This is a genomic window from Micromonospora sp. NPDC003241, from assembly GCF_053589795.1.
The window spans coordinates 114237-171215 of the sequence record NZ_JBSFSO010000007.1; the positions used below are offsets into that span (position 1 = coordinate 114237).

Annotated in this window: 54 protein-coding genes and 1 pseudogene (2 of these 55 running past the window's edge); 32 read left to right on the plus strand and 23 right to left on the minus strand. The window is 70.8% G+C overall.

Annotated features, from left to right (window positions below; genetic code table 11):
• Window positions 1-20, plus strand: partial view of a hypothetical protein gene (locus tag ACWDVW_RS08405; RefSeq protein ID WP_449946081.1) — the final stretch only. The gene continues 157 nt to the left of window position 1, outside the view; only the last 20 of its 177 coding nucleotides appear in the window; its start codon lies off the left edge, out of view; it ends in the stop codon at window positions 18-20.
• Window positions 21-78: 58 nt separating this feature from the next.
• Here the strand turns inward: ACWDVW_RS08405 and ACWDVW_RS08410 are convergent, their stop codons facing one another.
• From ACWDVW_RS08410 to ACWDVW_RS08430, 5 genes are read right to left on the minus strand one after another with little or no spacing between them, the layout of a single operon-like run.
• A complete protein-coding gene (locus ACWDVW_RS08410; RefSeq protein WP_449946083.1) occupies window positions 79-465 on the minus strand; it encodes a DUF2087 domain-containing protein in 387 nt (128 codons plus the stop codon).
• Complete coding sequence (locus tag ACWDVW_RS08415; RefSeq protein ID WP_449946084.1) at window positions 462-1253, minus strand: class II glutamine amidotransferase; 792 nt, start codon at window positions 1251-1253, stop codon at window positions 462-464. Before ACWDVW_RS08415 ends, ACWDVW_RS08410 begins: the two co-directional genes overlap by 4 nt.
• Before the next feature lie 29 nt (window positions 1254-1282).
• Entirely contained in the window at window positions 1283-2077 is a 795-nt protein-coding gene (locus tag ACWDVW_RS08420) for an amino acid ABC transporter permease (protein ID WP_449946086.1), read from the minus strand.
• Complete coding sequence (locus ACWDVW_RS08425) at window positions 2074-2745, minus strand: amino acid ABC transporter permease (RefSeq protein WP_449946088.1); 672 nt, start codon at window positions 2743-2745, stop codon at window positions 2074-2076. Before ACWDVW_RS08425 ends, ACWDVW_RS08420 begins: the two co-directional genes overlap by 4 nt.
• A gap of 20 nt (window positions 2746-2765) precedes the next feature.
• Window positions 2766-3758 carry a glutamate ABC transporter substrate-binding protein gene (locus ACWDVW_RS08430; protein ID WP_449946090.1) on the minus strand — a complete coding sequence of 331 codons (993 nt, stop codon included), beginning with the start codon at window positions 3756-3758 and terminating at the stop codon, window positions 2766-2768.
• Window positions 3759-3984: 226 nt separating this feature from the next.
• On the opposite strand from ACWDVW_RS08430, the gene ACWDVW_RS08435 reads away from it, so the two are divergent.
• From ACWDVW_RS08435 to ACWDVW_RS08460, 6 genes are all read left to right on the plus strand, one after another.
• Window positions 3985-4965 carry a LysR family transcriptional regulator gene (locus ACWDVW_RS08435; protein ID WP_449946092.1) on the plus strand — a complete coding sequence of 327 codons (981 nt, stop codon included), beginning with the start codon at window positions 3985-3987 and terminating at the stop codon, window positions 4963-4965.
• Between the two features lie 386 nt (window positions 4966-5351).
• A complete protein-coding gene (locus ACWDVW_RS08440; protein WP_449946094.1) occupies window positions 5352-12173 on the plus strand; it encodes a hypothetical protein in 6822 nt (2273 codons plus the stop codon).
• 169 nt (window positions 12174-12342) lie between these two features.
• On the plus strand, window positions 12343-12606 hold the full coding sequence (locus tag ACWDVW_RS08445; protein WP_131050847.1) for a hypothetical protein: 264 nt from the start codon (window positions 12343-12345) through the stop codon (window positions 12604-12606).
• 3 nt (window positions 12607-12609) lie between these two features.
• Window positions 12610-12870: a hypothetical protein gene (locus tag ACWDVW_RS08450; protein WP_449946096.1), complete on the plus strand. Its 261-nt coding sequence runs from the start codon at window positions 12610-12612 to the stop codon at window positions 12868-12870.
• Window positions 12867-13523 carry a hypothetical protein gene (locus ACWDVW_RS08455; RefSeq protein WP_449946098.1) on the plus strand — a complete coding sequence of 219 codons (657 nt, stop codon included), beginning with the start codon at window positions 12867-12869 and terminating at the stop codon, window positions 13521-13523. Before ACWDVW_RS08450 ends, ACWDVW_RS08455 begins: the two co-directional genes overlap by 4 nt.
• Window positions 13520-13948, plus strand: coding sequence for a hypothetical protein (locus tag ACWDVW_RS08460; RefSeq protein ID WP_449946099.1), 429 nt, complete (start codon window positions 13520-13522; stop codon window positions 13946-13948). The genes ACWDVW_RS08455 and ACWDVW_RS08460 overlap by 4 nt, the downstream gene beginning before the upstream one ends.
• A gap of 94 nt (window positions 13949-14042) precedes the next feature.
• Here the strand turns inward: ACWDVW_RS08460 and ACWDVW_RS08465 are convergent, their stop codons facing one another.
• Both ACWDVW_RS08465 and ACWDVW_RS08470 read right to left on the minus strand, forming a co-directional pair.
• On the minus strand, window positions 14043-14609 hold the full coding sequence (locus tag ACWDVW_RS08465; RefSeq protein WP_449946101.1) for an XRE family transcriptional regulator: 567 nt from the start codon (window positions 14607-14609) through the stop codon (window positions 14043-14045).
• A 73-nt stretch (window positions 14610-14682) separates the two neighbouring features.
• Entirely contained in the window at window positions 14683-14889 is a 207-nt protein-coding gene (locus ACWDVW_RS08470; RefSeq protein ID WP_449946103.1) for a helix-turn-helix transcriptional regulator, read from the minus strand.
• 213 nt (window positions 14890-15102) lie between these two features.
• On the opposite strand from ACWDVW_RS08470, the gene ACWDVW_RS08475 reads away from it, so the two are divergent.
• The 6 genes from ACWDVW_RS08475 to ACWDVW_RS08500 all read left to right on the plus strand — a co-directional run bounded on the left by ACWDVW_RS08475 (window position 15103) and on the right by ACWDVW_RS08500 (window position 18416).
• Entirely contained in the window at window positions 15103-15249 is a 147-nt protein-coding gene (locus ACWDVW_RS08475) for a hypothetical protein (RefSeq protein WP_449946104.1), read from the plus strand.
• Entirely contained in the window at window positions 15246-16391 is a 1146-nt protein-coding gene (locus tag ACWDVW_RS08480) for a helix-turn-helix domain-containing protein (RefSeq protein WP_449946106.1), read from the plus strand. The genes ACWDVW_RS08475 and ACWDVW_RS08480 overlap by 4 nt, the downstream gene beginning before the upstream one ends.
• 244 nt (window positions 16392-16635) lie before the next feature.
• Window positions 16636-16905, plus strand: coding sequence for a hypothetical protein (locus ACWDVW_RS08485; protein ID WP_350699604.1), 270 nt, complete (start codon window positions 16636-16638; stop codon window positions 16903-16905).
• Window positions 16898-17512 carry a DUF6879 family protein gene (locus ACWDVW_RS08490; protein WP_176093624.1) on the plus strand — a complete coding sequence of 205 codons (615 nt, stop codon included), beginning with the start codon at window positions 16898-16900 and terminating at the stop codon, window positions 17510-17512. The genes ACWDVW_RS08485 and ACWDVW_RS08490 overlap by 8 nt, the downstream gene beginning before the upstream one ends.
• 48 nt (window positions 17513-17560) lie before the next feature.
• Window positions 17561-17986: a DUF6082 family protein gene (locus ACWDVW_RS08495; protein ID WP_449946109.1), complete on the plus strand. Its 426-nt coding sequence runs from the start codon at window positions 17561-17563 to the stop codon at window positions 17984-17986.
• A gap of 145 nt (window positions 17987-18131) precedes the next feature.
• The gene (locus tag ACWDVW_RS08500; protein ID WP_449946111.1) at window positions 18132-18416 is read left to right on the plus strand and encodes a hypothetical protein; all 285 of its coding nucleotides are present in this window, start codon (window positions 18132-18134) and stop codon (window positions 18414-18416) included.
• Between the two features lie 127 nt (window positions 18417-18543).
• Here ACWDVW_RS08500 and ACWDVW_RS08505 read toward each other — a convergent pair whose 3' ends face one another.
• Both ACWDVW_RS08505 and ACWDVW_RS08510 read right to left on the minus strand, forming a co-directional pair.
• Complete coding sequence (locus ACWDVW_RS08505; protein WP_396749900.1) at window positions 18544-19146, minus strand: response regulator; 603 nt, start codon at window positions 19144-19146, stop codon at window positions 18544-18546.
• A complete protein-coding gene (locus ACWDVW_RS08510; protein WP_449946113.1) occupies window positions 19146-20291 on the minus strand; it encodes a sensor histidine kinase in 1146 nt (381 codons plus the stop codon). Before ACWDVW_RS08510 ends, ACWDVW_RS08505 begins: the two co-directional genes overlap by 1 nt.
• A 107-nt stretch (window positions 20292-20398) precedes the next feature.
• On the opposite strand from ACWDVW_RS08510, the gene ACWDVW_RS08515 reads away from it, so the two are divergent.
• Genes ACWDVW_RS08515 through ACWDVW_RS08525 form a run of 3 tightly spaced genes read left to right on the plus strand, consistent with a single transcriptional unit; the run spans window position 20399 to window position 22708 of the window.
• Window positions 20399-21280 (plus strand): ABC transporter ATP-binding protein, encoded by an 882-nt coding sequence (locus tag ACWDVW_RS08515; RefSeq protein ID WP_449946115.1) that lies wholly within the window; start codon window positions 20399-20401, stop codon window positions 21278-21280.
• A gap of 25 nt (window positions 21281-21305) precedes the next feature.
• On the plus strand, window positions 21306-22025 hold the full coding sequence (locus ACWDVW_RS08520; RefSeq protein ID WP_350699615.1) for an ABC transporter permease: 720 nt from the start codon (window positions 21306-21308) through the stop codon (window positions 22023-22025).
• Window positions 22022-22708: a GOLPH3/VPS74 family protein gene (locus ACWDVW_RS08525; protein WP_449946117.1), complete on the plus strand. Its 687-nt coding sequence runs from the start codon at window positions 22022-22024 to the stop codon at window positions 22706-22708. The genes ACWDVW_RS08520 and ACWDVW_RS08525 overlap by 4 nt, the downstream gene beginning before the upstream one ends.
• 102 nt (window positions 22709-22810) lie before the next feature.
• Here ACWDVW_RS08525 and ACWDVW_RS08530 read toward each other — a convergent pair.
• A pseudogene (locus ACWDVW_RS08530) lies at window positions 22811-22978 on the minus strand (adenylyltransferase/cytidyltransferase family protein); the annotation flags it as partial.
• Window positions 22975-23508, minus strand: coding sequence for a DUF6817 domain-containing protein (locus tag ACWDVW_RS08535; RefSeq protein WP_449946119.1), 534 nt, complete (start codon window positions 23506-23508; stop codon window positions 22975-22977). The gene ACWDVW_RS08535 and the pseudogene ACWDVW_RS08530, both read right to left, overlap by 4 nt.
• Before the next feature lie 124 nt (window positions 23509-23632).
• Here ACWDVW_RS08535 and ACWDVW_RS08540 point away from each other — a divergent pair, with 124 nt between their 5' ends.
• The gene (locus ACWDVW_RS08540; RefSeq protein WP_449946120.1) at window positions 23633-25039 is read left to right on the plus strand and encodes a hypothetical protein; all 1407 of its coding nucleotides are present in this window, start codon (window positions 23633-23635) and stop codon (window positions 25037-25039) included.
• Between the two features lie 67 nt (window positions 25040-25106).
• Here the strand turns inward: ACWDVW_RS08540 and ACWDVW_RS08545 are convergent, their stop codons facing one another.
• Window positions 25107-25949 (minus strand): ATP-grasp domain-containing protein, encoded by an 843-nt coding sequence (locus tag ACWDVW_RS08545; RefSeq protein WP_449946246.1) that lies wholly within the window; start codon window positions 25947-25949, stop codon window positions 25107-25109.
• 169 nt (window positions 25950-26118) lie between these two features.
• Here ACWDVW_RS08545 and ACWDVW_RS08550 point away from each other — a divergent pair, with 169 nt between their 5' ends.
• Together ACWDVW_RS08550 and ACWDVW_RS08555 are read left to right on the plus strand one after the other, a co-directional pair.
• A complete protein-coding gene (locus tag ACWDVW_RS08550; RefSeq protein ID WP_449946121.1) occupies window positions 26119-27993 on the plus strand; it encodes an ABC transporter ATP-binding protein in 1875 nt (624 codons plus the stop codon).
• Window positions 27990-29810 carry an ABC transporter ATP-binding protein gene (locus ACWDVW_RS08555; RefSeq protein ID WP_449946122.1) on the plus strand — a complete coding sequence of 607 codons (1821 nt, stop codon included), beginning with the start codon at window positions 27990-27992 and terminating at the stop codon, window positions 29808-29810. Before ACWDVW_RS08550 ends, ACWDVW_RS08555 begins: the two co-directional genes overlap by 4 nt.
• Here the strand turns inward: ACWDVW_RS08555 and ACWDVW_RS08560 are convergent.
• Window positions 29789-30055, minus strand: a complete 267-nt coding sequence (locus tag ACWDVW_RS08560; protein ID WP_350699624.1) for an acyl carrier protein — start codon at window positions 30053-30055, stop codon at window positions 29789-29791. The two genes, ACWDVW_RS08555 and ACWDVW_RS08560, sit on opposite strands and share 22 nt — an antisense overlap.
• 231 nt (window positions 30056-30286) lie before the next feature.
• Between ACWDVW_RS08560 and ACWDVW_RS08565 the strand changes: the two genes are divergently transcribed.
• The 4 genes from ACWDVW_RS08565 (at window position 30287) to ACWDVW_RS08580 (ending at window position 35793) form a co-directional block, all read left to right on the plus strand.
• Entirely contained in the window at window positions 30287-31684 is a 1398-nt protein-coding gene (locus ACWDVW_RS08565; protein WP_449946124.1) for a condensation domain-containing protein, read from the plus strand.
• A 120-nt stretch (window positions 31685-31804) separates the two neighbouring features.
• Window positions 31805-33478 (plus strand): lysine--tRNA ligase, encoded by a 1674-nt coding sequence (gene lysS, locus ACWDVW_RS08570; protein WP_449946126.1) that lies wholly within the window; start codon window positions 31805-31807, stop codon window positions 33476-33478.
• Window positions 33479-33592: 114 nt separating this feature from the next.
• Window positions 33593-34693: an Ldh family oxidoreductase gene (locus tag ACWDVW_RS08575; protein ID WP_449946127.1), complete on the plus strand. Its 1101-nt coding sequence runs from the start codon at window positions 33593-33595 to the stop codon at window positions 34691-34693.
• Entirely contained in the window at window positions 34690-35793 is a 1104-nt protein-coding gene (locus ACWDVW_RS08580) for a hypothetical protein (RefSeq protein WP_449946129.1), read from the plus strand. Before ACWDVW_RS08575 ends, ACWDVW_RS08580 begins: the two co-directional genes overlap by 4 nt.
• Before the next feature lie 106 nt (window positions 35794-35899).
• Here ACWDVW_RS08580 and ACWDVW_RS08585 read toward each other — a convergent pair whose 3' ends face one another.
• The 7 genes from ACWDVW_RS08585 to ACWDVW_RS08615 form a co-directional block, all read right to left on the minus strand.
• Complete coding sequence (locus tag ACWDVW_RS08585; RefSeq protein ID WP_449946131.1) at window positions 35900-36943, minus strand: sulfotransferase family protein; 1044 nt, start codon at window positions 36941-36943, stop codon at window positions 35900-35902.
• On the minus strand, window positions 36940-38622 hold the full coding sequence (locus ACWDVW_RS08590) for a B12-binding domain-containing radical SAM protein (protein ID WP_449946132.1): 1683 nt from the start codon (window positions 38620-38622) through the stop codon (window positions 36940-36942). The genes ACWDVW_RS08585 and ACWDVW_RS08590 overlap by 4 nt, the downstream gene beginning before the upstream one ends.
• A 65-nt stretch (window positions 38623-38687) precedes the next feature.
• On the minus strand, window positions 38688-39158 hold the full coding sequence (locus ACWDVW_RS08595) for a DUF6027 family protein (RefSeq protein WP_350699636.1): 471 nt from the start codon (window positions 39156-39158) through the stop codon (window positions 38688-38690).
• A gap of 54 nt (window positions 39159-39212) precedes the next feature.
• Complete coding sequence (locus ACWDVW_RS08600; RefSeq protein WP_449946134.1) at window positions 39213-40190, minus strand: dimethylarginine dimethylaminohydrolase family protein; 978 nt, start codon at window positions 40188-40190, stop codon at window positions 39213-39215.
• On the minus strand, window positions 40165-41514 hold the full coding sequence (locus ACWDVW_RS08605) for a sulfotransferase (RefSeq protein ID WP_449946136.1): 1350 nt from the start codon (window positions 41512-41514) through the stop codon (window positions 40165-40167). The genes ACWDVW_RS08600 and ACWDVW_RS08605 overlap by 26 nt, the downstream gene beginning before the upstream one ends.
• Window positions 41508-43532 (minus strand): methyltransferase domain-containing protein, encoded by a 2025-nt coding sequence (locus tag ACWDVW_RS08610; protein ID WP_449946138.1) that lies wholly within the window; start codon window positions 43530-43532, stop codon window positions 41508-41510. Before ACWDVW_RS08610 ends, ACWDVW_RS08605 begins: the two co-directional genes overlap by 7 nt.
• A complete protein-coding gene (locus ACWDVW_RS08615) occupies window positions 43529-43984 on the minus strand; it encodes a hypothetical protein (protein ID WP_449946140.1) in 456 nt (151 codons plus the stop codon). Before ACWDVW_RS08615 ends, ACWDVW_RS08610 begins: the two co-directional genes overlap by 4 nt.
• Before the next feature lie 345 nt (window positions 43985-44329).
• On the opposite strand from ACWDVW_RS08615, the gene ACWDVW_RS08620 reads away from it, so the two are divergent.
• Window positions 44330-45082, plus strand: coding sequence for a class I SAM-dependent methyltransferase (locus ACWDVW_RS08620; RefSeq protein WP_449946142.1), 753 nt, complete (start codon window positions 44330-44332; stop codon window positions 45080-45082).
• Window positions 45083-45142: 60 nt separating this feature from the next.
• On the opposite strand, the gene ACWDVW_RS08625 is transcribed toward ACWDVW_RS08620, so the two are convergent.
• Complete coding sequence (locus ACWDVW_RS08625) at window positions 45143-46318, minus strand: sulfatase (protein ID WP_449946144.1); 1176 nt, start codon at window positions 46316-46318, stop codon at window positions 45143-45145.
• 146 nt (window positions 46319-46464) lie between these two features.
• Between ACWDVW_RS08625 and ACWDVW_RS08630 the strand changes: the two genes are divergently transcribed.
• The 4 genes from ACWDVW_RS08630 to ACWDVW_RS08645 are packed head-to-tail and all read left to right on the plus strand — an operon-like array spanning window position 46465 to window position 50638.
• Complete coding sequence (locus tag ACWDVW_RS08630; protein WP_449946145.1) at window positions 46465-47235, plus strand: QueT transporter family protein; 771 nt, start codon at window positions 46465-46467, stop codon at window positions 47233-47235.
• 19 nt (window positions 47236-47254) lie between these two features.
• Window positions 47255-48925 carry an ABC transporter ATP-binding protein gene (locus ACWDVW_RS08635; RefSeq protein ID WP_449946147.1) on the plus strand — a complete coding sequence of 557 codons (1671 nt, stop codon included), beginning with the start codon at window positions 47255-47257 and terminating at the stop codon, window positions 48923-48925.
• A gap of 3 nt (window positions 48926-48928) precedes the next feature.
• The gene (locus ACWDVW_RS08640; RefSeq protein WP_449946149.1) at window positions 48929-49720 is read left to right on the plus strand and encodes an energy-coupling factor transporter transmembrane component T family protein; all 792 of its coding nucleotides are present in this window, start codon (window positions 48929-48931) and stop codon (window positions 49718-49720) included.
• Between the two features lie 51 nt (window positions 49721-49771).
• A complete protein-coding gene (locus tag ACWDVW_RS08645; RefSeq protein WP_449946151.1) occupies window positions 49772-50638 on the plus strand; it encodes an HAD family hydrolase in 867 nt (288 codons plus the stop codon).
• Here the strand turns inward: ACWDVW_RS08645 and ACWDVW_RS08650 are convergent.
• Window positions 50583-51776, minus strand: a complete 1194-nt coding sequence (locus ACWDVW_RS08650) for a DUF455 family protein (RefSeq protein ID WP_449946152.1) — start codon at window positions 51774-51776, stop codon at window positions 50583-50585. The genes ACWDVW_RS08645 and ACWDVW_RS08650 overlap by 56 nt on opposite strands.
• Window positions 51777-51990: 214 nt before the next feature.
• Here ACWDVW_RS08650 and ACWDVW_RS08655 point away from each other — a divergent pair, with 214 nt between their 5' ends.
• On the plus strand, window positions 51991-52746 hold the full coding sequence (locus ACWDVW_RS08655) for a phytanoyl-CoA dioxygenase family protein (RefSeq protein WP_449946154.1): 756 nt from the start codon (window positions 51991-51993) through the stop codon (window positions 52744-52746).
• A 62-nt stretch (window positions 52747-52808) separates the two neighbouring features.
• Window positions 52809-54452, plus strand: a complete 1644-nt coding sequence (locus ACWDVW_RS08660) for a B12-binding domain-containing radical SAM protein (protein WP_449946156.1) — start codon at window positions 52809-52811, stop codon at window positions 54450-54452.
• A gap of 31 nt (window positions 54453-54483) precedes the next feature.
• Here the strand turns inward: ACWDVW_RS08660 and ACWDVW_RS08665 are convergent, their stop codons facing one another.
• Complete coding sequence (locus ACWDVW_RS08665) at window positions 54484-55959, minus strand: sulfatase-like hydrolase/transferase (RefSeq protein WP_449946158.1); 1476 nt, start codon at window positions 55957-55959, stop codon at window positions 54484-54486.
• Between the two features lie 66 nt (window positions 55960-56025).
• Between ACWDVW_RS08665 and ACWDVW_RS08670 the strand changes: the two genes are divergently transcribed.
• Both ACWDVW_RS08670 and ACWDVW_RS08675 read left to right on the plus strand, forming a co-directional pair.
• Window positions 56026-56970: an NAD-dependent epimerase/dehydratase family protein gene (locus tag ACWDVW_RS08670; protein WP_449946160.1), complete on the plus strand. Its 945-nt coding sequence runs from the start codon at window positions 56026-56028 to the stop codon at window positions 56968-56970.
• On the plus strand, window positions 56960-56979 hold the 5' portion of the coding sequence (locus ACWDVW_RS08675) for a PHP domain-containing protein (protein ID WP_449946161.1). The gene runs 880 nt beyond the window's last position; the window shows 20 of its 900 coding nt (coding positions 1-20); its start codon is at window positions 56960-56962; its stop codon lies beyond the right edge, outside the window. Before ACWDVW_RS08670 ends, ACWDVW_RS08675 begins: the two co-directional genes overlap by 11 nt.

The following is a 56979-nucleotide window of genomic DNA, read 5'->3' on the forward strand; positions in this document are numbered from 1 at the left end:
TCCGCATCTCCAACATCTGATCCGCACCGTGCGGCCGGGACAGCACCGTCCCGGCCGCACGTCTGTGCGCTGATCCGATCAGGCGGACGATTCGCGCACAGGCAGCGTGCGCGACGTGCCGTAGGTCGTGCCGGCGCGGTCGCGTTCCAACCAGCCGGCGTCGACCAGCATCCGCCGAGCGCCGGCCACGTCGTCGGTGACCGCAGCGAGCCGCCGGTTGATCTCGTCCTCGTCGCACGGGCCGTCGAGGTCGAGGAAGCGGACGAGCATCTCGGCCAGCAACTCCCACCGCCGCGACAGGGTCGGCGGAAGGGCGGTCAACCGGCCGTGCGCGAAGACGTTCCGCAGCTCCGGATAGATCACGAGCAGGCGGCTGATGGGCTGCTGACGGTCCAGGTCGGCGGCGGTCCCGACCAGGGTGACACGGGACGAGGAGCGCGACCGTGGCGCCGGACGCGTACTCATCGGACGGCGCTCTCCACCGCCGCGACCGGAGGCAGTTCGGGCCGCGTCAGGTGCCGGGAGACGCGCAGATCGGAGCGGCGGACCTCAAGCACGTGCTGTTGGTCCAGTTGGCGCCAGGACGGGGTGGGCTGGTCCCAGCCGGTCGAGGCGACCACCACCCGATCGGGTTCGACGAGGTAGTTGAGGGGGAAGAACCCGGGGCCGCGGCGTCGGCTGACAGCGGAGTCCGGATCGTGGTCGGCATAGGCGAACAGCGACTGCTCCGTGAGCAGCAGGCAGTTGAGGCCGCTGTACCGGGTGGCACGACGCCGCACCTCGGCTGCGGCCGAACTCAGCGCGGTCACCGGGTCGGTGCGGCGCAGGAACTGCCTGACCAGGAGGAAGAACCGTTCGCTGTCGGTCGTACCGGTCACGGCTTCGCGCATCGCCGGTTCGAGCAGATCGTCGACGGCGTTCGCCGGGGAGAAGTCACCGTTGTGGGCGAAGGCGACCGTCGCCGACCGGAACGGGTGGGTGTTGGCGAGGACGAGCGGTGACCCGGGATTGGCCAGCCTGATGTGCAGCAGGGCGGCGTCGGTGGTGATCCGGCTCAGCGCGGAGGTGAATCCCTGGCTGGTACGGGCGGACGTCGGCTCCTTGTCGACGCGGAGTTCACCGTCGTGCCAGTGGGCCACGCCCCAGCCGTCGCCGTGTTCGGCCGACAGTGCGGTGAATCCGGGCAGTTCGGTGGCGAGCAGATCGGTCAGGCGACCGGCGGACGCGCCGACCACACCCAACAGACGGCACATGGGCACACTCCCGGGGTTAGGGCGGGCGGTCAGCTACGCCGCTGCAGAACCGCGGCGAGCCACGACAGCAGCGCGTTGACCGCCACGAACATGAGGGTCATCACGAGATAGGTCTGGATGAGGGCGTGCGTGTACTCGCCGAGCACCCGACCCGCGTGGAGCAGTTCGAGGAAACTCACCACGTAACCGAGCGTGCTCTCCTTGAGCAGGCGGATGAACTGCGTCACCAGCGCCGGGGCGAAGCGGCGCAGCGCCTGCGGAAGCACCACCAGTCGCATGGTGGCCGCCGGGCTCAGACCCACGCAGAGCCCGGCCTCGGTCTGTCCTTTGTCGACGGCGAGGATGCCGGCGCGGAAGATCTCGGCCAGGGCGGCGACGTTCGAGACCACGATCGGGACGACCAGTTGCCAGAAGATCGGTAGCCGCAGCCCGAAGCGGGGCGCCAGGATCAGGAAGGCGAACAGCAGCAGCAGGATCGGCACCGCGCGGAACAGTTCCACGTACGCCACCGCCGGCCACCGGATGACCCGCCGCCGGGACAGCCGGCCGAGCGCGACCAGGAACCCCAACGGCGCGGCGATGACGGCGCTGACCCCGGCGGCCAGGAGGGTCGCCGCGAGACCCCGGAGCAGGAAGGCCATCACGGGCCACTGCCCGAAGATCGTCCACTTGGCGGGGTCGAGCTGGCCGTGGGCGTGGAATTCGGTGATCGCCCGCCAGAACAGGCCGACGAGGAGCACGGCGGTGCCGATGGTCGCCAGCCGGATCCATCGCCGGCCCCGGGGACCCGGCTGGTCGAACAGGGCCTGCTCGGACACGCTCATCGCTCGATCGCCACCTTCTTCTCCAGCAGCCCGGTGACGAAGCCGATGCTCAGGGTCAGGATCAGGTAGAGCGCCGTGCTGACCAGAAAGGTCGGACCGGCGTCGGCGAACTCCAGGTTGATCAGGTCGGTCTCGCCGGTCAGTTCGGTGACGCCGACCGCCGCGGCGAGGGAACTGCTCAGGGCGATGGCGATGAAGATGTTGCCCAGCGGCTGGACCATCGAGCGGAAGGCGCGCGGAAGGATGACGTGGCGCAGACTGCCTGCCGTGGTCATGCCCAGCGCCCGGGCCGCTTCGGCCTCACCGGGCGGTACGGTCCGGATGCCGGACCGGATCGTCTCGGCGATCAGTGCCGCCCCGTACATCGCCATCGCGGTGGTGACCGTCCAGAACAGGTCGTACAGGATCCCGATCTCGGGCAGCCCGAACACGAACAGCACCAGCAGGACCAGCAGCGGCGTGTTGCGCATGAACTGCACGTAGATCGCGGCGCAGAACCTCAGCAGCGGAACCGGCACGATCCGCATGATCGCCACCACGGTCCCCAGGACCATAGCGCCCGCGAACGAGGCCGCGGTGAGCTCGATGGTGACCAGGAGGCCGGCTCCCAGCCGGCCGAGGTGGCTGAGCACGCCGTCGACCAGCGGGAACCCAGCCACCTCCGACACGTACGACACGTGGATCGCGCTCAGCTTCCGGCGGCGGAGCCGAGAACCGGCGGGGCCGGCGGTTCGCCCTCGATCGCGGTGCCCACGGTCAGCTTCCAGATCCGGTCCCACAGGCCCGCTTCGATGATCTTGGTGAGCCATCCGTTGACGAACGTCTTGAACTGCGCGTCGCCGGGCGGCAACCCGATCCCGTAGGGGTCCTCGGTGAACGGCTCGCCGACGACCTTGACCTGCGGGTCGCGTTGCGCGTTGCCGAGCAGGATGGCCTGGTCGAGCACGTACGCCTCGGCCCGGCCCTGGCGGAGCGCCTGGACGCACTGGTCGTTGGTCTCCAACAGCAGCAGCTTCGCGTCCGGCACCACCTGCTTGAGGGTGTTGACCGCCGTGGAGTTGGCCTGGGTCACGACCGTCCGGCCGGCGAGGTCCGACGGTTTCGTGATGCCGGTCTCCGCCTTCTTCACCAGGATGGAGGTGCCCGAGTTGAAGTACGGTCCAGCGAAGTTGATCTTCTCGGCCCGAGCCGGGGTGATGGTGTAGGTGGCGAGCACCGCGTCGACGGTGTCGTTCTGCAGCAACAGCTCCCGGGTCTGGGCCGTCACCTGGACCAGTTCGACCGACGGCGTCCCGGTGATGTACTTGGCCAGGAGCTGGGCCAGATAGGCGTCGAAGCCGGACACCTTCCCGGTGGTCGGGTCCTTCAGCGAGAACAGGGCTGCGGTGGCGGTGCCGCCGACGCGCAGGGTGCCCGCCTGCTTGATGGTGGCCGCCCGACCACCGGCCGACAGATCGGCCGGATCCGCGACGGGGGCGTCGGCCAGGATCTTCTCGATCGACTCGCCACCCGCTCCCCCGTCGGCGGCAGCGGTCCCGGGCGGTGCCGGCAGGGAGGCGGAGCTGCACCCCGCGGTCACGCCGAGGGCGGTGGCCAGCGCCACGGCGGTGGCCAGGACGACTGCCCGTCGGCCCGAGGGCCGGCGTCGGCCGCGAGCGGCCAGGGCGGTTGACGGTTCCACTATGTCTCTCCTCAGGGGTGTCCGGGGACTGCGGGGGGGTGCCCCGGTGAACGCGGGCCGTTCGTGGTCGGTCGTGGACAGGACGGTGCCGCCGACGGATGCAATGGCACCGTCCGATAGCGAGGGTCAGCCGGATCAGGCCGCGGACAAAGCATCGGGCCGACGCCGCCGAACGTCCAATCAAAACGTCACCGAGCATTCATAAGTGGTCTTTATGATTCAGCTCGTGTTGGACACGCATCAGTTGCTCATCCTGGCCGAGGTAGCGCGCTATGGCTCGTACACCGCCGCCGCCAAGGCACTCGGCTATTCCCAGCCGGCCATCAGTTATCAGATGCGGCTTCTCGAACGCGCCGCCCGGGCGCCACTGGCGATGCGGGCGGGACGAGGAATCGTGCTGACCGAGGCCGGCCGCCGGCTGGCCGACCACGCCGAGATCGTGCTGACCGCCCTCGCGGCCGCCGAGTCCGAGCTCAGGGCGATGAGCGAGCAGCGGGCCGACACCGTCCGTCTGGGGGCGTTCCGGAGCAGCTGCGCCACCCTGGTTCCCAGGCTGTTGGACCGGCTCGCCCGGAGCACCTCGGACGGCGACGCGGACCCCGCACCGCAACTCGTCGTGCAGCAGGTCGAACCACCCGAGGCCGCGCAGCTCCTGCGGTCCGGCAAGATCGAGGTCGGCCTGCTCTGCGACTGGAGCAACGAGGGCACCGCCGACGCGGAGCGTGGCCTGCGCCGCGTCTCGCTGATGACCGATCGCCGGTGCGTCGTGGTGCCGGCCGACCACTGGCTGGCCCGGGAGACGTCCGGCGGTGACGAGGTCGACTTCGCCGACCTCGCCGACGAGCCGTGGGTCATGGAGACGGTGCGGGACCGCTTCCTCGCCGCCTGCGCGGCGGCGCGTTTCGAACCCCGCCTGGTGGCCACCGCGGACGACCATGTCACAATCCAGAACCTCGTCACCAGCGGCGTCGGCATCACCCTCATGAACGAGCTGGCCATCTCGGCCCACCTCGACAGTCGGCTGCGCGTCCGGCCGCTGGCCAACTGGCCGCAACGTCGGATCTACGCACTGGCGTCGCCGGAGGTCCTGCGCGAGGCGCCGGTCGCGCACACGGTGCGCGAACTGCGCACGGCCGCGCGTACTCTGCGGGGCCGCCTGCGGTCGGCTCCGATCGGCGTCCAGCGCCCTGGACTCCAGGCGGCGTAGGGGCCACTGCGGGCGCGCCCGCAACTCCTACTTAGCCTATAGGTTAACGGGTGCATTGGATCACACTTGCTGACATCGCACCGCCGCCGGACCTAGCCTGTCGGCATGAGTGCAAGCAGGTGTCCCATTCGACGCCGTTCCGTCGAAAGCCTTCGGTTCTGCGGCACCACTGGCTGAGCTTGACGACGAAGCCGCACACGGCTTCTCGATAGCGCCGTCGGTGGCTTCGACATCGCGGCGCGTTTCTTCGCTCCGGCAGTTTTTCCTGCATTTGTCATGCGCGGGTAGCGCATTCCTCGATCGCATCGCTTCGCCGTTGCGAACGGTCGTGCCCTCAGGCGGTGAACCAGTGCGCGGACCGCCGGAAACGAAGGGGGAACCAGCGGTTGACATCGCCACAGGACGAATCCGGGGAAGAGTCGACGCCCGCGTCCACACGCCGGGGCATCACCGAGGCGGTACGGCAGTACGGGTCGCGGTTCGACGGCATGCAGGGACTCGAACACATCGCGCCGGTGCCCGAGGCCGTGGTCCAGTGGCTGCTCGCGCAGGTGAAGGCGGCGGCCGGTACGCGCGGCTCGCACGCTCCCCTCGACGCGGATCTTGAACGGCGTCTCACCTCGGACTACCTGCTCACCGAATGGCCCCGGATCCGCAGCGAGACCGGGTTGCCGCTGTCGAGCCCCGCCGACGGTGACCGGACCCCGTGGCTGCGGGTGCTGCTGCGCGACGCGGTGGAAGCGGACCCCGACATCGAGCAGATGCCCGACGGCCCACCCGTCACGCTCCAGCGCTGGGCGTTCGGCGGCTGGGAGGTGGCGGAGAGCGGCGGCGCAAGCGACCTGCGGACCGTACGCGTGCCGTTCACCTATTCGCACCCGCTGCCGGCGGACAGCGGCAGCGTACTGCGGCGGATGGCGCTGACGGTGCAGCCGACCGTGACGTACAACCAGGCGTCGACCTCCGCGACGGTCACCGGCGCGGTGCAGGCGCTGACGCTGCTGCGCAGTCGCGAGCGCTCGTGGCCCTACCGCTACCGGATGCGGTGGCAGCTACGCATGGGCGACGACGCGAGCCGTCCGTGGGCCGACCTCGAGAGCCCACCGCCCGAGCGGTTGACGGTGTGGTTCCCGAAACACCTGGTGGAGGCCCCGAGCCCGGACGCGGAGCGGCTCGTCCCGGCGCCGCTGGACATCCTGCGTACCGACGTGCCCCTGTTCGGTGTGCAGTCGGTGCTGAACGCCGACCTGATCTTCCGCGACGTCATGACGTCGTTCCGGCCGCACCTTCCCGGGTTGTCGAAGGCGTCGAGACGGGACCTGTGGGAGTTCTTCGGCGAGTACAGCCTGCGCGCCAACATCCCGTTGGCGTGGACCGGCAGCCACCCGTCGCCGCTGTTGTTCGACGACGACGGGTCCGTGATCGGATACCTCCGGATGCGGACGACGTTGGTCCCACGGGAGGTCACCGGTCCACCGACGCAGGACGCCGTGCTGGAGTCGCACGTGCTGCGGATCCTTCGGGTCGACGGTTCGGCAGAGGTCACCAACGCGGTCGGCGTCGACGTCTTCGCGAATCTCGGCATGTCGGCGTCGCCGGCCGCTCCCGACACCGAGCCGACCGGCGGATCCGTCCGGGGGCAGGTCGGTGCGCGGCACCAGGTGTCGCACACGCTGGGATCGGGTGGTGGGGCGCGCACCTCGCACTCGCTGCGGGTGCGCAAGCCGCTGATCCCGCAGGCCGTCGACGTCATCTTCGAGGTGGAACTGGTCCGCGCGACGGGTGTCGCCGCCCGCCCCGAGCCGGAGACGCCGCTGGGCTCCGGCGAGCCGCACCGGGCGATCCTGCGGGTGCCGTCCGCCGATCTCGTCACCCGACGGCCGACCACGCCGCGTTACCTACCGCCCGAGATCGCGCAGCTCCGCTCGATCGGCGTCTCCACCACACCGTTGCGGGTCACGGCCGACGACGCGTTGTTCGCAGCGGTCGAGACCTGGCTGACGGAGCACGGCTTCCTGCCGCCCGAGGACGAGTCGGCGCTGGAGAAGCTGACCGACGAGGCGACCAGGGTGCAGCGCCTGGTGAACGCGCGCAAGCTCGACGTGGCCCGCTCCGGTGTGGGGCTGCGCGGCGCCGTGGACGAGATGATCGAGGGCGGCTACCCGATCGTCTTCGAACTCCCGGTCCGGGGCGAGATCCAGCGTGCCGAGGCGCGCATCGTCGCCGAACGCCGCTTCACCGGCGGACCCCAGGGAGGAGTCGTCCACTTCCTGTTCCTGCCCGACGTCCAGACGCTGAACTGGACGGGTTCGACCCTGCCTGCCAGTGAGGGACGTAGTCGTTCACCGTTCGGCTGGAACGGTGGCGTCGCCGGTTCCTCCACCAACCCGACCGGAACGACCGAGGCGGATCGGCCGGTGCAGGGTCTCTCCGGCGGCGTCAACCGCTTCTCCCGGCCCGCCACCATCACCGACACCAACATCGGGTTCGGACAGGAGTCGTACGCCCTCAACCCGACCGGTGACGGTTCGCAGGCGTTCCAGGTGCCGGTGCGGTTCCGCCTGGAGATCTCGTGGAGCCACGGCGATGCACCCGCGCCGGCCAAGGCCGACGGGATGTTCGCGTTGGCGGTGCCCACCTACCGCACGCTCGCCGAACCGGCGGATATCCGGCCGCACCAGGATCCCGCGCCCCGGGACGTCACCGCCCAGGATCTCGCCCGTCTGGACCAGCCGGACGAGGTGATCTACCGCAACGGGGTGCTGCGGTTGCCCAGCCTGGCCCATGTGGACCGGGTGGAGGGCAGCCGGGTGATCCGTGCGGTGGTCAAGGCCCTCATCGGCACGGGACGTCGCGCGGTCACGGCCGTCGACCAGCCCACCGACGTACTCCCCCGCATGCCGGGCGCGTACCCGGTCGACGACGTGGCGGCGCCGCCGGTCGGGGGCGACCTGGAGATGCAGCCGGTGCGGCCTCCACGCAGGCCACCGAGGGTGGCCGAGGCGGAGCGACCGCTCGCCATGCCCGGCGCCTTTCCGGTCGACGAAACGACGGCACAGACGCAGGAGGCCGGCGACGCGCCGGCCGCCGAGGAACCGGTGCTCTGGCCGTGGGTCGGGGATGCGGCGCGATGGCTCGGCCAGACAGCGGTGGTCGGGTGGGCGTGGGCGAAGCGGCGGGCGGTCGGCGAGCCGCTGGACCGACCGGAGACCATGGCACAGGAGGTGGCGCACGCGGCGTTGTCGCCGCACCATCTGGTGGCCAACGCCCTGCAGGTCTTCAACAACCAGTACGTGACCGAGAACATCGGCGGGCACGGCATGGTGTCGGGCACCGACGTGTCGGTGACGGTCGAGGGCTATCTCACCGACGTGAGACTGCTGCCCGCACCCGGCGTCATGGACATGGAGAGCTGGCTGCAGTCCTTCGACGGTTCGTCGCAGACGGCGGAGGTCAGCGTCGGGTACGAGCTGCCGACGACGCTCACCGGCACGTACGGCAGCGTCCCGCAGTTCGTACCGTCCGGGACGTACACCCATCTCCGACGCACGGACACCCGCACGACGTTCAGCGACAACACGATGGCGTTCCGGGTCACGACCGAGAACGACGTCACGGTGCTCCGCTTCTCGGCGAAGGCCGTCTATCTGATCACGGTCACCAAGGGCATCCGCAACGTGGTGGCCGGGACGCTCGCGGGCCGGCCGTTCTCCGAGTGGCAGGTGGTGGTCGAGCTACCCGAGGCCGTGGAGTTCCTGCTCGTCGAGAACGACCTGCTCAACCACCCGGAGTTGCGGCAGATCCCCGGCGTCGCGCCGGCCGACCCGCAAACTGTCGCGATCGCCGACCGCACGCTGCCCTCCTGGTTCGTGCACGGCCACGGCAGGCTCGGTTTCGGCGTGGCCACCGCAGTGCTCCCCCAGGGCCCCCGTCCGCAGTTGCGCACCCACGTCCGCGCGCTGGTCGAGGCCCAGGCACCGGGGGTGACCCGCCCCGGCCACGCCGCCTACCTGCCCGGTGTCCGATCACGGATCGCCGACCACACGTCCGCCCTCGGGCTGCGGACCCTGATCAACATCGGCCCCGAGGGCCGCGCCTCGTTCCACTTCGTGCACCGGTCATGGCTCGGGCCACGGCTGGTCGAGGTCGAGTTCCGCGCGCAGCCGGTGGAGGACGCCACCCAGCTCACGGCGCGGCGAGGCCGGCCGACCTCGTCCAGCGCGGGCCTGGACACCATCCTGGCCCACTCGTCCGGCGAAGGCGGCTCACTGCTGACCCCGGGCGCGAGCAAGCAGAGCGTCACCCGGGTCGTCGCCAACAGCGCCGCGTTCTCCCTGATGGCCAAGCAGCACGGCCACCAGGCACAGCCGACTCTCTCGATCGGCAGCCAGCACCAGCGTGTGCAGACCGCGACGTCGCTGCGCGAGTACCGCACCTGGGAACGGACGATCGCCACCACCCAGTTCGACCGTGTCCCCTACACGCTCGGCGTGGCCGCCCGCTCGATGCCGTTGGACGACGCGCTCGTCGTCCAGGTGGGCCGGGCCGCGCTCAACGGGCTGCTCTCCCCGGGCCGTCTCGTCCGGCTGGCCTGGCCGAACCTGCCGACGCTCAGTGCGGTCGGTGAGTCGTCCCACGCCTTCGCGGCCCTGGTCACGTTGCGTTTCAGCGAGGCGGAGACACCGCGGGTCCCGGTCGCGGACCAGCGGCGGGTCTCGCCGCTGCTGCTCACCTCCGCCCCGACCTCCGTCGTACCCGCGCCCACCGACGCGGTCGTCATCGAGCTGGAGATCCCGGCATCGGTCCGTGACCTGGTGACCGGCCCGTCCTGGCGGCCGAGCCGGCCGTTCTCCGTGTACGACTTCGACGCGGTCACGCAGCTCGCCCAGGCCATCCGGACCGTCGACCCGTCCCTGGCCGACGACGATCAACTGCACAACTCCACCTCCGCCGAGGGTATCTTCGTCCGCCTGTCCAGCCTCGCCCGCACGGGCCGGGTCACCATGCTGGAACCCGCCGCGGTGGGCCGGTTGCTGGGCCGCGCGGGCAGGCCGGGTACGTCGCTGCAGTTCGCGCTCTTCTCCCCACAGCCCGCGAGTTCCAGCCGCAACGTCGCCATCGACGGCATCAACGCCAACACCGACAGCTTCACCACGACCGTGGCCGGGTCGGTGATCCCGACGATGACCTTCGGCGACGCCCACCCGCTGACCCGGGACGTCACCAACACCGGTGGCCCGACGGTGCCGGTTCTCGGGGTCGACGCGCCGCACGGTCAGGGCGTCGGCGGCTCGGCGCAGCGCCGCGAGATCCTCCGGTTCGGCACCCCCATGGAGTCGGCCGCCGGGCTCGGCACACCGGGATACCAGGTCGTCGCCGTCGCCGTGGTCCGGGTCGACGGTCCCCACGGGACCCGGTGGGTCGTCGGCAACATCGAGATGCGCACCACGGAAGCCCCGCCCGTCCCGGCACCGGTCGAGGTGGTCACGCCCAGGGCACCGGAACCACCCACTCCTGCCCCGGACGTCGCGCCGACGCCCGCACCGAGCGTGGCTTCGTTGGACGTCACACCGACGCCGCCGGGGCGTTCGCCGAGCATCGCCTCGCTGGACGTCGCGTCGGCCTCACCGGTGCGCTCCGCACCGCGTACACCGCGAATCGCGTCGATGGACGTGGACGTGGAACCGGCGGTGGTGATCGCGCACGACGACGTCGCGTCCCTCGGGGACGAGACCGGCGCGGAGCAGACGCCGGCCGACCTGCCGTCCACGTCGGCGGCCCCACCGTCCGTCGCGTCGACGGTCCGCGCGGACGGCGGTCCGGCGGTCGTCGTCGCCGACCCTGTCCAGGACGACCCGCTGATGCCCGAGGAGATCAGATCCGTGGACGGGGTCTGGTTCGCCGGTGCACCGCCGGGACCGCGCGACGAGCTGGCGCTGGCCTCGCTGACGCAGGCAGTACGCGCGGCGGGAGCGCAGCGGCACGTCGTGATCGTCAACACGCCCCCGCTACAACCGCAGCACGCCTCCGTCGTCGCGGCGATTCGTCAGGCGGTGGATCGGCTCGCCTGGTGGGACGGGCGTGGCGTGGTCGTCGCGGTGCTGCGCGCCGACTCGCTGCTGGAGGCGTGGCTCGACCGTGCGGCGGTGGTGACCGTACGGCGGGTACCGGCACCGGTCGACAAGGACCGGGTGGCCCTGGACACCGTATGGGAGCTTCGCGGCACCGGTGGTCGGCGCGAGCTGTTCCGGGAACGACCGACCGCCGACCTGGTGACCGCAGCGGTCGAGGCGAGCCGGGCGGTGGCACGCCCACCGCTGCCACGGGACCTGGCCCGGTGGCTCTCCACCAACACCTGGCCGCAGCGGCAGGCCATTCTCGACGAGTTCGGGGAGCGGCTCGTACGCCCTGAGCTGCTCGACGCGCTCGAACAGAGCATGACCGCCGAGGGACGCCCGGGGGGCGTGCTGACCTGGCTCGACCAGGTTGGTCCGTGGCAGGTGGCCGAGCGGATCAGACACGACTCGGATCGCGTTCGCCACGAGCTCGGGGTGGCCGATTCCCACAGCACGCGGCGCGGGATCGCCAACCGGGTGCTGGAGGAGATGTGGGCGGAGAGCCGCGCCGCTCGGGAACTCGCCGCGATGTCCGTGCTCCTGCGGCGTGAGCTGGCCGCCCGTGAGGACACCGCACCCCCGGGTGAGGCGGTGGCCGCACCGGTCGTCACCGACCCGTGGAGCCCACATCCTCCGGTCGCCGGGCTGTCAGCCGGGCAGATGTTCGCCTACCTCACGCGGAGCGAGCCGGAGTGGCGGGATCCCCACGCAGGCCGATTCCTGCTTCGCGCGGTGTTCGACCGCCGACTGTCGTACGACGACTACGCCGCACTGGTCCTGGCGGGCGGCACCAGCACGAGCCAACGGGTGGAAGGCGTCATCGCCACGGCGGTCGCCGTCGTCCTGGAGCTGTCCCGACGGGTCCCCGATGAGGACCGCGACGAGGAGGTCCTCCGCAGCATCGACGACGTGATCACGAGCGTGCAGTGCCTGATCGACCCGACGCTGCGGGTGGAATGGGTGTCGCGGACCGACCCGGCCTGGTGGAGCGGTACGCCGCTGGCCGCCAGCCTGCACCATGACGGCCGGCTCTCGTCCACGTCAGCCCGACTCGACCACCTGGCCGCGCTGATCGCCTCGTGCGGCTACTGATGCCGACGAGTTCTTGCCACGACATCAGCTACCTGGTCCCCGGCCAGGGTGCCCTGACCCTGGTCCTCTCGACATTCGGGGCTGCGGAAGGCAATTCATGTTGGATAGTGTCTGCCTCGCTACGGCGTGTGTTGGACGCCAGTGCCCCGCAGCGGACCGGAAGGACGGCATGGCCAGCATCGAGCAAGTCAAGGCCGAACTTGCCCAGGCAGCCGAGCAGTGCAACGCCACGACGAACCAGATCAGAGCTGCCATCGAGGGCACCGAGCAGGTGCTCTCCCGACTGCGGGCGGTCGCGGCCGGCACCGGACATCCCGCGATCTCGGAGGCGATCAGCCGCGCCGAACAGAGCAAACAGCGGCTGATCGAGGCGGCCACCGTTCTCCAGGGCAGCACCCAGGCCGCCCGGCAATACATCAGCATCCTTGGTTGACCGGTGAGCGTCGGCGAGGTCAAGGCAGCTCTCGGCGAAGCCAACCACCTGCTTGAGCAGGGCAAGAAGACGGTTGAGGGTGTCGGCGACTCTCTGGACGTCGTCTCCGCGCTTGTCCTCGCCACCCTGCACGACAGCCAGCGAGCCGAGGCCATGCAGGCACGCAAGGCCCTCGCCGAGGCGACACGCGAGGTCAAGTTGACCCTGCGAGCTATCAACGCCGCTCAAGAAGGCGGCAACGCATTCCGGAGAGTACTGGGATGAGCAGCCTGCTCGCCCAGGTCATCGCCCAACTCAAGTCGGCCGTGGACCAACTGGACGCACTCGCGGTACGCGCCACGCGCGCCGCCACAGATGTCACCGAGGCAAACAACCGGTACGTGGCGGCCGGCAGGGGTTCCGATCACCCGACGCTCCGCGCGGCGGTGGCCCAGAGCCGCATCGGCACCGACAAGGCTCACCGGTTAGCGCGGCTCAGCAGCGAAGCAGCCCGGAGTGTGAGTGCGTACCTCAATGCCATCGCACCGGGCTCGGTGCCTCAGGCAGCCGCCGCATCCGGGCCACCTTCTGGCGAGGATCTCGTGGCCGACAGCGACCGACGCGACCTCACCCGGTCGAGAGTGGGCGGATTCCTGAACCGCTTTGCACGAAAAGCCGACGATGCGCAGGACCTGGCGTCAGAGTCGACTCAGGCGCTTACACAGTGGGCCAAGGCCCTTCGCGATACCAACGGTCCCGCCGGCACCCAATCAGCCGGAACCGGAACCCCGCCTACCCCGGCGCCCTCACCTCGGCAGAAGATAGATGGGGCAGAAGCCGCAGGCAACCTTGTCGTGGTCGGTCTGCTGGCTGGTGTGGCAACGCATCGCGCGGCCAGATTGATCCGCAAGTGGAGAGCGAAGGGACAACAAGAGTGACGAAGCAACCGCTCGGCGACCTGATCCGAGCTCTAGCCAAAGCTGACTGGGATGCTGTCGACACTCTGGTGGTCGAGATCGGCCAGCACGGAATGGCGAACAGCCTGCGGGATATCGGGGCCGCCTTCGCCCTCGCCGCCAACCGACGCTTCGGCCCCGACACCACCCCTACCGTGGTGGCTCAGTGGGTAGCCGGGCTCCGCGCTCAATACCGAGGACATGAGCCCTTCCCGGCCCTCGAAATGGAGGGTCTCATCCGAGCCGCCCTCGGCGAACCGGAACTGGTCGACACCATCGCCCCCGAGACAGCGCTCGGCGCCGAACTTTTCATGCTCGGACAGATTCTCCTTGAAGAGAACCTGAGTGCGACGGAACTCGACGAACTCGTGACGGACGCGGAGGAACTCGCGGCCGAGCACCTGTAGGCATCGGTCGTCGGGTAGCAGCGTTCTCAGCAGCCCGACGACCTCTTCGGCGGTACCAAAGTCGAGCGTCCTGGGCGGCGCGGCCCACCTACCTTCAGCCCTGCACCTCGGCGGGCCTTCCGTCGGACCACAGCGACTCGAAGTGCTCCACGTACCGGTCGAACACTCCGCCGTCCTGCGCACGCCGCAGGTGCAGCGTCACGGAGTCCTGCCCGAGCCCTGCACCGATGTGGGTGGCGACGATGGCCTCATCATCGAAAATCCAGACGGACATGGCGATATGGCGATCGGACAACCGGACCGGAACCCCTGCGTCGACCTTGCTGATCTCAGCCCGTGTCATCGCGATGCGCGTCGCCAAGGTGAGCGGGGTCGCTTCCAGCCGGTCTCGTTCGGCCGTGACCGGACTGTCCGGATCGCCGAGCAGGAAACGCACGTCAGCCCCGGCCTTGGCCTTGGCTGCGAGGACTGCGGCACCATCGGGCACTTCCAGCCACACGAAGTAGCTGGTGTAGCCACCGAACCACAACCGGGATTCGGCACGCGCGATCGCTTCGCGGAAGATCGATCGGGGAAGGTCGGCCCGGCGTGGGTACATGCCAACCAGTTCCCGGTCAGTCCCAAGCTTCGCAGCGCGCCGGATGATGTCGGGCCACAGCATGCTCACATCTTTGCTCAACACCGCTCCACGGCCTTCGCGTCCGCCTCGCATCGTTGAGCGACGCCACCGCTCGTCAGTCCTCGTCGGCGGCCCGAGGCTGTCGGTACTTGGCGATCCACTCCTCGATGTCCTCGGCAAGCCACACCTTCATCCCCCGTAGCTCCTGGTAGGGCTTCGGGAAGGTGGGGTACCGGGCGAGCTGCTGGAACCGCTGCCGCGAGACGTCGAGGCGCTGCGCGATCTCGTAAGGCCCCATCAGGCGGCCTGGCCCACGGTCCACGCTTCCGAACGTAGGTAGACGCACCCTATCCTTTTGGCAATTGCCTGTTGACTAGACGATCGGGTGGATGCAAACCTGAGCGGGTGAACCAATACATCTCTAACCGAGATCATCTGACTTCTTTCGCTGTCAGCGTCCCGTCATCCCCAGCCGAAGCACCCCCCAGTTCGGGCAGCGACCGGGCTCCCGACCCTTTAGAGAGGTGAGGGTGTCGTGCTTGTCGAGATGGTGCCGGTGCTGCTTGGTGCCGTACTGCTGGGGTTCCTGGCCGGGCTGTTCGCGTTTCGGGTGAAGTCGCGGTGGTGTCCGCGCTGTGGGGAGTCGACCGACGCGATGCCCCCGACCGGCGGCAGCAGATGAGCCACCGGCGTGACCACAACTCCGCACCCCTGGGGCGGCGGGTGGCCGAACTGCGGGCACACCGGGGCATGACCCAGCAGGCGTTCGCGGATCGGCTCGGCAAGTCGAAGAGCTGGGTCGACAAGGTCGAACGCGGCGTACGTCAGCTCGACCGGTATTCGGTGATCCAGGAGATCGCCGACGCGCTGCGCCTCGATCCCGAGATGCTCCTCGGTCCCCGCCGGCCGCCACCCACGACGCCGAGTCTGGACGGTGTCGACGCCATCCGGGCCGCACTGGCCCGCTACCAGCACCAGCCGGAGCACACCGTCACGGCGCACCAGGCTGGCCGACAGGTCGCGCACGCCTGGATGAGCTACCTGCACGGCCGGTACCCGCAACTCGTGGGAACCCTGCCCGGCCTGCTCGACGCGACCCACGGTCTCCGAAGTCTGCTGGCGTCGACCTACCGGATCACCGCCGCCGTACTGATCAAACTCGACCACGCCGACCTCGCCTGGCTCGCCGCCGACCGGGCCGTCGCCACCGCCGCCGGTGACCCCGCCCACGCCGCCAGCGCCACCATCGCCGTCGCCCAGGCGCTGCGTGCCCTCGGCCATCACCGAATCGCGCTCACCGCCGCGCTCACGGCGGCGGACACCACGGACGACGACGCCGTACGCGGCACCCTGTTCCTCCAGGCCGGGCTCGCCGCCGCCGGTGACGGTGACCGTCGCAACGCCCACGACCTGCTCGACCACGCCGCCGTTCTCGCCGACGGGCCGATCGACCACACCGACGAACACCACACCGGCTTCGGGGCGGTCGCCGTCCAGGTGGCACGCGGCCTCGCCGCCCACCGCCTCGGCGACACCGTCGAAGCCGTCCAGCGACACGAACACGCCCTCGCCAGCGACGGCTGGTCACGACTCCCACCTGAACACCGCGCCGCCCATCTGATCGACGCCGCCCGCGCCTACCTCGACGTCGGCGATCCCGGCCGGGCCGGACACGCTCTGCTCGACGCCGACAGCGTCGCGCCCGCCGAGGTCCGCAGTCGCCCCGTCGCGCGTACCCTCCTCGCCGAGATCATCCAGCGCGGGCCCGCACCGGCCGACGTTGCGCGACTGGCCGCCGTGATCGGCCTGATCCGCCAGCCCTGACCACGCGACCCACGAGTCTCGACCTCGCCCGGACGGCCTTGAGGCATGGTGCACGAAGTACCGCTCGGCGAGCTGATCCGCGCCTTCCCCCGAATCCTGGGCAGCGCCGCCCGTCGTCAGTTAGTGCCCGCGTGAGTGGGACGAAGATTGACTTCGGGTCGTGCGAAACGGAGACTCACTGGCGCGATTCGCGGCCCAACCCTGGCTATTCTGAACGCCCGTTCCGTGACTGTGGGAGATGGGCGTGGAGCCACGATGGAATGCGGACCCGACGGCGACGTTCACGCGACGACTTGGCCGCTCGGCTGGTGAGCTGGGCGAGAGTGGCGGCACGACGACCTGCCCTGACATCTGGGAGCTCTCGAATGGTGACGTGGCGGTCATCGGCCGCGACCTGACCGATGCCTACGCCAGCCGGCTTCCGGACGGCGTCAGCGTCGGCAGCGACGAGCGTCTGGTCGTCATCCCGCGCAGCATGATCCTCGCTGCGAAGCCGGACATCCCGGATGCGTGACCTGCTCCGGATGACGTCCGGGGAACGGCTGAGTCTGTCGGCCTATGAGGCGGACTTCTACGCCACGGTGGAGTCCATTGACGAGCCGATCCTGAAGACCGAGCGGATGCAGACGTTCCGGGAGCCCGGCAGCCCGAGCTGGGAGGCGTTCGACGCGGGCAGGTGGGACGAGGCGTTGCTGATCGCAGCGCAGCCCAACCCGGATCTGGCGCAGTTCTTCGCTCTGCTCGCCGAGCGAGAATCCGGGCTTCACCGTCTGCGGATCGTGGAGCTACCGCTCACGCCGTACCTGATCTGGGAATTGAATTTCCTCCGTTTCCGCGCCGAGGCTGGTGAGCTCATTCGGGTGCTCACCGCCGACAAGGTCTGGGAGTACGAGCAGGAGCACGGCGTGGTGCCGGAGCTGATGGTGGCTGGCGACAGGGCCGTGTACGACGTCCGCTACGACGCCGACGGAACTCCGATCGGCGCGGAGAAGTTCACAGAACCGCAGGTTGTCGAGGGCTGCCGATCGCAGGTACGGGTAATGCTCGCCCGGGCGGAGCCGTTCGACTCGTTCTTCGACCGTGAGGTCGACGGGCTGACACCACCCGACGCCCACCTGTAGTAGCCTCGCCTCCACGTTCGAGCGTGGAGGCGGGTGTCCCGGTCACGGATGGTCACCGATGTGGCTCGCCGATCGATGACGCCGACCGTACTCCTCCTCGCAGTGCTGGCGATCCTTGCTGCGGTGCTGCTGTCTCCCGCCGGGCTGCTCTGGATCGGCGAGAGACCCGGTTACGACTGGTCGTTGCTCGGCAACGTCGGTGAGGCTTATGGAGCAGCCTCGGCGATCCTCGCCGGTCTCGCGCTCATGGGGGTCGCCATCTCCCTGATCATTCAAGCGAGGGAGGCCAAAGCAGCTCGCGAGCAGGCACTTCGCGCGCTGCACACCGACCTGCTCAAGATGGCTATCGTCCCGACGAGCGCGGCGTTTCACCCTGATCGTGGACCGGAGCTACCAGGCGGCCGTCACTGCGGGTCCGCCAGCCGATGCGACGGACGGCCGATCATCGTCGAACGATCGCGCGGTAGGTCCTGACCCGCATGAGGCGCAGAGCGGAAGGCCCCAGAGCCGCGCAGTAGACCTGGCGCTTGGTGCCGTCCTCGGCGGCGGTGTGGCACTCGCCGCCCGCTACCTCGTCCGACACGGCCGCGCTACCAGCGGAGAAGGCTGAACCCGCACAATGGCGGCGCCGCCGCCGGGCAGCCCACTCCGGGCCGAACTCGGCCAGGCCACCACCGCGCTGCGCCAGTTCCGGCAGGTACTGACCCACGTACGCGCCGCCTCCCCCACCGCTCTCGAACTACGCCGCAACATCGGCATGGTGTTGCTCTCCGAAGGTGAGGCGGCCGACGCAGTCGACGAACTGCGGCCGCAGCACGATGACCTCTGCGTCGTCTACGCCCCTCAGCACGACGAGACCCAGGAAGTCGCCGAAGTCCTCGCCCGGCTCCGACTCACCCACTGACCCGGACGTTAGGAAGGGACCCCTGCTATACACGAGGCGTTAGCAGGGGTCCCCTCCTCTCACGCGTCAGCCGCGCGGGCACGTCCTGTCGGTGGGCGGCATCGTGGTACCGCGACGAGCCGCCGACTCAGAGCCAGTCGTGTTCGCGGGCGTACCGGGCCGCCTCGTGGCGGGTCCGGGTCTGCGTCTTGCGCATCGCGTTGGAGAGGTAGTTGCGGACGGTTCCGGGCGCGAGGTGCAGTCGGACGGCGATGTCGGCGACCGAGTAACCCTCGCCGGTGACCCGCAGCACGTCGGCCTCCCGTTCGGTGAGCGGGCAGTCCTCGGTGATGGCCAGCGCGGACACGTCCGGGTCGATCCAGCGTTTGCCCGCGTGCAGGGTGGCCACGACCGAGGTGATGTGGGCCGGCTCGGCGGACTTGCTGACGAAGCCCTGGACGCCGAGCCGCAGCGCCTTGCGCAGCACGCCGGGGCGGGCGTGCCGGGTCAGCATGAGGACCACCTGGTCCGGGAGCGTACGCCGGATCTGCGCGACCGCGCCGAGGCCGTCCACGCCGGGCATCTCCAGGTCGATGACGAGAACGTCCGGCCGGTGCCGCAGGGTGGCCTCGACGGCGGACTGGCCGTCGTGCGCCTCGGCCAGGACGGTGATGTCCCCTTCCAGGGGAAGCAGGGCGGCCAGGGCCGACCGCAGCAGCACCTCGTCGTCGGCGAGCACGATGGTGGTCATCACCCGTCCCTGCCCACGGTCGAGGTGGTGCCGGCGGGAACCGGCGGAAACGTCGCGGCGGTCCGGAACCGCCCCTGTCGCTGTTGCACGGTCAACTCGCCTCCGTCGTCCGCCACCCGCTTGCCGAGAACGGACAGCCCGCTGAGTTCGACGGGTCCGTCCCCGGTCACGCCGTCGTTGACGATGGTGATGCCCGACTCGGAGAGGGTGATCTGGACCTGGGTCGCCTGCGCGTGCCGCAGGATGTTGGTGGTCGTCTCGCGCAACACCTGGCCGAGCAGCTCACCGACCCGGGAGTCGACCTCGCCCTCCCGGGTCACCCGGACCCGGATGCCGGCGGCCTCGAAGAGGTTCTTCGCGTTCTCGATCTCCGCGGTGAGGTTGAGCCGCCGAGACGCGTGGGCGAGTTCCTTGGTCTGCGCGATGGTGTCGCTGACCAGCGCGTACGTCTCCCGCAGTTCCTTCTCCGCCCGCGCGGTGTCGCGGACCATCAGCTTCTGCGCCAACGCGATCTTCAGCTTGACCACGTGCAGGGTGTGGCCCTGGATGTCGTGCAGGTCGCTGGCGAAGCGGAACCGTTCCCGCACGACCGCCAACTCCGCCTCGCGTTCCCGGGTCTGTTCGAGTTCCCGGATCAGGTCGTAGAACCGCTCCCCCACCACCGTCATCAGCGTCACGACGACGGTGAGGGCGGCCGGGACGAGGACGTAGGGGACCAAGACCTGGCGTACGTCGTCCCGCTCCACCAGGAGTCGTGTCGCACCGACGGCGGCGACGTAGGCCAACAACGCGACCGCCGCCAGGACGCGTCGTCGCACCTCGCGCAGGGCGAGGGAGCCCACGGCGCAGACCCCCCACCAGGCGTTCGGGCTGCCGGTGATCAGCGTACCGAGCGGCCACACCGCTGCCGCGACGATCAGGCAGGGTAGGGCGACCCGCGCGAGGTCGTCCGCGGTCCACCGCTCGAAGGCGACCAGGGCCGCCACCACCCCCGGGGCCAGGACGAGAGCGTGCCACCAGGTACGCGAGTCGAGGTACAGCAGGAGCAGCGCGGCGAACACCACCGGCGGGAGCGAGGTGATGAGGTTGATCCGACGCAGCCGTCCCCGCGTCGACTCGGTGAAGCGCGCCGAACTTGCAGTCACCACCCCAGTATCCGGCAGTGACCGGTCCCGACCAGTGACACCACGTCACATCCGGTCATGACGTGCGCGCACTGACGGGTGCCGACGATCCGCGCTGTCATGGATGCATGTCCAGCACCCCAGTCATCGACGTCGAACGCCTCAACCTGACCTACGGCGACTTCCACGCCGTACGGGATCTCTCCTTCCAGGTGCGGCGCGGCGAACTGTACGCACTGCTCGGCACCAACGGGGCCGGGAAGACCTCGACCCTGGAGGTCGTCGAGGGGCACCGGAAGCCGACCTCCGGCACGGTGCGTGTCTTCGGGCACAGCCCGCAGGACCGCCGTGCGGTACGTCCCCGAATGGGCGTAATGCTCCAGGAGAGCGGATTCTCCCCGGACCTCACGGTTCGTGAGTCCGTCGGTCTGGTCGGCCGGCTCACCCGGCGCACGGACGATGTCGACCGGGTACTCGACCTGGTGGACCTCACCGGCCGGGCCGGCCGGCGGGTGTCGCAGCTCTCCGGCGGTGAGAAGCGGCGGCTCGACTTCGCCACCGCCGCCTACGGCACCCCCGAGCTGATGTTCCTGGACGAGCCGACGACCGGCCTGGACATCCAGTCCCGCGACGACGTCTGGGCGACAGTGGACCGGATGCGGGAGAACGGTGCCACCATCGTGCTCACCACGCACTACCTGGAGGAGGCGCAGCAGCGCGCCGACCGGATCGGGTTGATGCACCAGGGCCGTCTGCACCGCGAGGGCAGCGTCACCGAGCTGACCCGTACCCTGCCGGCCGTCATCCGCTTCACCCTGCCCACGGCGGTGCCGGCGCTGCCGCTGCCGGCGGTCGTCGACGCCGACGGCACGGTCGTGGCCGAGACCTTCGCCCTCCAGAAGGACCTGCACCTGCTGCTGCGGTGGGCCGAGGACCAGGCCGTGGAGCTGCGGGACCTCACGGCCGGACCGACCCGGCTCGACGACGTGTTCCGCGCCCTCGGTAACTGACCGCACCTTCGACAGGAGTGTCACCGTGTTGTCCATCGCGTCCAGCGAGCTGATCCAGATCTTCCGCAACCGGCTGGTCCTGATCACCAGCCTCATCGTCCCCGTCGCGGTCTGCGTGTTCTTCGTCCGTCAGCACGAGACCTTCGCGGCCATCGGCAGCCTCGGCTACATCGCGGCGATCGTGATGTTCACCGTGGCCGCGTTCGGGCTCTACGCCACCGCCGTCACCACCCTGGCCTCGCGGCGGCAGAACCTGTTCCTCAAGCGGTTGCGCTCCACCGCCGAGAGCGACACCGGCATCCTCGCCGGCCTGTTGCTCCCCGTCGTCGTCCTCGCCGTGGTGCAGGTGACCGCCATCCTCATCGCCCTGGCCGTCGTCGCCGGTCAGCCCTCCGACGTCCTCCTGCTCGTGGTGGCGACCATCGCCACCCTCGCCATGATGGTCGGCCTGGCACTGGCCACCGCAGGCCTGACGAACTCCCCCGAGCACGCCCAGGTCACCACGCTTCCCGTCACGCTCGGCGTGATCGCCGTGGCAAGCTGGGTGGGTATCACCGGCACGGCGGACCTCGCCTGGCTCAAGCGGCTGCTGCCCGGCGGCGCGGCCACCGAGCTGACCATGAACGCGTGGAACGGCGGCGTCGCCGTGGCCGACTCCCTGCTCCTGCTGGCGCCCACGCTGGGCTGGGTCGCCGTCGCCGTCGCCCTCGCCACCCGACTCTTCCGCTGGGAGCCCCGCCGATGACCACCGACACCTGGAAGCCCTCGGACCCGCCGACCCTGGCCGAGGATCTCCTCCTGCTTCTCTTCCAGCCCCGGTCCGGCACCATCGCGGGCGAGAACACCCTCTTCTACGTACTCGCCGGGGCCGTCCTCGCCGACCTCGCGCTCGGCGGTCACCTGGCGACCACGGCGAAGGGACGGATCGGCGGCGTGGCGGACCACGTACCCTCCGACGACCTCCTGCGCTCGACCTGGGACTACGTCTCGGAGAAGCCCCGCAGCGCGCAGACCGTCCTGGCGGCGATCGGCCCCGGCCTGCGCCAACCGGTGCTGGACCGACTCGTCCGACGCGACGACATCCGTCAGGAAGCGCGCACCGTACTCGGTCTGTTCCGCTCCACGACCCTGCGGAACGGCGGCACCGACCGGCGTGCACCCCTGCTGGCCGAGGTCCGGCAGGTCCTCGTGGAAGGCGCGGAGCCGTCGGTCCGGGTCGCCGCGCTCGCGGCACTGCTCTCCGCCAGTGGAACGCTCCCCCAGTTCGATCACGAGATCCCGTGGACGTCGCCGGTGATCGAGCGCGCGAAGGACCTCGAACAGGGTGACTGGGGCGCCACCGCCGCAGCGGAGGCTGTGACCCGCACCGTGACGGCCACCGTCGTCAACAGCGCCGTCGCGGCCATCACCGTGCTCCCTCGGAGCTGAGGTCGCCGAGCGTGCGCAGCGCGGTCGAGGAGACCGCGGCCAGGTCGGGCTGGGCGGGCAGGAACACGGTGGGTACGCGCGCTGCACCTCGTCGGTGTCGGAATGTTTGACGCTGTTGACGGCGACGAGCACGACCACCTCGTCGAAGAGGTCGCGTGCCCGGCTCACCACGTTCAGATGCCCGGGGGTGAAGGGATCGAAGCTGCCGGGATACAGGGCTCGCACGCGTACACGACCGGGGGTGCGGGCGGTCGACGGCGCGGTCGTCACGGACGCAGGACCCGCTGTACGTCGCTGACGACCTGCGCCGAGGCGAGAGGCGCCCAGGAGGCGAACAGGTCCCGGAAATAGGAGCCGTACTGGTCCGCCACCGCAGGATCGCGCTCGATGATGTCCAGTTCGTTCACGATGGTGAGATCCACCAGCGCCCGGAGTCGCACCGCGTCCGGCACCAGCATCCGCCCGGTGAACCGGTCGAACACCTGGCCGGTCTCTGCCAGCTTCGGCCAGGTGCGCTTGCGGTCGCTGGCGCCGTACAGGTAGACGACCTCCTCGGCGTCGGCACCGACGAGGTCGCGCAGCACCGGGCGATCGGCCAGATCGAGCAGAGTGAGATCGAACCCGTCGGTGCCGTAGACGGCATGGGTGAGGCCGGCGGTCGCCACGTCACTGCCGCAGCCGAGGGCGGCGAGTCGTTCGCCGACCCGGCACAGGTGGGCGTACAGGGTGCCGCCGGGATGAGCGATCCGCTCCGCGCCGTGCTCACGGAGCCAGTCCCGCACGCCGCCGTCGGTGCGCATGGCCCAACCGTAGATGCCGGCTGTCGAATCCGTCGGCCTTGGTCGTGGGCAATACGTCACAGCGGGAAAGGCGGCCGAGGACCAAGGCTCGGACCCGGCAGGGACCAGGATCGCCCTAGGCTTCGTGGTCATGGCCGGTACGTCTGCGATGGCGATGTTCGCTGCACTGTTGGACCGGTCTGTGGCCCGGATCGGCGAGCTGGCGGCGGATGCCCGTCACACTGATCGACAGGAGATAGCCCGGATCGCGGATATCTGGGACAACAACACCTTTCCGCTGTTCGAGACGGCTCTCAGCCGCCCCGGTTGGTTGCGGGAACGGCGCGCGAGGTCCTCACTCGGCTGGATGGCGGCGTTGTCGCCCGACCGTCGGAAATGGATGATCGGGCAGTCGGTACTGATCGGACACCGGCTGGAGCCGCTGCTGCCTCCATCGGCGGCGCCTGCCGTGCACTACCGCGACTACCAAGGGCGGGTGCAACCCAACAGCGCCCCACTGACCCCATCGCTGGTCACCAGCATGTCCGATGACTACGACCTGGCCCGCGCCGAGGTCCGCACCGTGCGTGTCGAACGGGCCGGGCTGGATCTGTCCGGGCACATCGCCCTGAGTACGCCACGCCGCTACGCCGCCGGGAACCACGACGGGGACGCGGTCGTGCAGTTGTTCCTGTCCGACGTCGAGGCCGTACGGTTCGACAGCGACGACGCTGCAGGGTTGGCCCTGAGCGCCGACCCGGCCGCTGTCGAGGTTCGGTTCGGTCTGCACGGTCGCCTGCACGGCGCGTCGGCCGCCGTCTTCTTCGACGACTCGGCATGGCACTTGTCCCGGGCGGGTCGGGCCGCTGAGGCGACCACCCCGCACCGTCGTGCGGCCCGGCGACCGGAGCGACGGGCCACCTGGTCGATGATGCCCGCTGCCGCGCTGGACGCCGCCCAGGTGCTGCACCACGTCATGATTGCCATCCGCACGGTGCGCTATCCGCACGTGGTCGGCCGGATGCCGCTGCAGGAACTGGTGGACGCCTTCACCGATGCCGGCACTCGCATCCTCGGTGCCGCCAACGAACGCCGGGCAGGGCGCGACTGCGCGTTCCGGAAGTTGACCGAAGAATGGGTCAGCGCCGTTCCCCGCCTGGCCCACCGCATCGCGGAGCGGTTTCCCGAAGACCACTGGATCCGGACGGTGGTTCCAGTCGACGCGTCCCGGCCGGTAATGGTCGACCTACCGGACCGGGCGCAGCTCACCTTGGCCGCCTACACCACTGCCCACACCCAGTACGGCCGGACACGCGACGCCTCGGCGGTGGTGAACCTCGCCATTCCCGACGGCGCCGGCAGGTGGTCCTCGCAAGCGATCAGCATCGAGCGGCCCACGCGCCTGTCACTTGACACCGCCGCGTTCATCACGCCTCAAGCCCTCTCGTACGCTCCCGGCGGATCGCTCTCCCTCGGCGACCGCACTCTGCGCGTCACCCGCCACACCGAGGCCGAGATCGAGTGGCCCGACACCATCAACGATCGCCATTGACAGCAGCAGCGAGGCGTCCGCTGTCGACGTACGGTCGGCCGGCGCACCTGTCGACGCGTATCGCCGGTCAGCGGTGCTGGGTGGACAGGGCCGCGATCAGTGCCTGCGGCGCGACGGTGGCGGGACGGTCGCTGACCTGTCCGTCGCCGAGTTCGACGACCCGCCACACGCCGTCGCCGCGCAGCGCGAGGTCGACGGTGACGAAGGGTAGGCCGAGCCCGGGGATCAGCGGTGTGACCGAAGCCAGGTCGACCTCGGCCGTCGCGGCAGCGTCCGGGCTGTCGGGGTGCGGTCCGATCAGGACGCACTCGCCGTCGACCCACCAGGTGCGGACCTCGGCGGAGGTGAAGTGTTCGAAGCGCCGCAGCACGAATCCGCCCACGAAGTCGTCCTCGCGCAACTTCAGGAACCGGCGCGCGACGCGCCACGCCCCCGCGCCGTCGGCGAGGTCGGGAATGTACGCGGCCTCGTCCCAGTGGCGCTTCATCGACTTGCTGTAGTCGCGCAGTACCGCCGGTCCCGCGCCCAGTGCGGCACGGGCGCGGTCGAAGTCGGCACGCTCCGCGCCCGTGGTCCACACCGAGGGCGGGGTGACCGAAGCGAGTGCGGCGTACCAGCCGGGCAGTTCGTGCGCCCGCCGGTACTGCGCAGCGTCGGTCCGCAGCACCACGCCGCGCTCGGCGAGGGCCTCGGCGAGCGTGGCGTACTGCTCGCTGCGCAGCATCCAGCCCCGGTACACGGCCGTGCCGGGACCCTGGACCGGGGCGACCGCGCGGCGCGCGTCCCCGCCTCGGGCCAACGCGTCGTGGTCGACCACCGCCACCGTGAATCCGAGGGCACGTGCCGCCTGCGCCTCCGCCGCGAAGTGCTCGTCGGGTTGGCGTGGGCGCATCGGATTCGCGGGGATCATCAGGATCACGCACACATCCTGCCCCACAAGAGCTACCGGCCCTCCCCGCCGACGATCCCCGGCGTTCGACCGGTGACCAGGGCGGCGTACGGCGAGGCAAAGCCGACACCGACACATCGATACGACCGTCGATATGATCGGCCGACGATCGACGCCTGCGGAGGTTCGGATGCGGATGGCACGGTTCTCGGCGGTGTGGCGCGGTGCCCGTTCCCGATTGGACCGCTGGCTGTCCATCGCCCGTCTCCTCCCGCATGCGGGCATGCCGACGCTGGGCGCGGCCCTCGTGGTGAACGTCCTGCTCGGTCTGCTTCCCATCGGGTTCATCGTGGCCACGAGCGTGATGGTGCAACGGCTCGCCGAGGCGATCGGCGGGGACGAGCAGGCGTGGAGCGCGACGGTGCTCGCGTTGGGTCTCGCCGCGCTGGCCTTCCTGCTCCAGCAGGTGCTCGCGCCGGCGCAGACGGCCTTGGGGCACCTGGTGACCTGGCGGGTGGATGCCTGGTGCACCCGCCGCCTGATGACCTCGGCGTTGGTGGACGCGCCGATCTCGGCGTTGGAGGACGCGACGGAGCTGGATCGGCTGAGCCGGGCCCGGGAGGCGTTCGGCCGGACCATGCCGACCCCGGGCGACGCCGCCGCCGGTGCGTTGGCGCTGCTGCCCCGGTACGGGCAACTCGCCGGGGCGGTGGTGGTGCTCTGGGTGGCGCTCTCGCCGTGGGCGGCGGCCGTGGCCGGGGTGACGGCGCTCGTGGTGCGCTTCGGTCAACGTGGGGCGCTGGGACGGTTCGGGGCGTTCCTGAAAAGTCTGTTCCCGACCTGGCGACACGCGTCCTACGTGCGGTCGATGGCGGCGGGGGCGGCGTTCGCCAAGGAGATCCGGGTGTTCGGTCTGATCGGCTGGGTCCGGGAACGGCACCGCTCGGAGTACCTGGACTACCTGCGGCAGTTCTGGGCGGGCCGACGGCGGATCAATCTGCGTCCGTTCCTCGGGTACGCGGCGGTCGGCCTGGTCGGGGCGACGATCGTCTTCGTGTTGATCGCGCAGGCCGCCGCCGGTGGGCGGCTCAGCGTGCTCGAACTGGGGCTGGCGGTGCAGGCGGCGCTGATCCCGATCCGCTTCGGGGTGCACTTCCCGGAGAGCGACGTGCCGACGCAGTACGGGCTCCAGTCGTACGAGGCGATGACCGACTTCGCGCGGTCGGCCCGGTCGCGGGCGGCGCTGGCGGCGCCGGTCACCGGTGAGTCGGCGGCCGACCGCCCGGAGCGGGAGGTGCGGTTCGAGCAGGTGCGGTTCCGGTACGCCCCGCAGGGTGCGGAGGTCCTGCGGGGGTTGGATCTGACGTTGCCGGCGGGCCGGTCGACGGCCATCGTCGGGCTCAACGGCGCCGGCAAGACCACGCTGGTCAAGTTGCTGACCCGGTTGTACGACCCGGTGGCCGGCCGGATCACGGTGGACGGGCGGGATCTGCGCGAGTACGACGTGGCGCAGTGGCAGTCCCGGATCGCGGTGGTGTTCCAGGACTTCGTCCGGCTGGAGCTGAGCGCGGCGGAGAACGTCGACCTGGCGGCCGGCACCGACCCGGACGACGAGTCGCCGCTGTGGGCGGCGCTGGACCGGGCGGGGGCGCGTGAGGTAGTCGAGGGGCTGGACGCCGGTCTGCGGACGACGCTGTCCAGCCGGTACGCCGGTGGGCAGGACCTCTCCGGTGGGCAGTGGCAGCGGGTGGCGTTGGCCAGGGCGATGCGCAAGGTCGCCGCGGGGGCGTCGATGATCGTGCTGGACGAGCCCACGAGCCAACTCGACGTACGCGCCGAGGTGGACTTCTTCGACCGTTTCCTGGAGATCAGCCGGGGGTTGACGACGGTGGTCATCTCGCACCGGTTCTCGACGGTCCGTCGGGCCGACCACATCGTGGTGGTGGCCGACGGGGTGGTGCAGGAGCAGGGCACACACGACGAGTTGGTATCCGCCGGGGGCGGTTACGCCGAGTTGTTCCGGCTGCAGGCCGACCGGTTCGCCGACGCGGAGGCGGGCCGATGAGCGGGTTGGGGCGGGCAGCCCGGTTCCTGGTGGTGCTGGCGCTGCGGACCGACCGGCGGCGGGCCGGACTGGCCGCCGTCATGATCGCGGCGGGCTATCTGGCCTCGCCGATGGTGGCGGTGCTGCTCGGTCGGTTGGTCGACGCGGCGCTGGCGGCGCAGACGGACGTGGCGGTGACGCTGGCGGCGGCGGTGGCCGTGGTGCTGGTCGTCGAGCTGATGATGGCGCACTTCGCGCATCTTCAGTACTTCGAGCTCGCCGAGTTGATGGAGTTGAAGCTGCACGGCGAGCTGATCGAGCGGGCCAACGGCAGCGTGGACCTGGCACAGCTCGACGACTCCCGGTTCGCCGACGAACTGCAGGTGGTGCGGGACGACATCTCGCCGATGCAGGTCCCGGTGGAGGGGCTGCTGCAACTGGCGGGGGTGGTCGGTCAGCTCGTGGTCACCACCGTACTGCTGGGGTTGTTGAATCCCTGGTTGGCGTTGCTGCCGCTGGCGGCGGTGCCGCCGGTGCTGTTGGCGCGGCGGGCGCAGCGGCTGGTGGATCGGGCCAAGGACGAGACGGCGGAGGGGATCCGTCGTTCGCAGCACCTGTTGCAGGTGGCCACCTCGGCGTCGTCGGTGAAGGAGTTGCGGCTGTTCGGCACCGGTCCGGACCTGGTGCGTCGCCAGCAGGCCACGATGGCGGCGGTGACGTCGACGGTCTGGCGGGCGCAGGCCAGTGGCGCGGCGGTCCGTGCGGCCGGGCAGGCGTTCTTCGCCCTCAGCTACGGAGCGGCGCTCTGGCTGGTGGTCCGGGACGTCGCCGACGGTCGGGGCAGCGTCGGCGACGTGGTGTTGGCGGTGACGTTGGCGGTGCAGGTGAGTCTGCAGGTCGCCAACGGTCTGGGGTTGCTCGGCACGCTCCAGGGGTTCGGCACGACGGTACGGCGGCTGGAGTGGCTGCGGGCGGCCAGTGCGGTGCCGGACGGCGCGTCGACGTCGACCGGGTCGGCGGCACCGACCCGGCTGGACGAGGGCATCCGGTTCGAGGGGGTGGGTTTCCGCTATCCGGGGGCAAGCCGGTCGGTGTTGCGGGACGTGACCTTCGAGTTGCCGGCGGGCAAGACCGTGGCGATCGTCGGTGAGAACGGTGCGGGCAAGAGCACGCTGGTGAAGCTGCTGTACGGCCTGTACCTGCCGACGCAGGGCCGGATCCTCGTCGACGGTGTGCCACTGGACGAGGTGGACGCCGCGCAGTGGCGGTCACGGACGTCGGCGATGTTCCAGGACTTCGCCCGGCTGGAGTTGACGCTGCGGGAGAACGTCGGGATCGGTGCGGTGCAGCGGATCGACGACGAGGAGGCGGTGCGTCGGGCGATCGACTCGTCGGGGGCGCAGCGGGTCGTCGACGCGGTGGAAGGTGGGCTGGACGGCTACCTGGGCACCGGCTTCACCGACGGGCAGGAGCTGTCGGGTGGTCAGTGGCAGTCGTTGGGTCTGGCCCGGTCCCAGATGCGGACCGAGCCGCTCCTGTTGGCATTGGACGAGCCGGCGGCGGCGTTGGACGCCGCCGCCGAGCATGCGATCTTCGTCCGGTACGCCGAGTCGGCCCAGCGGGCACAGCGACGCGGCGGGATCACCGTCTTCGTCTCCCACCGCTTCTCCACCTTGCAGATGGTGGATCTGATCGTGGTGCTCCAGGACGGCACGGTGCGCGAGTCCGGGTCACACGCCGATCTGCTGGCCAGTGGTGGGCTGTACGCGGAGCTGTACCTGATGCAGGCGCGCGCGTACGGTCCGTCCGGTGAGGATCAGCCGCCGGTGGCGAGCTGACGGTCGATGAGCGCGGCGAGCCCGGCGACGCTGACGTTGTCCATCAGCTCGACGGCGGAGAGCTCGACGTCGAAGAGGTCCTCCGCCTGGGCGAGCATGTGGACCAGTTGCATGCTGTCGGCGCCCAGCGCGATGAGGTCCTGGCTCATCTCGTCGGGGGTGAATCCGAGGAGGGGTTCGACCACTTCGGTGACGAGTCGGCGTTCGGTGTCGGTCGGTGCGGCGGAGGGGCTCAGCTCAGTCATCTCGCTCTCCAGTCGGGGCCGCCCGCGATCGCGGGCGGAACCAGTATGGCCCGCAGTCGATGGACCGGAGGTGCCGTGTGGCACCGCGACGTCCGACGATATTGACAGTGGCCGAAGTGGCTTCATAGGCTACCTTCCGGCCATAAGCGGCATCGCCGGACAGGTGGTGCCGGCGCCCAGACCGGAGCGGGGGATCCCGGTATGGAGAGGAAGCCCGGCCACGATCTCGTGGTGACGGTGCGAGAGGCACGGCAGGCGCAGGCGGCGGCCACCTGGGCGCAGCGGGAGATCTGGGACGTCATCGACTGGTTGGGTGATCAGCCGCAGAGCTTCACGATGCGCGAGATGGTGCCGGTTCCGCCGGGTGTCACGGTCGCCGGGGTGCGGCGTGCGCTGGAGGAGGCCGTCGCGCGCGTCGACGTGCTCCGCACCCGGCTGGTGATGGGTGCGACGGGTCTGCGGCAGGAGGTGGACGGGTCCGGCACCCTGACGGTGCCGGTCTGGTCGGCGGCGCCCGACCGGGTGACAGCGGACGCCAAGGAGTTGGTCGCGGCGATGACCGCGACGGTGTTCGACCTGGCCCGGCAGTGGCCGGTGCGGTTCGCCCTGGTCCTGGCCGACGAGACACCCGCCGCGCTGGTGTTGAACGTCTCGCACGCGGCCGTCGACGCGAGCGGGTTGGCCCTGCTCAAGGCGGAGCTGCGCGACGCTCTGGCGGGTGTGCCGGTCGAGCCGGTCGAGTCGCGGTGGCAGCCGCTGGATCAGGCCGCGTACGAGGCGAGCGAGCCGGGACGAAGGCGCAGCCGGCGGGCGGTGCGGTTCCGCGAGGACCTGCTCGGCGAGGTGCCCGACTCGCTCGTGCCGCCGTCGTCCGAGCCGCCGCACACACCGCGGATCGTGCAGGTCGACATCGAGTCGTCGGCCGTCGCGGTGGCTGCGGAGCTGCTCGCCGACCGGCAACGGGTGAGCACCAGCGCGGTCCTGCTCGCCGCCCAGGCAGCGGTGGTCTCCCAGCACACCGGCGTGGATCCGGTGTTCCTCACCCTGATCGTCGGTGGGCGGGTGGAACGTCGGCTCCAGACGATGATCGGCCCGGTGGTGCAGAACGGTCTGTTCCGGGTCGACGTCGGGACGGGTTCGTTCGCCGATCTGGTCACCCGCTGCTACCGGCAGGCCCTGCTGACCTATCAGCACGGCAATCACGACACCGCCGAACTGGCCGAGGCGCGGCAGCGGGTGGCGGCGCGCCGGGGGTTCGTGCCGCAGGTCGGCGTCTTCTTCAACGACGCCCGGGAGCAGCAGCGGTGGTCGGGGCTGCCGCAGGTGCGGTCCGACCCGCAGGAGCTGGCCGAGGATCTCGCCGCGCTGTGCCGCGACACCCGGATCGCGTACGTGACCGGCTGGGACCAGCAGGACCTGACGGTGTTCCTCAGTGTCTCGGACGCGCCGGGTGGGGCCGCGTTGCAGCTGCGGGTGGACACCGCGTACGTGGGAGTCGAGGACGCCCGGCGGATGCTGGCCGGGATCGAGTCGCTGCTGGTCGCCGCAGCGGTCCGCGATCTCGACATGCGGCAGGCGGGTCAGGTCGTCGGCGTCCGGCCGGCGGTGGGCCGCTCCGGGTCTCACTGACCACGTCCGACCGTCCGGCGGGTCCGGCGCGCCGACGACTCAGCGTGTTCGTGAGGCGTCCGGACAACGGCGGTGTGCCGGCACTAGTGTGGTGGGCCGACACGGCTGGAGGGGAGTTCGGTGGCTGAGGTTGATGCCGGCGACTGGGTGGCGCGAGTGGCCGACGACGTGGTGGCGGAGTGGGAGCGCCGACCCGGGACACCGGTGCTCGTCTGCGCCTCGGGGATCAGTCCGTCCGGGCCGATCCACCTGGGTAACCTGCGCGAGATCATGGTCCAGCACTTCGTCGCCGACGAGTTGGGTCGGCGTGGGTTGCCGAGCCGGCATCTGCTCTCCTGGGACGACTACGACCGGCTGCGGAAGGTTCCGGCCGGGGTCGACCCCTCCTTCGCGGAGTACGTCGGCCGTCCGCTGACCGGGGTGCCGGACCCGTGCGGGGAGCACGAGAACTGGGCCGAGCACTTCAAGGCCCCGTTCCGGGCGGCGCTGCGTCAGCTCGGCGTGGTCGTCGACGAGATCTCGCAGACCGCCATGTACACCAGCGGCCGATACCGCGAGCAGGTCGTCACGGCCATGCGGGCTCGGGAGCTGATCGGCGCGGTGCTGGGCAGATACCGCACCAAGGTCGACCAGGGCGAGTCCGAGGAGGGGCTGACCGCCGACGACACCTACTACCCGTACAAGGTCTACTGCGCGGTCTGCCGGCGCGACGACACCACGATCGTTTCCTTCGACGACGAGACCACCCAGATCCGCTACACCTGCGCCTGCGGGCACTCCGACCAGGCCTGGCTGGACCGGCAGGATCCGGGGAAGCTGGTCTGGAAGGTCGACTGGCCGATGCGGTGGGCGTACGAGCAGGTGCTGTTCGAGGCGGCCGGGGTGGACCACTCCTCCCCCGGCTCCAGCTACACGGTCGGCGGCGAGGTGGTCGACCGGGTGTACGGCGGTAAGGCGCCGGTCTATCGGGGCTACTCGTTCGTCGGCACCAAGGGGGCGGCCAAGCTCAGCGGTTCCGCCGGTGCCGCCCCGACGCCCGACGACGCGTTGCGGATCCTGGAACCGGCCCTGGTGCGCTGGTTGTACGTGCGGCGTCGGCCGAACCAGTCCATCACGGTGGCCTTCGACCAAGAGGTGAGCCGGCTCTACGACGAGTGGGACGCCCTGGTGGGGCGGGTTCGGGCGGGCACCGCGTCGGAGGTCGACGCGGTGGTGCTGGACCGCTCGCTGCGTACGGCCGAGGTGGAGCTGCCGCAGACCGCGCGGCCGATGTCCTTCCGCACCCTGGCGTCGGTGTACGACATCACCGCCGGCACGGAGGAGCAGACGCTGCGGATCCTGCGGGACATGACGCCGCAGGATCCGGTGGGTTCGTTGGACGAGGTGCGTCCCCGGCTCGACCGCGCGGCGGACTGGGTGGCCACGCACGTCGCGCCGGCGGAGCGTACGCAGGTGCGGACGGAGCCGGACCGGGAGCTGCTGGCCTCCCTCGACCCGGTGCAGCGTGAGGGGTTGCGGCTGCTCGCCGAGGGGCTGACGGAGGACTGGACGCTGGACGGGCTGACCACCCTGGTCTACGGGGTGCCGAAGCGGCAGCTCGGGCTTCCGCTGGACACCGCGCCCACTCCCGAGCTGCGGGCCGCCCAGCGGGCGTTCTTCAGTCTCGTGTACCGGCTCCTGGTGCACCGTGACACCGGCCCTCGGCTGCCGACCCTGTTGCTGGCGCTCGGTGCCGACCAGGTCCGGGCGCTGCTCACCCCGCAGGAGGCCGACGCGACCGCCGGTCGGGGCTGAGCAGGGGTCGACCAGGGTCGATCACGCTCATCCATGGAGATGGATTGCCCGGTGGGTCGGTGATGGGTTAAGAAGGCTGTCTGCCCTCGACACCCGACATCCGACAGGACGCCCATGGCCCTCATCGCCGTCGAAGACCTTCGTCGACTGGTACTCGCACTGCTCGGTCAGGCCGGCACACCGGACGACGTCGCGGAGGTCGTCGCCGGCTCGCTGATCGGCGCCGACCTGGCCGGGCACGGCTCGCACGGTGTGCTCAAGCTGCCGTCGTACCTGCGGGACATCGCCCAGGGCCGGTTGAAGCCGACCGCGCGGCCCTTCGTCGTCGACGACGCGCCCGCGACCGCCGTGGTCGACGGCGCGGGCGGTTTCGGTCACCTGGCCGCCCGGTACGCCGTCGATCTGGTGGTGGAGAAGGCCGCCCACAGCGGACTGGCGGCGGTGGTGATGTCGCACGCGCACCACACCGGGCGGCTGGGCGGCTGGTCCGAACGCATCGCCGACGCCGGCCTGATCGGCCTGTTGGCCGGCGGAGAGGGTCAGGGTCCGTGGAAGGTCGCGCCGTACGGCGGGACGGACGGCGCCCTGGCCACCAACCCGGTCACCTGGGCCATCCCGCGCGCGGCGGGCCGACCTCCGGTGGTGTTGGACTTCGCCACCAGCATGGTCTCCATCGGGAAGCTGCAGATCGCACGGGCCGCCGGGGCGCAGACCGTGCCTCCGGGGTGGCTGCTGGACGCGCAGGGCGCGCCGAGTGTCCGCCTGGAGGACTTCTTCACCGGCGGGCACCTGTTGCCGTTCGGGGGCCACAAGGGTTTCGCGCTCGCGGTGATCGCCGAGTTGCTCGCCGTCGGGCTCAGCGACGGCGACCGGTTCGCCGGTGCCGAGCGGTCGAGTTGCCTGTTCGTGCTCGCCGTCGACCCGGCCCGGTTCGGACCGTCGCAACGGTTGCACGACTTCGTCGAGGCGACGGTGCGGCGGCTCAAGGCGGTGCCGGCCGATCCGGACTCCGGCGAGGTACTGGTGCCGGGTGAGCCGGAGCAGCGCGCCCGGGCGGCGGCCGACGGGGTGGTGCTGCCCGACGCCACGTGGCGTGACCTGTGCACGGTGGCCGCCGGTCTCGGCATCGACGCACCGGCGGCGGCCGACGCCTCGGGCGCGGGCGGGTCGGGCGCGGGCGGGTCGGAGTCGATCCCGGCGGAGGGAACGGCGTGAACATCCTGGTGGCAGGGCGGCTCGGCCGGTACCCGGAGCGGATCATGACGTTGGCCGAGCGGGGACACCGGTTGACGTACGTCACGATGCCCGCACCGGCGCAGCGGCCCACGCCGGACGTGCTGCCGTCGAGTGTGCCGCAGTACCGGCTGCCGGCGGGGCCGGCCGGTGCGGAGTTGACCCGGATCGCGGCGGAGCACCGCGTGGACGTGGTCTACAGCCTGAAGAACGTCTGGGACGGGTCGTTGCAGTTGCTCGGCGAGTTGCTCGATGCCGGGGTGGGTCCGGTGGTGCGGCACCACAAGGAGCACTTCTGCGAGGCGGCCGACCTGGAGCGGCGGGCGTTGACCGAGACCGCCGGGCAGATCTACATCAACCAGGAGTCGCTGGACTACTTCCGTGGTGCGTACGGGGTCCGCGACGCATCGGCGCACCTGCTCGACCCGGACTACCTACCGGCGCGGTACTTCACCGACGAGCTGACCGGCAAGCTGCACGCCCGCGACTCGGAGCCGCATCTGCTGGTGGCCGGTGGGGTGTCCAGCACCCGGGGCCGTACCGACATCCGCGAGCTGTGTGCGGCGTTGAGCCGCCGCCGGGTCCACGTGCACATCTACGGCGGCAAGTACATCGGCCCGAACGCCCAGTCGATCTGGAGTGTGGACAACGCGCACGCCCGCGCCGAGTACGCCCGGCTCGCCGAGAGCGGTTACGTGCATCTGCACGACCACATTCCGCCGGAGCGGTTCGTCGCCGAGTGGTCCCGGTACGACGCCGGGTTGATGCACGTGGTGGCGCAGGGCACCCACGAGGTGGGCTTCCAGCGGATGAACCGGCCGAACCGGCTGGTGCCGTACCTGGCCGCTGGGTTGCCGGTGGCGCAGCAGCGCGGCGGCCAGGAGGCCATGGAGCGCATCGTGCGGCAGGAGGGGATCGGTTTCCTGTTCGACGGGTACGACGACCTGGCCGACGTGCTGCACGACCGGGCGCGACTGGACCGGCTCGGTGCCGACGTGCTGGCCCGGCGGCGGGAGTACACCTTCGAGCGGCACGCCGACGCGCTGCTGGAGGTGTTGGCGGGCTACGCCGGGCGACGCTGACCGGCGTGCCGGTCGCCGGTGCCGGTGCCGGTCGCCGGTGCCGGGCCGGGACGGAGGTTAGGAAGGGTCCCCTGCTATGCACGAGGCGTTAGCAGGGGACCCCTCCTTACACGCCCAGGCGGGTGAGGCGGGCGCGGGTGTGGATCCAGCGCACGGTCGCGTCGCGCCGCCACCGGCGTACGGCGTTGCGGTCCTGCCGCAGCGATCGGTACTCGACGCCGGCCCGCAGGGCGCCCTCGCGCAGGCGCAGCAGGGCCGGATGGGGTGGTGCGGCGGCCCCGGCGGCGTCGACGGGGTAACCCAGTTCGGCCATCACCGGCCCGGCGGCGGCCTCCACCAGGCCGACCTCGGCGGGGGCCAGTCGGCTGCGCCAGGTGCCGACGCTGCTGGTGGTCACCGGTCGGCCGGCGTTGCGCCAGGACTCCGAGAGGCCGGCCAGGGCCCGGGCCGTCGGAGTGCGGTCGTGGGCGAAGAGCGCGGGTTCCGGCGACTCCCCCAGCCAGGCGCAGAGCTGCGTGATCATGTCCTGGGGCTGCCGCACCAGGTCCTCGTAGCGCAGCAGGTGGACCGTGTCGGGGCCGTGTCGGGCCAGCGCGTCGGCGGCCGAGGTCTGCTGCCGGGCCCAGAGCTGCCCGGTGAGGTAGGGGTGGCAGTGCCCGAACACCGCGCGGCGGGCGGAGGCGGCCACGTCCCGGGGGTCACGGACCAGCCAGACGAACCGGGCCGCCGGGTACTCGGCCAGCACGTCGGCGACGTGGTCGACCATGAAGGTGCTCTTGCAGCCCCAGCGGGCCTTCCCCTCCGCCTCGCGGTACTGCTCGTAGAGTTCGGCGACCACTCCGAAGAGGGTGGGACTCGCCCGGGCCACCGCCAGGTCGGGGTCGACGCGGTGCAGCCACGGGGAGATGTGCCGGTCGAGCAGGAGGCAGGCGTCGTGGACGAGCCGTCGCCGGTTGCCCTCGTCGGTGAGGTCGCCGTAGCAGTCGGCCACCGGGGCCAGGTAGCGCATGAAGTGCGGCGGGTGCGGGACGGCGATGCGGGAGTGTGCGTTCAGCACCAGGCGGAGCAGGTTCGAGCCGGAGCGTTCGGTGCCGATGATGAGTACCGGGCTCCGGGTGCGGCCGCTCCGCCCGGTGCCGTCCGTGGTCACGCCGCGCCGGCGGTGACCAGTCCTCCGGTCACCTTCTTCGCGCCGCAGGCCATCAGGCTGCTTCCGGCGGCGGCGACCTCCGGCGAGGCCACCTGGTCCAGGGTGTACCGCTCCGAGCCGGGCACCAGCGGCGCGCCGGCGGAACTGGCCTCGGCCCGCCAGCCCGAGCCGGCGTACGAGGTGGAGCGGGTCAGCCCGTCGTCGGGGTTGGGGTGGAAGTGCGTGAAGTTCTCGGGCCAGTGCTGGAAGTCCATCACCGGGCCGGGCTGGTAGGCGTCGTAGACGCGCTTGTAGGCGTCGCGGCAGGCCTGCTCGGAGAGCCCGCTGACGTTGAGGAACTCGTCCTCGTGCAGGGCCTGCTCGATGGAGAGCCAGTTGACGTGGTCCAGTTCGCTGCGCATCAGGCCGGACTGGAGCGCCTGCTGGTAGACGGTGGTGCCCGGCATCGCGGAGAGGTACTTGACCCGGGTCACGTGGTTGTACGTCTCGGCGAACTCGACCATGTGGTTGAGCGACTCCTCGCTCTCGTTGGGCAGGCCGACGATGAGCAGGGCACCGAACCGTACGCCGCCGTCGAACGTGGTCCGCATGGCCCGGACGGTGATGTTCTCCGAGTTGCCCTTGCGGGCCTCGCGCAGCACCTCGGAGCCGAGGGACTCGACGCCGTAGAGGATGATGTCGGCGCCGGCGTCGCGCATCGCGTCGATCCTGGGCTTGTCCATGTCGGCGCACCGGGTCAGGCAGGTCCAGCGCAGGTCGTGGTCCTTGATGACGTCGCAGATCTCGATGGTCTGGCGGCGGTGGGAGCTGAACGTGAGGTCGACGAAGAAGCTGAACTCGATGCCGTAGCGGCTCTTGAGCCAGGCCAGGTCGGCGTCCATCTTCTCGGGTGACTTGGCGCGTACCTGGGGTGTGGTCCGGTAGCAGAAGGAGCAGTCCATCTTGCAGCCACGGCTGTAGGAGGAGATGATCTGCGGCTGGAGGCCCATCGGGCTCTGCGCCTGCGGCCACAGTTCCAGGCGCATCCGGGGCAGCGCGTCGAGGTCCATCATCTGTCCGCGCGGCGGGGTGCGCTTCACGACCCCCTCCGGGCTGCGATAGAGGATGCCGCGGGTGGTGGGCAGGTCCTGTGCCCAGCGGCCGGCGGCGTAGCTCTCCATCAGGTCGAGGATGGTGATCTCACCCTCGCTGATCACCGCGATGTCGCAGGCGGTGTGCTCCATGAACAGGTTGGGCACCGAGGTGACCAGCGAACCGCCGCAGATGATGGGGATCTCGGGTGCGTTGTCCCGGACCATGGCCATCAGCTCGTTGCAGAACGGGAAGTTGTCCTCGAAGGTGCAGATGCCCAGGACGTCGGTCTGGCCGATGATCTGGTCGTAGGCGGCCTGGAGAGGGTTCGGGGTGTACCGGACGTCGACGATGCGCACCGGGTAGCCGGCGTTGTGCAGGACGGTGGAGATGTAGGAGGCCCCCTCGTAGGGGGACGTCAGGAAGAACTCCCAACCACGCGGCATGGTGAACGGTGACGGGCCGACGACCAGGGTGAACCGGGGCAGGGTGGGGTCGGTGGGTACCGGCGTCTTGTCCTGCTCCCGCATCTGTTCCTGGTAGCGGTGGTCGACGGAGTCGGTGGCGTTGGCGTACAGCTCGGGAGCGAGGGAAAGGACACGAGGCATGACTGGAGACCTTCCTGTCGTCGCCGCCGGGCCGTCCGGTCGGGACGCCCGGCGATTGAGCACGATTATATCGAGCTTTGTCGATCTAGAGGGGTCTCGTCGTCTCCGGGGCCGGACTCACCGGCCACCGGATAGACACTCGGGTCGTCGAGGGGAACCTTCAGCCACGAGATCATCTGACGCACCTGGTGGTACGCGGCCAGCCGACGGGCGTCGTCGTCCGCGGCCTCCGCCTCGGCGATCGGCTTCCACAGTCGCCGCACCATGACCGGGCCGATCTCCAACAGCCCTTCGCTGCCGCCGGTCGCCCAGCGGGCCAGCACGTAGCGGGCCAGGACGCCGACCGGGATGCCCAGGTTGCGCGACATCCCGCGCAGGGTCACCAGCGGGTCCAGCATGCCGTACCGCATCACCTCGTCGCGGAAGTTGGCGTGCGGGTCGTCCTCCGGCCAGGTGGCGTGCCAGCGTTCCAGGCGGACGAGCGGCTCCTCGGCCGGTTCCCCGCCGACGTTGCGCTCCGACGCTGATGTGGTCATCTCGCCTCCCACGTCGCTGCTTCCGTGCTCAGTCCGCCCCGGGCGGGGCGCCCGTCAGTCCGCCCGGTGCAGGATGCCCGTCATACAGCCCAGTGCCCCGGCGGCACGGACGTGCTGGTCGACGCCGACCTCGGTCACGGTCACGCCGACGCCCTCCAGACGGCGGCGGATGCCCGGCGCGCCGGTCGGCATCAGGACCCGCCGGGGACCCAGCGCCACCAGGTTCATCCCCCGTCGCCGCAGCAGCTCGTCGTCCGGCGCGAACTCCACCAGCCGCACGTCCCGGGAGCGCAGCAGCGCCCGCAGCTCGTCGGTCGCGGCGGCGGCGTGCACCGCCGCCAACCGCTCGTCGAGGAAGGTCACCGCGCCGAGGAGGTGCTGGACACCCGGACCGAGCCGGACGGTGACCACCTGCACGCCCTGAGCCGCCAGCACACGGCGCAGACACTCCGCCCCGGCAGCGCTCGTCCGGAAACCCACCCCGACCATCACCGTGTCGCGGTCCAGCCACAGCGCGTCCGCGCCCTCCAAGGTGGCGGTGCCCGCCACGGTGGCCAGCACCGGGTATCCGGCGGCGGCGAGCGCGGCGGCGGCGTACCGCTCCTCGCCGGCCCGTTGCGCGGCGGCCGTGCGGCCCACCACCACGCCCGCCGGGGTGGCGACGAACAGGTCACGGGTGAAGACGAAGTTCGGTGGCGTGTCCGCCGCCGGGCGGGCCAGCACCACCTGCACGCCCGCGTCCGTGAACGCGGCGGCGACCGCCTCGGTCTCCGCGCGCATGACGTCGAGGTCCACCGGCGCGGTCATCAGCGCGGCGGCCGGATCGGTGATCCGCGCCAAACTCTCCGGTGGCCAGCCGAGCAGCACCGCCCGCAGCGGCGCGGACTCCGACCGGTAGCCGCAGCGGGCCCAGAGCCGGCCGTCCGCCACCTCCTGCTCGTGGCTGGTCGGCCGGGGCGACCAGCCGGCACCGCCGAGAGTGCTGGGGCGCGGCGGCGCCGTGGTCTCAGATCCAGGATTCGTCGTCGTCATATCCGAGCTCCTCGGCCAGTCCCCGTTCCGGTCCCCCGATCGCGGCGCGCACCAGCTCCGCCCGCTGGCGCCAGCGGCCGGGCTGCGGCGGCGCGGTGGCGACCACCGGGTCCCGCAGTCCGTCGGCCGCGATCGCGCGCAGCGGTCCGTCCATCGGCACCCCGAGCCAGTCGGTGATCCGGGTCAGCACGCCCGCCCGGCTCTGCGGTGTACGCACCAGGTCCTCGAACCGCACCCGCAGGTAGGGCAGGCGCAGCGCGGCGGCGTCGTCGAGGATCGCCCGGTGGCAGGAGCGCCACTGCAGGGCGCAGACGTCCGGCAGGGGCGCCCGGGTGTAGTCCTGCCAGCCCTGCGGCAGGTCGAACTTCCACCACCAGCGGTCCTCGGGCCGGTCCCGCCCGTAGCCGGTGATGTTCAGCGGCCGGTCCATCCGGTGGGCGTGGAAGCCGTGATAGAGCCAGCCGTCGTACAGGCCGTTGATGGATCCGGCCGGGTTGCGGGTCAGGTGCAGCACGCGCATCCGGGCGTTCGGGAACAGTGCGCGGAGGAAGCCCAGGCGGTAGGCGTTGCTCGGAGTCTTGATCACCAGTGGACGGGTGGCGAGGTCGTGTGCGGTGGCGTAGCGCCAACCGACGGTGAGCACGAAGGGCGGCTCCTCCACCAGCAGTTCGCCGGGCGCGCCCCGGACGTCCTGCCGCCACGGCGGTCCGGCGAGGTGCGGTGGCATGTCGTAGTAGCCGGTGCGCACGGGCACGCCGCGCACGGCGAGCGCGGCGTGCAGCCGGGCGTGGAACCGGGCCGCGTGCGACAGGCAGGCGGGATCGAAGTCGGGCTGCGACGACAGCTCGACCAGCACCCGGCGGGCCGTGTCGAGCCAGTCGGCCAGGTCGATCTCCAGGGTCGGCCACTGGATGGTGAACCGCCAGGCCGCGTCCAGGAGGAACTGTTCCGGCGAGACCGTCGGGTCCGGTCGGCCGACGTCCAGCGACAGCTCCTCGTCGAAGACCCGGCGGCGCGCGGGCGACAGGGCGGCCAGGTGCGCGGCGTCGAGCTGGTCGGAGCCGGTCCCGCTGGCCGGCGGCACCAGGCCGGCCAGCCGCAGGTACGGGTTGAACTCCGCACGCAGGTGCAGCAGCGCGGGCGTGCGGCGCAGCATCTCGGCGAGCATGCTGGAGCCACTGCGGGAGCTGGAGGCCAGCACCACCAGGTCCCGCACCCGGCCGGTGAAGTCCCGCACCACGGGGCGCCGCAGCCGGCGCAGCTCGGTCAGCCGGTCCGCCAGGTGGGCGTTACCGGCGAGCCCGGGCGCGGTGCCGGTCAACACACCGGTTTCCGTACCGAGTACACGCACCAGCGCCACTGGTCGCGTACCGATCCGTCGGCGGCGACCTCGAACGGGTGCACCGCCCGCACCTGGGCCGGGGCGTCGTAGAACAGGCGGTAGATCTCCTGGCGGGCCGCGGGGGTCGTCTCGTGGGTGTCGATCCACTTGTCGATCGACTCCCAGAGCAGGTACTCCTCCATCGCCAGGTCGGTGAAGCCGGCGCCCAGCAGGAGCCGCCGGAAGTCGGGCTCACGGAACATCTGGAACAGCAACGGCTGCTTCTTCTTGAAGATCCGGAACATCCAGTACGCGTCCTCGTCGGCGTACGGGACGATCTGACCGACGATGAACTGCCCGCCCGGTTTGAGGACCCGGAAGACCTCCGACACCGGCTTCTCCGGGTTCGGCAGCAGGTGCAGGACCTCGCGGTTGACGACGAGGTCGAAGCTGGCGTCCGGGAAGGGCAGGTCGTAGACGGTGCCCTGGTGGACCTTGTCGAGCCGGGTGGAGGCGAGCGCCACCATCTCCGGGGTGATGTCCAGGCCGATCATCTCGCCGACGCGGCCCCGGAAGGCGTTGCCGACCACTCCGCTGCCGCAGCAGACGTCCAGCATCCGGGCGTCGGGGGCGACGTCGCACAGCGCCGCGTGCTGGGCCAACAGTCCCTCGTCGGTGAGCCAGGAGCAGGAGTCGTGCCAGTTGCGGGAGCGGATGCCGAACTGACGTTGGTAGACGGCGTAGTCGACCTCGATGCGGCGGCGTCGGACCTGTGCGGTGCGGCTGGCCAGCCGGGCGGCGAGGCGGGCGCGGGCGGAGTCGAGCGTCCGTTTGACCAGCCGCTGCCCCAGGTCTTCGTCGAGCGCCAACTGTCGGGTCAGCTCGGCCGACACGGCGGCGCGGACGAAGCCGGCGACCTCGCTGCTCTGCAACCGCTTCTTGGTCTGTCCGTCGAAGCGGGGGCTGCGCATCCGGACCGCCACGACCGCGGCCAGCCCTTCCAGGATGTCGACCGTGGTGATCCGTTCTCCCGCGGTCGGGTCGAGCAGGCCGCGGCTGGTCGCGTACTCGTTGATCACCTCGGCCAGCGCGGTGCGCAACCCGTCCACGTGGGTGCCGTGGTGGTCGGTCCGGACGGTGTTGACGAAGCTCTGGATGTCCTCGGTGTAGCCCTCGGTCCAGCAGAAGGCGGCGTCGAGCGCCAGGTCGTCGGTCTCGTGCCGGACGGCCAGCGGGTCCGGGTGCACCCACACCGCGTCGCGGTGCCGGTGCCGCAGGAACCCGCCCACCCCGGACTGGTAGCTGAGCCGGACGTCCTCCCCGGTGCGCTCGTCGCGCAGCCGCAGGGTCAGCGCCGGGTGCAGGAAGGCGACCTCCTCCAGCCGGCTGCGGATCAGGGCGGCGGAGAACTGTGCGGTCTCCAGGACCGTCTCGTCGGGGAGGAAACGGATCCGGGTGCCGGTACGGTCCGACGCGCCGACCCGTGCGAGGTCGCCGATCGGCGCGCCTCGCGCGTAGGTCTGCCGGTGGTGGGCGCCGTCGCGCCAGACGTCCAGCTCCAGCCGCTCGGACAGGGCGTTGACGCAGGAGAGGCCGACGCCGTGCAACCCAGCCGAGGTGCGGTAGGAACCGGCCTCGAACTTGCCGCCGGAGTGCAGGGTGGTCAGCAGCACCTCGGCCGCCGGGCGCTGGTGCTCCGGGTGCGGGTCGACGGGGATGCCCCGGCCGTCGTCGCCGACCGAGCAGGAGCCGTCGCGGTGCAGGACGACCTCGACGTCGCGGCAGTGTCCCGCCTCCGCCTCGTCGACCGCGTTGTCGACCAGCTCGCTGACCAGGTGGTGCCAGCCGGCCACACCGACCGAGCCGATGTACATCGACGGGTGTCGGCGTACTCCGTCGAGGCCGGAGAGGACCCTGATCGTGCTGGCGTCGTACCTGGTGTCGGCGGGTGCCGGGGCGGCCTGCGTGGACTCCATCGGCTGGCTCACTTCCTGATCGGCGGTCTGCGGGCCGGTGGTCATCCGGCGACCGGCTCGCCGAGCGGCCCGGCCGGTACGCCGCGCAGCGCCTCGTGGGCGGCGCTCAGCTTGGCCAGGTGCGCGTGCTTGAGGGCGCGCAGGGTTTCCAGCCAGCTCGCGACGTCTGCCAGTCCCTCCTCGTGCGCCTGCTGGACCAGCGCGGGGTAGCGGGCGGTCGCGGCCTCCATCTCGCTGCTCAGCGCCGCGGCGAGGTTGAGGTCGGTGTCGCCCAGCGGCCGCCCGGTGGCCGGGTCGGCCACGGCCTGCAGGAAGTCGAGATGCCCGTGCGCCACACAGGCCGCGCTCTCGGCGAGTTCGGTGAACAGCCGGGCGGAGTCGAGTGAGCCCTCGATCTCGGACACCTGGGCGAAGTACTGGAAACGCAGGACGGTCGATGCTTCCGCGACGAACGCCGCGCGGATCTCGTCGAACAATTCCTCGGTGAGCGCACTCATTATGCCGTTCCACTCCCCCGAATGATTGTGAGCATTTGCCGACCGGAGCGGAAAACGCCGGAGTCGGTATCGGGATTCAATTGGCCGAAAGGGTGCGGGAGCGGCGCCCCCGAATCGTCGTCTAACGTTGACCAGGCACATCACTGCCCGGCTCACCAGGCCCGGTGGTCAGAACTATAGACGCGTCGACCATCACCCGTCTAGAGTCCAACGTCAATGTCAGTGAGCCTTCGGCAGGGTCGCTCGGAAGCCTTGCGGGGGTTCCTCATCGCCGCCGCGCGCTACCGCACAGCGGTCCCGTGCCGGCGCGGCCGGTCCCGAATTGTGGAAACGACAGGGGGAGCAGTGACAATTAGCGATCAGGACGTCGTCGACCACTTCACCGCACGGGCGCAGGGCTACGACCGCTCCAGCGCCTGGTGCACGGACACCGAACTCGGCCGCCTGGTTCTCGACCTGACCACGCCCGGGCCGGAGCACGAGGTGCTCGACGTGGCCTGCGGCACCGGACTGGTCTCCCGGCTGTTCAGCGGCCGGGTGGCGCGACTCGTCGGCGTCGACGTGACCGCGGCCATGGCGGAGCAGGCCCGGCCGTCGCTGGACGACCTCGTCCTCGCCCCCGCCGAGGACCTGCCCTTCCCCGACGACTCCTTCGACATCACGGTCTGCCGGCAGGGCATCCAGTTCATGGAGCTGCCGGCCGCGGTGGCCGAGATGGCCCGGGTGACCCGACCCGGCGGCCGGGTCGTCCTGATCAACCTCTGCGCCTACGGCACCGCCGACCGTGACGAGTACTTCGAGATCCTGCGGTTGCGCAACCCGGTGCGTCGACACTTCTTCCTGCCGGGCGACCTCGCGGACCTGCTGCGCGAGGCGGGCTGCGTGGAGGTGGAGACCCGCGGGTACGTCTCGGTCGAGGACGTCGACGTCTGGTCGGACAACGGCGCCATCGACGAGGACGCCAGGGAGGCGATCCGCCGGGTGTACCGGTCCATGTCGCCGGAGTTCCGTCGGCTGCACGCGGTGGAGCAGACCGACGGGCGGATCATCGACCGGATGCTCTTCGAGATCGCGGCGGGGCGTCCCGCCGGGGACTGACGCGCGGGCGGTCCCCGGCCGACGAGGGGCGCTGCCCCGTCGGCCGGGGACCGCGTGCGCTCAGTCCACCACCGGTGCGACGGCGGGCGGCGCGACCGTCGGGGACACCAGCGGGACGGGGTGGAACTCGTCCGGGTCGGTCGTCAGGTCGTACCAGTCGACGGCGCCGCCCTCCACGGGCTGCCAGATCGTCTTGCTGCGGCCGTCGGTGCGGACCGACGCCAGCGCCCGCAACTCGCGGTACTCGCTGGCCTCGCGCTTCTCCTGGGGGAAGTAGGTCTCCGAGTACGCGGGCCGGGAGGTGCCGGTCAGGTCCCGGAAGAACGACACCATGGACTCGCCGTCGGTGGGGGTCGCCGGCAGTCCCAGCAGGTCCAGCACGGTGGGCATGATGTCGACCAGTCGCACCTGCTCGTGGAACTCCCGGCCGGTCGGCACCCCCGGCCCGGAGAAGATCATCGGCACGTGCTGGGTGGCGTCGTGCAGCAGGCAGCCATGCCCCTCCTCGTACGGGTGCCCCCGCTCCCCCGCGTGGTCGTTGGAGTACCAACCACCGAGGTCCTCGCCGTGGTCGGAGAAGCAGACGACGAGCATCGAGTCGATGTCGTGCCCGGCGGCGGCCAGCCGGTCGAGCAGCACCCCGAGGTAGTGGTCGCTGTAGGCGACCTCGCCCTCGTAGGGGTTGTCGACGGCCACGCCGACGTCCTCCGGCGGCTCGTACGGCCAGTGCGCGTCGAAGAAGTGGGCGAACAGGAAGAACGGGCTGTTCTGTTCGGCCAGCCAGTCGCCGGCCCGCTCGGCGACCATCGGCGCCCGCTTGAGGGCCAGCCCGCGCAGCTTCACGTCGCCCACCGCGAGGGGGTCCCGCCCGTCGGGCAGCAACGGGATCTCGTCGTCATAGAAGTCGAAGCCGCGGTCGATGCCGTACCACTTGTTGAGACCGGGACAGGAGACCACGGCGCCGGTCCGGTAGCCGACCTCGCGCAGTCGCTCGGCCAGTGTGGGCACGTCGGCGCGGAGTTGCTCACGGAACAGGTGACGGATGCCGTGGTTCGGTGGTTGCAGCCCGGTGAAGACCGTGGCATGGCTGACCGGAGTCAGCGGACAGGACGACACGGCCTGGCGGAACGTGACACCCCTGCGGCGGAGCCCCTCCACGCCGGGGAACCTCCCGGAATACGCGACGTCGGCGCGGACGGTGTCGAGCGAGACGAAAAGGACACTGGGCCGGTCCACGAGAACCCCCTCGCTGGCTACGGGCAGTCTGGGGATCGTAGCTGATCGATGCATGCATTGACGACCACGGAAGTGGTCCGCCGTTGACACGTTGACGGTGATCATCGTTGGCGTTATGTTCGTCGCCATCGGCTTAGGGGGGCGTAATGCGGTCGTGCATCCTGATGTGGAAATACCCGCAGATGGTGGTCCTCACGGCCGTCACTGCCGCCCTGTACGCGACGGCGTACATCGCGTTGTCGCCGTTCAGCATCGATCTGGTGCCGGGCGTCCTCAGCTTCTCGATCCGCACCATCTTCCCGATGGTTTTCGGAATCCTGTTCGGTCCGGCCGGGGCATGGGGCCTCGGCATCGGAAACATTGTCGGTGACCTGTTCACGGGCAGTCTCGCACTCGGCTCGGTATTCGGTTTCCTGTCGAACGCCCTGCTCGGATACCTCGGTTTCACCCTCTGGTCCCGCTTCGGTCCCCGTCCGGCGCAGCTCGACGCCGACACCGAGGACGCACCGGCCGGCGACCGGGTCCGCCCGGTGCTGACCTACCTGGCCATCGGTGTCGTCGCGGCGGCGGCGAGCGCGGTCGTGCTGGCCTGGGGCCTCGACCTGCTCGGTTTCGTGCCGTTCCGGGTGGTCGCGGTCACCCTGGCGGCGAACTTCGTGATCGGCAACTGGGTCGGCGGCCTGCTGTACCTCCTCCTGCACAAGCGGGTGCGGGCGATGGGCGTGACCTGGGACGAGATCATGGATCTGGACCAGCCACCGGGCCGAGGGCCGCGCGCGCTGCTGGGCACGGCGCTCGTCGCGGTCGGCGGCATCGCCGGTTGGCTCGTCGGCCTCCAACTCGGCGGTTCCGACCTGCTCACCCCGGTCGTCGGCGTCGCCTTCGTGGCGGTGCTCCTCGGCTCGGCCCTCCTCTGACGGGACGATGTCCCCCTCGTTGACCGCGAAGCACCTGGGCTTCACCTATCGGCGGTCCTCCACCCCGGCGCTGACCGGGGTGGACCTGTGCCTGCCACCCCAGCAGTTCACCGCGTTGCTGGGCGCGGCCGGCGCCGGGAAGTCCACCCTCGCCATGGCGCTGACCGGCCTGATCCCGCGCAGTGTGCGGGGACGCCGGGAGGGCACGGTGCACCTCGACGGCCGGGATCTCGCCGAGCTGACCGCCGCCGAGGTGGCGCAGCACATCGGCATCGTCTTCCAGGACTTCGAGAGTCAGCTCTTCGCCACCAGCGTCGCCCTGGAACTCGCCTTCGGGCTGGAGAACCTCGCGGTCGAGACCACCGAGATGCGCCAGCGGGTCGAGGACTACCTGCGCCTGCTCCGGCTGACCGAGCTGCGCGACCGGGAGCCGGCCACGCTCTCCGGCGGCCAGAAGCAACGGCTGGCACTGGCCGCTGCCCTGGCCCTCGAACCGGAGATCCTGATCCTGGACGAGCCGACCACCGACCTCGACGCGGCCAGCCGCGTCGAGGTGATCCGCGCGGCACGCTGGTGGGGTGGACGGCCGCGCACCCTCGTGCTGGTGGAACACGACACCGAGGCGGTGCTGGGCCCGCCCGGCGGCCCCGGTGCGGACCGGGTGGTGCTGCTGGAGGCGGGTCGGGTGGCGGTGGACGGCTCCGCCGACACCGTCCTGCGGGACCCCGCGCTCCTGCGCCGGCACGGGGTCCGGCCACCACAGGTCGCCGACGTGTGCGACCGGCTCGGGCTGCCCGAGATCGCCCTCACCGTGGCCGAGGCGGTGCCGCTGATCGGCCCGCTGCGTCCCTCGGCGGGGCCCGCCCGGGCGCGCGCGGTGCCCGGACCGGCCGTGGTCAGCGCGCGGCACCTCGACCACGAGTATCCCGACGGTCGGACGCTGGCCCTGCGCGACGTGTCGGTGGAGATCCACGAGGGACAGTTCACCGCCATCATGGGGCGCAACGGGTCCGGCAAGACGACCTTGGCCAAGGTGCTCAGCGGGTTACTCGTGCCCGATGCAGGGCAGGTCGACGTGCTGGGCAGGGATCTGCGGGGGCTGCCCCGGGCCGAGGTGGCCCGCCAGGTGGGGTACGTCTTCCAGAACCCCGACCACCAGCTCTTCTCGGCGACCGTGGCGGACGAGATCGCCTTCGGTCCGCGCAACTTCGGCATCCCGGACGACGAGGTACGCGACCGGGTGGACGCCGCGATGGCCGACGTCGGCCTGACCGAGCTGCGCCGGACCGACCCGTTCCTGTTGCGCAAGGGCGACCGGCAGCGCCTGGCCGTGGCGGCGGTGCTGGCCATGGGTCCTCGGGTGATCGTGCTGGACGAGCCCACCACCGGCCTCGACGAACGGCAGCAGCAGTCGGTCATGCGGTTGTTGCGCCGCCTCAATCGGGCCGACCTGACCGTGGTCATGGTCACCCACCACGCCAACCTCGTCGCCGAGTACGCCGACCGGCTCGTGGTGATGACCGACGGCCGCATCGTCCTCGACGGGCCGCCCGAGGTGGTGTTCCGGCGTCGCGACGTGCTCACCGCCGCCTCGGTGCTACCGCCGCCCGTGGTGGACCTCGCCGACGAGCTACGGGTGGACGCGCTCACGGTCGACGAACTCGCCGCCGCCGTCCGAGTGGGCGGGTGAGACGTGTACCAGAGCCTCTATCTCCACCGGTCGTCACCGGTGCACGCCCTCGATCCACGGGCCAAGCTGCTGGGCCTGCTCGCCCTGGCCGGGCTGCCCTTCGCCTTCAACGATCCCCGCTACGTGGCGGTGGTCGGGTTGATCGTGCTGGGGCTCTCCGCCGTCGCCGGGTGCCTGGGCAACCTGCGCCGCTTCCGCAACGTGTACCTGCTGGTGTTCGTGGTGAACGTCGTCCTGTGGCAGTTCACCATCGACGGCACCACCACGCTGTTCACGATGGGCCCGGTCACCGTCACCCGGGAGGCGCTGCTGTACGGCATCGCCGCGGCGCTGCGCTTCGTCGTCGTGCTGATGGTCGGGACCCTCTTCGTCTCCTGCACCAGCACCGAGGACGTCACCGTCGGGCTGGTGCACCTGCGGCTGCCGTACACCGTGGCGTTCGTGGTCTCCACCACGCTGCGCCTGGTGCCGGCGTTCGTGACCGCGACCGGCACGGTGATCGAGGCGCAGACGGCGCGGGGCTTCGTGGCGGACAGCCGCAATCCGGTACGCCGGGTCCGCCAGCTCCTGCCCGTGGTGGTGCCGTTGATCGTCTATGCGCTGCGACACGGGTCGATGATGTCGCTGGCGATGGAGGCCCGGGGGTTCACCGTGCGGGGCAGCCGGACCAGCTACCGCACTCCGGTGATGACCGCTCGGGACGTCGCCGTGCTGGGCGGGCTGGCGATCATCCTGGTCGGTGCGATACACCTTCGACTGTCCGGGTACGGCGTGGTGCTGCCCGGACGGCTGTGACGCCGGGGCGGGACCGTGGTGCCGCCGTAGTGCCGGCCGGGAGGGAGCACGATGACGCCTCGCCTGATCGCCACCGACGTGGACGGGACCCTGCTGCGCCCGGACGAGACGGTCTCCGCCCGCACCGGTCGTACGCTCGCCGCCGTGGCCCGCTCGGGCACGCCGTTGGCACTGGTCACCGGCCGTCCGCCGCGCTGGCTGCGTCCGGTGCTGGCCCAGACGGCGCACCGTGGGCCGGTGGTCTGCGCGAACGGGGCGATGCTCTACGACGTACCGACGCAGCGGGTGTTGCGGTCGTACCCGATGGAGGTGGAGTGCCTGCGGGCGGTCGCCGAGAACATCCGGCGGATCCTGCCGGACGCGGCGTTCGCGGCCGAGTACGGTGACGCGTTCGTCCACGAGCCCGGGTACCGGCCCCGGTGGGACATCGATCTGCCCGAGGTGAGCATCGTCGACCTGACGGTGGTGCTCGCCCGCCCGGCGGTCAAGCTCCTGGTACGCCACGCCGAACTCGGCGCGGACGCGATGTTCGAACTGGTGCGGCCGGCGGTCGGGGACCTCGCGGTGGTGACCCACGGCTCGGGTGACGCCCGGATGGAGATCTCCGCGCTCGGTGTCACCAAGGCCACCGCACTGGCGGCGCTCGCCGAGGAACTCGGCATCGACCGGTCCGAGGTGATCGCCTTCGGTGACATGCCGAACGACCTGCCGATGATGGAGTGGGCGGGGCGGTCGTACGCGGTCGCGAACGCGCATCCCGACGTGCGGGCGGTCGCCGACGAGGTGGTCGGGTCCAACAGCGAGGACGGGGTGGCCGGTGTGCTGGAGCGGTGGTGGCCGGCCGATCCGCCGCCGCGGACGGTCAGTGGTCCGCGTTCCCGGTCCGCCGCCGTAGCCGCGCCAACTCGGCGGGACTGAAGCCGGAGAGCCGGCGGGCGTCGGCGTTGATCGGGTGTTTGTACGGTGCCCCGGCGTCGTTCTCCTCCAGGAGTCGGTACACCCGCTCCTCGGCCTCCTGGACGGCCTCTTCGCTGCCCAGCAGGTGACGCAACCAGCGGTTGCCGTTGGCCACGTGGGTCACCTCGTCGGCGGTGATGTACTCGAACACCATCGCGATGTGGTCCTCGCCGTCGGCCTTGAGCCGGCGGTGGACGTTCTCCGCGCTGTCCAGCGCCGCGCCCTCACCGATCCGCTGTTCGATGATGAGCCGTTCGGCGAGGTCGCGGCCGAGGGCGAACTTGTCCCACACCTCGTACTGCACCGGCTGGTCGCCGGGGCTCAGCCCGCACTCGTGGGCGCGTTGCATGAACAGCTCGAAGTGGCGGGCCTCGTCCCGGATCTGCTTGGCGAGGTCGTAGCGCAGGCCCCACGGCGCCTCGGGGTGGTGGGCCAGGACCGCCGCGCACACCTCGGTCGCGCACAGCTCGATGCGGTACGCCATGTCGTAGAGGATCGTGCCGTAGCGGCCCGGTCCGTCCGGGGGCACCGCCCGGCCCTCGCGCAGGTGGGGTTCGCGTCCGGGTCGTGCCGGGATCACCGCGAGGGGTGGGCAGGGGGTGTCCGCGACGGGTTCGGTCGGCAGCCGGGACAGGACGTCCTGCCGCAGGGTGGGCTCGTAGGGCAGCACGTCGATGCGGTGCAGCACGTCGGTGAGGCAGGCGACGGTGGGCTCGTCGGCGGCGCTCAGCAGTCGGGAGCGATGCGCGAACACCTGGTCCCGCAGGTCGGGGTAGCAGACACCGACCAGAGCCGTCCGTTGTCGCTCCGGGTCGGGTATCCGGGTCAGGCGGTTGAGCAGGCGTATCCGTGCGGTGTCCGGGGTGAGGCCGTCGGAGGTGCTGGTGCGCAGGGTGACGATCCGCTCGTCGATGAGCTGCGCGCTCTGGGCCAACGCCCAGATCTCCCGGGACAGCGCCAGTTTCTGCGCGGTGGCGGGAATCCGGACCAGGACGCTCGCGGCGAGCCCCATGGTCTGCTCCATGGCGTCCCGGATGGTCGCCAGCGCCCGCCGGTTCTGGGTGAGGTCGAGTCCCTGCGGCACGAACTCCGGATCCAAGCGGGAACCTCCCCGAGCGTCCGATCCTGCCGGTCCGGCCGTGGCGGCTACGCGACGCCGTGGGCCGTCCGCATCCCTCTGAGGGCGGATCCTACAGCGCTTTCCGGGGGCCGGGGCAAGAGCACGATATCCATGGCGGTAACTGTCGTGCCGACTTCGGACTTCGTCTACCATCGATCTCTGTCGCGGCGTTTCGGGGAGAGGATGTGACGAGGTGCTCACCGATGAGGAGCGCTTTCTGTTTGACCTGCGGGGCTTCGTGGTCCTCCGCGAGGTGCTCGGTCCGGAGCAACTGGGCGAGGTCAATCGGATCATCGACGGCCAAGAGCTTCCGCCGCCCGGTGACACGTTCGCCGACCAGATCTTCTCCGGCTTCCTGAGTTGGGGGCCGGCCTTCACCGACCTGCTCGACCACGAGCGGGTCTTCCCGATCGTGACCACGCTGCTGCACCGACCCCGACTGGACCGCTACTACGGCATCCGGATGCGGGCCGGCACCACCGGCCTGCCCCTGCACGGCGGGGCGCTCGAGGCCGACGGCCAGTCGGAGTTCTACCACTTCCACCACGGCCGAATGGCCAACGGTGTGATCACGGTCAGCTGGGCGCTGACCGACATGCTGGCCGGTCAGGGCGGCTTCGTGTGCATCCCGGGCAGTCACAAGAGCAACCACCCGCTGCCGAAGTCCTGGGACTACCGGGCCGAGGCGGTGCACCACGTGCCGATGGCCGCCGGTGACGTGCTGGTCTTCAACGGGGCGATGGCGCACGGCACCCATCCCTGGCATGCCGATCACGAACGTCGGTCGGTGATGTTCAAGTACGCGCCGGGGCATCTCGCGTGGAGCAAGGTCTACCTGGATTGGGCGGCCGAGTTGCGGCAGTCCCTAAGTCCCCGTCAGCAGGCGCTGCTGGAGCCGCCGTACTGCTTGCCGCACCACGAGGACCCCACCGACCGCTTCGTGCGCTGACCCTCCGCTGCCGGCGCGCCCGTCGCCGACCCGACGGGCGCACCACCGTCGAGAGGAACGCGATGACCGCACTGCTGCTGTCAGGGCTCGGCCCGGCCTTCATGAACGAGGGGGTGCTGCGCGGCACGCTGTTCGACCCGGACAGCGTGGACCGCCTCCGCACCGACTACTACCCCCACCTGACCCTGGCCGACCTGGGGTTCGAACGCGACGGCCGCCGACACCCGTTGCTGCGTCCGGCGCGCGGGCGGGGATCCAGCTCGCTGCGGATCGACGGGCTCGACGGGATCACCGCCGCGCCCGTGCCGCACCTGACCACGGCCACGTTGGAGTCCATCCTCGACGCCGCCACCACGGACTACGAGGCGTTCGACCTGTCCGGGGTGTGGCAGGGCGACCGGGAGCCGGTCACCCCGTCGTCCCGGGTGCACGTGGTGCTCCTGTCCACCACCTTCATCTGGGACCACCGCTCGATGTCCCGGGCGATCCGGTGGGCCGCGGACCGCTACCCCGGGGTGCCGATCGTGCTGGGCGGCCAGTACAGCAACCTCAAGTACCTGAAGATCATGGCGGCCCACCCGGAGGTCACCTGCGTGGTACGCGGCGACGCGGAGGAGGCGTTGCCGCGGCTGCTGCGGGCCGTCGCGGGCGGCGGCGACTGGCGCGACGTGCCGAACCTGGTGGTACGCACCGACGACGGTCGCATCGCGCACACCGACTTCCGGTACGTGGACATCGAGGCCCACCCCTCGCCCACCATGCGGGGGCGCCGCCCGATCGTGCCGTACGAGTCGATGCGCGGGTGCCCCTTCAGCTGCAAGTTCTGCTCGTTCCCGGCCGCCTCGCCGAAGTGGCGGTACAAGTCGGCGAAGAAGATCGCCACCGACTGGGCCGGATACGCCGAGGTCAACGGAGCCCGACACATCAGGGCGTCCGACTCCACCTTCACCGTGCCACCGACCCGACTGCGGGAACTGTTCGACCTGCTGCCGGAGGTGGGCATCGGGTGGGAGGCGTTCGCCCGGGCCAACGCCATCCGGGACGCCGAGACAGTCGACCGGCTGCTCGCCGCGCACTGCCGGTGGTTGTCGATCGGCTTCGAGTCGATGAGCGACCGGACGCTGACGCTGATGAAGAAGCAGGTGACCGCCGCCGCCAACCGCCGCGCCTTCCAGTTGCTGTCCCGCAGCGACCTGGGTTACCGCTGTTCGTTCATCCTCGGCTATCCCGGGGAGACGCCGGACGACTTCGGCGAGACGGCCACGTTCCTGCGGGACGAGTACGCCGGTCACTTCACGCTGAGCATCTTCTCGCTCCAGGACGAGACGATGCCGGTCTGGGAGGACGCCGAGCAACTCGGCATCGAGGTCGACGACCCGGAGGCGCCGGACTACTCCTGGCGGCACAACGGCATGGACATCCACCAGGCGCGGCAGTTGTGGCGGCAGACGCTGGAGGAGGTGCGGTGGGGCAGCGACACGGCGGTCCACCTGCTCTGGCAGAAGGACTACGAGACGCCGCTGATCCCCTGGCGTGACGCCCGGACCAACTTCCGGCTGGAGAAGCTGGTGGAGCGCCTGGCCATGCTGCCCACGGCCGAGCCGGACCCGCGTCGGGCCCGGCCGAGGATCGCGCGGATCCTCGACGAGTTGGCACGGGAAGGGGTGTCGGCGCACCCGGCCCCGGTGGCGCGCCCGGCCGGGTGAACCGGTCGCGGTGCGCGCCCGCCCGGACCGGTCAGATCGCGTACCCGAGTGACCGGAGCTGGGCGCGGATGTCGACGGTGGCGGGCACCGGCTCCGGGGTGGTTCGGGCCAGCGTGTAGGCGTCCAGTAGTGCTCGCAGGTCGCGGTCGTCGGCGGTGGGATCGACGTGTGGCACCAGGTCGTCGTCGAACCGTTCGACCCAGGCCGTCTGGACCTCGTCGATGCCGGCGTAGGACTTACGGTACCTGCGGGGAACCCGGACGAGGCGGTGCCGGCCCTGATAGGCGGCCTGCCCGACCAGGACGTGGCGCAGTGGGCCCTGGGCCTCGCCAGCCCGCTGCCGTTCCTGGAAGGCGATGAACTCCCCGAGGTCGGAGGTGTACGCCTCGGCAAGGGCTTCCGCGTCGGGAGGTGGGCCACCGGTCCCCCGGGCCGCGTCGGCCAGGCTTCGCCCGTCCAGGGCGTCGTCCGGGTCCGGGCGCAGACCGGCGAGGTCGAGCACGGTGGGCACGATGTCGACGGTGCGGATCCGGTCCCGGTGCAGACCGGCGGCGACACCGTCACCGACCAGGACGACGGGCACCCGCAGCACCGCCTCGGCCATCGAGTTGAAGTGCCCGTTGGTGTGCTCGTCGAACTCCTCGCCGTGGTCGCTGAAGACGACCAGCAGCATGCGCCGACCGGCGGCGGCGACCCGACGGGTGAGCCGGTCGAGGAAGGGCTCCAGTCGGGTGGTCAGGAAGTGCGCGACGCCGTCCAGGTAGAGCCGCATCAGCAGGTCGTACGCGCCGGTCTCGTAGAGGTGCCCGGCGGCCCGTTTGTAGCGGAACAGCAGCTCGGCGTCCTCCGGGTCGCGATGGCTCTCCACGAGCCGGTCGACGAACGCCGGTTTCTCCGCCGGCAGCATCGCCTCCAGTTCGTCGACCTTGTCGCGGAAGGCCTGGCCGCCGAAGCGGAGGTTGTGGAAGCCGTAGGGGATGTGCACGCCGCCGAAGTGGGCCAGCGCGACGCAGCCCTCGGAGGCGGCGACGGCGTCGACGAAGGCGCCGTCGTCCTCGTCGAGATAGACGTCGACGTCCGGGGTGAAGCCGAGCTCGGGGCCGAGGATGATCGGGAAGTCGACCTTCATGATGGTCTGTTTGCCGACCCGCCTGCCGTGGGTGAAGATCGACGGTGCCCGTAGCCGCCCGTTGTAGAACTCGTGCAGGCCGTTGTGCAGGGGGTAGCGGCCGGTGAGCAGCGCGCCGTGCGCGGCGGCGGTGTAGGGGGCCGCGGTGATCGTGTTCGGGAAGAACGCGCCCCGGCCGACGAGGTCGTCGAGGACGGCGGTGGGTGGTGCCGCCAGGTCCGGGAAGCGTCGACGCCAGAGGTTCAACGGGTTGGCGGCGATCGCGTCGCCGCGCAGCGTGTCGATCGAGACGAAGACGATGTGGTCGTACGGCTGCTCGCCCACGGTGCTCCGATCCTTCGGTCCGGCGTGCCGGGACTGGTCGACTGCATCGATCAATTCAACTATTATGATCCCGGTGATCTCGATCTACAACGGTCGGCGAGACCGGTGTCGAGGACCCCGATGCGCGTCCTGGTGACCGGAGCGGCCGGCTTCATCGGCAGCCATCTGGTGGAACGACTGCTCGCCCGTGGCGACGAGGTTCGTGGCATCGACTGCCTCACCTCCGGCTACCCACCCGCGACGAAGCTGGCCAACCTGGCCGCCGTCCGGCACCATCCCCGTTTCGCCCTGGAGACCGTCGACCTCGCCGGTACGCCCACCGCTCCCCTGCTCGACGGGGTGGACGTGGTCTTCCACCTGGCCGGTCAGCCCGGCGTGCGGACCTCCTGGGGCAACGGGTTCGGCGACTACGTGACGCACAACGTGCTCGTCACCCAGCGGGTGCTGGAAGCCGCCGCCGCGACCGACCCGGCCCCCCGCGTCGTGATGGCCTCCAGTTCCTCGGTCTACGGCGAGGGGCACCGATGGCCGACGCCGGAGGACGCACCGGCACGGCCGGTCAGCCCGTACGGCGTCACCAAGCTCGCCGCGGAACACCTGTGCCGGGTCTACGCCGACCTGCGCCGGGTCCCCACCGTGGTGCTGCGGTACTTCACCGTCTACGGGCCCCGGCAACGACCGGACATGGCGTTGCACCGGATGTTCGACGCCCTGGCCACGGGCCGGGAGTTCCCGGTCTACGGCAGCGGCGGGCAACTGCGCGACTTCACCTACGTCGACGACGTGGTGGCCGCGACGCTGGCCGCCGGGACGCGTCCGGTGCCGCCCGGCAGCGTGCTGAACGTGGCCGGCGGGTCGGCACGGTCCCTGACCGACCTGATCGCGCTCGTCGAGGAGGTGACCGGGCGGTCCGTACCGGTGCGGGACGGCGGGGCGCCCCCGGGCGACGTGTCCCGCACCGGCGGGTGCATCGACCGGGCGCGGGAGCTGTTGGGCTGGACGCCCCGGGTCGGGCTGCGCGACGGGGTGCGGGCCCAGGCGGAATGGCACCTGCGTGCTGACTGAGCCGACCGG

Coding starts and splice junctions, on each gene's coding strand:
- ACWDVW_RS08410 (WP_449946083.1), bottom strand. CDS start 465: ATGAGTACGCGTCCGGCGCCACGGTCGCGCTCCTCGTCCCGTGTCACC.
- ACWDVW_RS08415 (WP_449946084.1), bottom strand. CDS start 1,253: ATGTGCCGTCTGTTGGGTGTGGTCGGCGCGTCCGCCGGTCGCCTGACC.
- ACWDVW_RS08420 (WP_449946086.1), bottom strand. CDS start 2,077: ATGAGCGTGTCCGAGCAGGCCCTGTTCGACCAGCCGGGTCCCCGGGGC.
- ACWDVW_RS08445 (WP_131050847.1), top strand. CDS start 12,343: ATGGCCAGCATCGAGCAAGTCAAGGCCGAACTTGCCCAGGCAGCCGAG.
- ACWDVW_RS08455 (WP_449946098.1), top strand. CDS start 12,867: ATGAGCAGCCTGCTCGCCCAGGTCATCGCCCAACTCAAGTCGGCCGTG.
- ACWDVW_RS08465 (WP_449946101.1), bottom strand. CDS start 14,609: ATGCTGTGGCCCGACATCATCCGGCGCGCTGCGAAGCTTGGGACTGAC.
- ACWDVW_RS08480 (WP_449946106.1), top strand. CDS start 15,246: ATGAGCCACCGGCGTGACCACAACTCCGCACCCCTGGGGCGGCGGGTG.
- ACWDVW_RS08490 (WP_176093624.1), top strand. CDS start 16,898: ATGCGTGACCTGCTCCGGATGACGTCCGGGGAACGGCTGAGTCTGTCG.
- ACWDVW_RS08495 (WP_449946109.1), top strand. CDS start 17,561: ATGGTCACCGATGTGGCTCGCCGATCGATGACGCCGACCGTACTCCTC.
- ACWDVW_RS08500 (WP_449946111.1), top strand. CDS start 18,132: ATGGCGGCGCCGCCGCCGGGCAGCCCACTCCGGGCCGAACTCGGCCAG.
- ACWDVW_RS08505 (WP_396749900.1), bottom strand. CDS start 19,146: ATGACCACCATCGTGCTCGCCGACGACGAGGTGCTGCTGCGGTCGGCC.
- ACWDVW_RS08515 (WP_449946115.1), top strand. CDS start 20,399: ATGTCCAGCACCCCAGTCATCGACGTCGAACGCCTCAACCTGACCTAC.
- ACWDVW_RS08525 (WP_449946117.1), top strand. CDS start 22,022: ATGACCACCGACACCTGGAAGCCCTCGGACCCGCCGACCCTGGCCGAG.
- ACWDVW_RS08535 (WP_449946119.1), bottom strand. CDS start 23,508: ATGCGCACCGACGGCGGCGTGCGGGACTGGCTCCGTGAGCACGGCGCG.
- ACWDVW_RS08545 (WP_449946246.1), bottom strand. CDS start 25,949: ATGATCCCCGCGAATCCGATGCGCCCACGCCAACCCGACGAGCACTTC.
- ACWDVW_RS08550 (WP_449946121.1), top strand. CDS start 26,119: ATGCGGATGGCACGGTTCTCGGCGGTGTGGCGCGGTGCCCGTTCCCGA.
- ACWDVW_RS08555 (WP_449946122.1), top strand. CDS start 27,990: ATGAGCGGGTTGGGGCGGGCAGCCCGGTTCCTGGTGGTGCTGGCGCTG.
- ACWDVW_RS08560 (WP_350699624.1), bottom strand. CDS start 30,055: ATGACTGAGCTGAGCCCCTCCGCCGCACCGACCGACACCGAACGCCGA.
- ACWDVW_RS08575 (WP_449946127.1), top strand. CDS start 33,593: ATGGCCCTCATCGCCGTCGAAGACCTTCGTCGACTGGTACTCGCACTG.
- ACWDVW_RS08590 (WP_449946132.1), bottom strand. CDS start 38,622: ATGCCTCGTGTCCTTTCCCTCGCTCCCGAGCTGTACGCCAACGCCACC.
- ACWDVW_RS08595 (WP_350699636.1), bottom strand. CDS start 39,158: ATGACCACATCAGCGTCGGAGCGCAACGTCGGCGGGGAACCGGCCGAG.
- ACWDVW_RS08600 (WP_449946134.1), bottom strand. CDS start 40,190: ATGACGACGACGAATCCTGGATCTGAGACCACGGCGCCGCCGCGCCCC.
- ACWDVW_RS08610 (WP_449946138.1), bottom strand. CDS start 43,532: ATGACCACCGGCCCGCAGACCGCCGATCAGGAAGTGAGCCAGCCGATG.
- ACWDVW_RS08615 (WP_449946140.1), bottom strand. CDS start 43,984: ATGAGTGCGCTCACCGAGGAATTGTTCGACGAGATCCGCGCGGCGTTC.
- ACWDVW_RS08630 (WP_449946145.1), top strand. CDS start 46,465: ATGCGGTCGTGCATCCTGATGTGGAAATACCCGCAGATGGTGGTCCTC.
- ACWDVW_RS08645 (WP_449946151.1), top strand. CDS start 49,772: ATGACGCCTCGCCTGATCGCCACCGACGTGGACGGGACCCTGCTGCGC.
- ACWDVW_RS08660 (WP_449946156.1), top strand. CDS start 52,809: ATGACCGCACTGCTGCTGTCAGGGCTCGGCCCGGCCTTCATGAACGAG.
- ACWDVW_RS08670 (WP_449946160.1), top strand. CDS start 56,026: ATGCGCGTCCTGGTGACCGGAGCGGCCGGCTTCATCGGCAGCCATCTG.